The 43085-nt window shown below is 72.3% G+C and carries 39 protein-coding genes and 1 rRNA gene (1 of these 40 running past the window's edge); 5 read left to right on the forward strand and 35 right to left on the reverse strand.

The features are described from left to right. The 4 genes in view from ACGFY5_RS36595 to ACGFY5_RS36610 are tightly spaced (at most 28 nt apart) and all read right to left on the reverse strand, a layout consistent with a single transcriptional unit that may run on beyond the window. Positions 1 to 405 carry the 5' portion of a carbohydrate ABC transporter permease gene (locus ACGFY5_RS36595; RefSeq protein WP_392727710.1) on the reverse strand. 477 nt of this gene lie to the left of the window's left edge, so 405 of the gene's 882 nt are visible here — the first part of the coding sequence; its start codon is at positions 403 to 405; its stop codon lies off the left edge, out of view. A 3-nt stretch (positions 406 to 408) separates the two neighbouring features. Further along, on the reverse strand, positions 409 to 1317 hold the full coding sequence (locus ACGFY5_RS36600; protein WP_392727717.1) for a carbohydrate ABC transporter permease: 909 nt from the start codon (positions 1315 to 1317) through the stop codon (positions 409 to 411). A gap of 28 nt (positions 1318 to 1345) precedes the next feature. Beyond that, a complete protein-coding gene (locus ACGFY5_RS36605) occupies positions 1346 to 2662 on the reverse strand; it encodes an extracellular solute-binding protein (RefSeq protein ID WP_392727720.1) in 1317 nt (438 codons plus the stop codon). A gap of 13 nt (positions 2663 to 2675) precedes the next feature. Further along, positions 2676 to 3671, reverse strand: coding sequence for a LacI family DNA-binding transcriptional regulator (locus tag ACGFY5_RS36610; protein ID WP_392727723.1), 996 nt, complete (start codon positions 3669 to 3671; stop codon positions 2676 to 2678). Positions 3672 to 3789: 118 nt separating this feature from the next. Here ACGFY5_RS36610 and ACGFY5_RS36615 point away from each other — a divergent pair, with 118 nt between their 5' ends. The 3 genes from ACGFY5_RS36615 to ACGFY5_RS36625 all read left to right on the forward strand — a co-directional run bounded on the left by ACGFY5_RS36615 (position 3790) and on the right by ACGFY5_RS36625 (position 6578). Continuing rightward, positions 3790 to 4890, forward strand: coding sequence for an erythromycin esterase family protein (locus ACGFY5_RS36615; protein WP_392727726.1), 1101 nt, complete (start codon positions 3790 to 3792; stop codon positions 4888 to 4890). Between the two features lie 75 nt (positions 4891 to 4965). Further along, positions 4966 to 5430 carry an NUDIX domain-containing protein gene (locus ACGFY5_RS36620; protein WP_392727729.1) on the forward strand — a complete coding sequence of 155 codons (465 nt, stop codon included), beginning with the start codon at positions 4966 to 4968 and terminating at the stop codon, positions 5428 to 5430. Then, complete coding sequence (locus ACGFY5_RS36625) at positions 5427 to 6578, forward strand: alpha/beta fold hydrolase (protein ID WP_392727732.1); 1152 nt, start codon at positions 5427 to 5429, stop codon at positions 6576 to 6578. The genes ACGFY5_RS36620 and ACGFY5_RS36625 overlap by 4 nt, the downstream gene beginning before the upstream one ends. 1 nt (position 6579) lies before the next feature. On the opposite strand, the gene ACGFY5_RS36630 is transcribed toward ACGFY5_RS36625, so the two are convergent. From ACGFY5_RS36630 to ald, 12 genes are all read right to left on the reverse strand, one after another. Next, positions 6580 to 7278 carry a class I SAM-dependent methyltransferase gene (locus ACGFY5_RS36630; RefSeq protein ID WP_392727735.1) on the reverse strand — a complete coding sequence of 233 codons (699 nt, stop codon included), beginning with the start codon at positions 7276 to 7278 and terminating at the stop codon, positions 6580 to 6582. 154 nt (positions 7279 to 7432) lie between these two features. Then, on the reverse strand, positions 7433 to 8137 hold the full coding sequence (locus ACGFY5_RS36635) for a TVP38/TMEM64 family protein (RefSeq protein WP_392727738.1): 705 nt from the start codon (positions 8135 to 8137) through the stop codon (positions 7433 to 7435). Continuing rightward, the gene (gene aroH / locus ACGFY5_RS36640) at positions 8134 to 8496 is read right to left on the reverse strand and encodes a chorismate mutase (protein ID WP_392727740.1); all 363 of its coding nucleotides are present in this window, start codon (positions 8494 to 8496) and stop codon (positions 8134 to 8136) included. Before aroH ends, ACGFY5_RS36635 begins: the two co-directional genes overlap by 4 nt. 80 nt (positions 8497 to 8576) lie before the next feature. Beyond that, on the reverse strand, positions 8577 to 10070 hold the full coding sequence (locus ACGFY5_RS36645; protein WP_392727743.1) for a pseudouridine synthase: 1494 nt from the start codon (positions 10068 to 10070) through the stop codon (positions 8577 to 8579). Further along, positions 10048 to 10635 carry an SMC-Scp complex subunit ScpB gene (gene scpB / locus ACGFY5_RS36650; protein WP_392727746.1) on the reverse strand — a complete coding sequence of 196 codons (588 nt, stop codon included), beginning with the start codon at positions 10633 to 10635 and terminating at the stop codon, positions 10048 to 10050. Before scpB ends, ACGFY5_RS36645 begins: the two co-directional genes overlap by 23 nt. After that, entirely contained in the window at positions 10632 to 11543 is a 912-nt protein-coding gene (locus ACGFY5_RS36655; RefSeq protein WP_392727748.1) for a segregation and condensation protein A, read from the reverse strand. The genes scpB and ACGFY5_RS36655 overlap by 4 nt, the downstream gene beginning before the upstream one ends. 25 nt (positions 11544 to 11568) lie before the next feature. After that, the gene (locus ACGFY5_RS36660) at positions 11569 to 12255 is read right to left on the reverse strand and encodes a hypothetical protein (protein ID WP_392727751.1); all 687 of its coding nucleotides are present in this window, start codon (positions 12253 to 12255) and stop codon (positions 11569 to 11571) included. A 1-nt stretch (position 12256) separates the two neighbouring features. Further along, the gene (locus tag ACGFY5_RS36665; RefSeq protein ID WP_392727753.1) at positions 12257 to 12628 is read right to left on the reverse strand and encodes a hypothetical protein; all 372 of its coding nucleotides are present in this window, start codon (positions 12626 to 12628) and stop codon (positions 12257 to 12259) included. A 41-nt stretch (positions 12629 to 12669) separates the two neighbouring features. Then, complete coding sequence (locus ACGFY5_RS36670; protein ID WP_392727755.1) at positions 12670 to 13557, reverse strand: ParA family protein; 888 nt, start codon at positions 13555 to 13557, stop codon at positions 12670 to 12672. A 165-nt stretch (positions 13558 to 13722) separates the two neighbouring features. Continuing rightward, the gene (locus tag ACGFY5_RS36675; RefSeq protein WP_392727758.1) at positions 13723 to 14415 is read right to left on the reverse strand and encodes a DUF4097 family beta strand repeat-containing protein; all 693 of its coding nucleotides are present in this window, start codon (positions 14413 to 14415) and stop codon (positions 13723 to 13725) included. A gap of 370 nt (positions 14416 to 14785) precedes the next feature. Further along, a complete protein-coding gene (locus ACGFY5_RS36680) occupies positions 14786 to 15760 on the reverse strand; it encodes a site-specific tyrosine recombinase XerD (protein ID WP_392727761.1) in 975 nt (324 codons plus the stop codon). Next, positions 15720 to 16835 carry an alanine dehydrogenase gene (gene ald / locus ACGFY5_RS36685; protein WP_392727764.1) on the reverse strand — a complete coding sequence of 372 codons (1116 nt, stop codon included), beginning with the start codon at positions 16833 to 16835 and terminating at the stop codon, positions 15720 to 15722. Before ald ends, ACGFY5_RS36680 begins: the two co-directional genes overlap by 41 nt. Before the next feature lie 186 nt (positions 16836 to 17021). On the opposite strand from ald, the gene ACGFY5_RS36690 reads away from it, so the two are divergent. Then, a complete protein-coding gene (locus ACGFY5_RS36690) occupies positions 17022 to 17372 on the forward strand; it encodes an NINE protein (RefSeq protein WP_392727767.1) in 351 nt (116 codons plus the stop codon). Between the two features lie 188 nt (positions 17373 to 17560). Here ACGFY5_RS36690 and ACGFY5_RS36695 read toward each other — a convergent pair whose 3' ends face one another. The 15 genes from ACGFY5_RS36695 to ACGFY5_RS36765 all read right to left on the reverse strand — a co-directional run bounded on the left by ACGFY5_RS36695 (position 17561) and on the right by ACGFY5_RS36765 (position 37351). Continuing rightward, positions 17561 to 18169, reverse strand: a complete 609-nt coding sequence (locus ACGFY5_RS36695; protein ID WP_392727770.1) for an NUDIX domain-containing protein — start codon at positions 18167 to 18169, stop codon at positions 17561 to 17563. After that, positions 18166 to 19875, reverse strand: a complete 1710-nt coding sequence (locus tag ACGFY5_RS36700) for a CTP synthase (protein ID WP_392727772.1) — start codon at positions 19873 to 19875, stop codon at positions 18166 to 18168. Before ACGFY5_RS36700 ends, ACGFY5_RS36695 begins: the two co-directional genes overlap by 4 nt. Before the next feature lie 52 nt (positions 19876 to 19927). Next, complete coding sequence (locus ACGFY5_RS36705; protein WP_392727774.1) at positions 19928 to 22204, reverse strand: hypothetical protein; 2277 nt, start codon at positions 22202 to 22204, stop codon at positions 19928 to 19930. Continuing rightward, positions 22201 to 24888, reverse strand: a complete 2688-nt coding sequence (locus tag ACGFY5_RS36710; protein WP_392727777.1) for a hypothetical protein — start codon at positions 24886 to 24888, stop codon at positions 22201 to 22203. Before ACGFY5_RS36710 ends, ACGFY5_RS36705 begins: the two co-directional genes overlap by 4 nt. Beyond that, positions 24885 to 25991 carry a glycosyltransferase family 4 protein gene (locus ACGFY5_RS36715; RefSeq protein WP_392727780.1) on the reverse strand — a complete coding sequence of 369 codons (1107 nt, stop codon included), beginning with the start codon at positions 25989 to 25991 and terminating at the stop codon, positions 24885 to 24887. The genes ACGFY5_RS36710 and ACGFY5_RS36715 overlap by 4 nt, the downstream gene beginning before the upstream one ends. Continuing rightward, positions 25988 to 27733: a murein biosynthesis integral membrane protein MurJ gene (murJ, locus tag ACGFY5_RS36720; protein WP_392727783.1), complete on the reverse strand. Its 1746-nt coding sequence runs from the start codon at positions 27731 to 27733 to the stop codon at positions 25988 to 25990. Before murJ ends, ACGFY5_RS36715 begins: the two co-directional genes overlap by 4 nt. Beyond that, on the reverse strand, positions 27730 to 28692 hold the full coding sequence (locus ACGFY5_RS36725; protein ID WP_392727785.1) for a hypothetical protein: 963 nt from the start codon (positions 28690 to 28692) through the stop codon (positions 27730 to 27732). The genes murJ and ACGFY5_RS36725 overlap by 4 nt, the downstream gene beginning before the upstream one ends. Before the next feature lie 17 nt (positions 28693 to 28709). Next, the gene (locus ACGFY5_RS36730; RefSeq protein ID WP_392727788.1) at positions 28710 to 29642 is read right to left on the reverse strand and encodes a copper transporter; all 933 of its coding nucleotides are present in this window, start codon (positions 29640 to 29642) and stop codon (positions 28710 to 28712) included. Continuing rightward, positions 29639 to 30823, reverse strand: coding sequence for a putative cytokinetic ring protein SteA (gene steA / locus ACGFY5_RS36735; protein WP_392727790.1), 1185 nt, complete (start codon positions 30821 to 30823; stop codon positions 29639 to 29641). Before steA ends, ACGFY5_RS36730 begins: the two co-directional genes overlap by 4 nt. Positions 30824 to 30911: 88 nt before the next feature. Further along, the gene (gene eis, locus ACGFY5_RS36740; protein ID WP_392727792.1) at positions 30912 to 32114 is read right to left on the reverse strand and encodes an enhanced intracellular survival protein Eis; all 1203 of its coding nucleotides are present in this window, start codon (positions 32112 to 32114) and stop codon (positions 30912 to 30914) included. A 22-nt stretch (positions 32115 to 32136) separates the two neighbouring features. After that, positions 32137 to 33906 (reverse strand): DNA repair protein RecN, encoded by a 1770-nt coding sequence (gene recN, locus ACGFY5_RS36745; RefSeq protein ID WP_392727795.1) that lies wholly within the window; start codon positions 33904 to 33906, stop codon positions 32137 to 32139. Between the two features lie 10 nt (positions 33907 to 33916). Continuing rightward, a complete protein-coding gene (locus tag ACGFY5_RS36750) occupies positions 33917 to 34837 on the reverse strand; it encodes an NAD kinase (RefSeq protein ID WP_392727797.1) in 921 nt (306 codons plus the stop codon). A gap of 1 nt (position 34838) precedes the next feature. After that, positions 34839 to 35648 (reverse strand): TlyA family RNA methyltransferase, encoded by an 810-nt coding sequence (locus ACGFY5_RS36755; protein WP_392727800.1) that lies wholly within the window; start codon positions 35646 to 35648, stop codon positions 34839 to 34841. Continuing rightward, entirely contained in the window at positions 35649 to 35915 is a 267-nt protein-coding gene (locus ACGFY5_RS36760) for a hypothetical protein (protein ID WP_392727803.1), read from the reverse strand. Next, a complete protein-coding gene (locus ACGFY5_RS36765; RefSeq protein ID WP_392727806.1) occupies positions 35912 to 37351 on the reverse strand; it encodes a phasin family protein in 1440 nt (479 codons plus the stop codon). The genes ACGFY5_RS36760 and ACGFY5_RS36765 overlap by 4 nt, the downstream gene beginning before the upstream one ends. A 279-nt stretch (positions 37352 to 37630) precedes the next feature. Between ACGFY5_RS36765 and ACGFY5_RS36770 the strand changes: the two genes are divergently transcribed. Beyond that, positions 37631 to 37969 (forward strand): SCP2 sterol-binding domain-containing protein, encoded by a 339-nt coding sequence (locus tag ACGFY5_RS36770; protein ID WP_392727808.1) that lies wholly within the window; start codon positions 37631 to 37633, stop codon positions 37967 to 37969. A 46-nt stretch (positions 37970 to 38015) separates the two neighbouring features. Here the strand turns inward: ACGFY5_RS36770 and ACGFY5_RS36775 are convergent, their stop codons facing one another. From ACGFY5_RS36775 to rrf, 4 genes are all read right to left on the reverse strand, one after another. After that, entirely contained in the window at positions 38016 to 39041 is a 1026-nt protein-coding gene (locus ACGFY5_RS36775; RefSeq protein WP_392727810.1) for an HAD-IIA family hydrolase, read from the reverse strand. Beyond that, a complete protein-coding gene (locus ACGFY5_RS36780; protein WP_392727812.1) occupies positions 39038 to 39619 on the reverse strand; it encodes a tetratricopeptide repeat protein in 582 nt (193 codons plus the stop codon). The genes ACGFY5_RS36775 and ACGFY5_RS36780 overlap by 4 nt, the downstream gene beginning before the upstream one ends. A gap of 58 nt (positions 39620 to 39677) precedes the next feature. After that, entirely contained in the window at positions 39678 to 40988 is a 1311-nt protein-coding gene (locus ACGFY5_RS36785) for a hypothetical protein (RefSeq protein WP_392727815.1), read from the reverse strand. Between the two features lie 2006 nt (positions 40989 to 42994). Then, a 5S ribosomal RNA gene (gene rrf / locus ACGFY5_RS36790) occupies positions 42995 to 43085 on the reverse strand; the annotation flags it as partial.

A 43085-nucleotide genomic window follows, 5' to 3' on the forward strand; every position in this document is an offset into this window, starting at 1 on the left:
CACCATGATCCCGGCGAGGATGAACCAGAACAGCAGCGTCCGGTACTTGAACTTCATCCGCGACAGCGCGAACGCCGCGAGGCTCGCCGTCACCACGGTGAGCACCGCCGCCAACGCCGACGCGATGAACGTCGAGACCCACCACTGCAGCATGTCGGTGTCGGTGAAGACCCGCCCGAACGCCGCCAGCGTCGGACTTTCGATCCACCAGGTCGTGTTGACGGTCTCGGCGTTCGGCTTCAGCGCGGTGTCCAGCGCCCACAGGATCGGAACGAGCCACAGAATCGCGAACGCGATCAGCACACCGACGCAGATCCGGTTGAAAATCGCGACCCGGCGGTCGACAGTGGCCACGGTGACCGCGGGCTTGGCCCGCAGCGTAGGAACAAGCGTCTCAGTGACCATCGGTCAGACCTCCTTCTGCTGCGAACGGACCAGGCGGAACCACACCACCGACACGGCGAGGACAACGACGAAGAACAGCATCGAAACGGCCGCCGCGTAGCCGATCCGGTAGTTCGTGAAGCTCTCGTCGTAGACGTACTGGAGGAGCGACCGCGTCGAGAAGTTCGGCCCGCCCTGGGTCATGATGTACATCTGGTCGAACACCTTGAGCGACGCGATGACCTGCAGCACCGCCACCAGCGTCGTGGTACGCCCGAGCAGCGGGATCGTGATGTGCCGGATCTGCTGCCACGGCGTCGCGCCGTCCAGCGCGGCCGCCTCGTACAGATCGCGCGGAATCTCCTGCAGACCGGCCAGGTAGAGCACGAAGTTGAAGCCGAGCGTCCACCACACCGTGGTGAGCGCCAGCGCCGGCATCGCCCAGTTCTCAGCCCCGAGCCAGTTCGGCGGCGTGTCGATGCCGATCTTCGCCAGCGACGTGTCGAGCAGCCCGATGCCGGGCGCCAGGATCCACATGAAGATCAACGCGACCACCGCGGACGGCAGCACGTACGGCATGAAGAACGTCAGCCGGTAGAACCACCGGCCGCGTCCGACGCGGTTGGCCAGCAGCGCGAACACCAGCGCGAGAACCACCAGCGGCGGTGTGGTCAGGATCGTGAACCACAGCGTGTGCCACAGCGACGACCAGAAGTCCGAGCTGCTCAGAGCGTCCGCATAATTCTGTAGACCGGCGAACGTCGACAGGCCAGACTTGACCATGCTGGTGTTGAAGAAACTCATCACCAGGCCGTAGAGGGCCGGCCCGACGATGAACAAGACGTACAAGACCAGGAACGGCGCGAGGAAGGCAGCGGCGGAGCGCCCCTGCCCGGCGGCAGGACGGCCCTGCCGCACTGCGGGCGTGGTCATCATCGACCTCCGGAGTCGAGAGCAGGGCTCAGATCGGTGAGGCGGTAGCGGCGAGGTTTTCCAGCTTCGTGCGCATCTCGTCGAGCGCCTGCTGCGGCTCGGAGATGCCGGCCATCATGGCGCCGATCGCGGAACCGGTGACGTTCTCGAAGTTCGATCCCGAACCCGAGTACCAGCCGGCCGGGTCGTACGCCGCGCCGTCGGCGGCGGCCGCGTACTGCGCCTGCGGTTGCAGGGCCTTGTACTCGGCGCTGTCCAGGTACGGCAGGTAGGCCGGGATGTGCCCGCCCTCCGCCCAGGCTTTGCTCTGGTCGAGCAGGCTCTTGACGAACCCCAGCGCGCGATCCAGGCGGTCCGGTGTCAGCTTCGGACTCTTCGGAACGATGAGCGTGTGCGAGTCGGCTTGCACCGCGTACGGGCCCTCGTCGAAGACGTGCGGGAACACCGCCATCGAGAACGGGGTCTTCGCGGTCTGGAACGTCGTGATCTCCCACTCGCCCTGGAACAGGAACGCGGTCTTCCCGGACGAGAAGTCGGCGATCGAACCCTGGTAGTCGGTGGCCTCGGGGAACAGGCCGTCCTTCGTGAGCCCGCGGAGGAACGTCATCGCGCGAAGCGCCTTGGCCTCGTCGATCACGACCTTGGTGCCGTTGTCGGCGAGCACCTGCCCGCCGAGCTGGGAGTAGAGCGACTGGAACGCCCGCCACGGCGTGACGATCTCGGTGCCCAGCGCGATCGCACCCGCGTAGGCGCCGGTGACCGCCTTGGCCTTCTTCATCGCGTCCAGGAACGCGTCTTCGCCCTTCAGCGGCTTGATCACGCCGCTGGCGTCGAGCAGACCGGCCTTTTTGCAGATCTCGGTGTTGTAGAACATCACGAACGGGTGCGTGTCCAGCGGAATCACGTAGGCCTTGCCGTCGACCAGACCGGCGTCCCAGACCTTCTTGTTGAACTTGTCCGCCGACAGGCCGGCGCGCTCCAGGACGTCGGGCTCGAGCTCCTGCAGCAGTCCACCCTCCACCATCGACTTGGCCCGGGTCAGGTGAGCGACCGCCACGTCCGGCGGCTTGTTCCCCACCGTCGCCAGCGACAGTTTCGTGTAGTAGGGGTTGCCCCAGTTGAAGGTGGTTCCCTTGAGGGTGATGTTCGAATTGGCTTTGCGGTAGGTGTCCAGCATCGACTGCATGCGGACGCCGTCACCGCCTCCGAACAGGTCCCAGAATTGCAGCGTGCTGGCCGGTTCGCCGGCCGTCGTGAGGCCGGACGCCGCCGAGCAGCCGCTCGTCGCGGCGAGGGCGCCGACTCCGAGGGCGCCGGCGAGTAAGGATCGTCGGGAAAAGGTCATCGCTGTCCTTCCCTCATGGGGGTGGGGCGGTGGAAGAGCGCACGATCAGTTGGACGGGTAGCAGGTCACGGGGTGGGGTGTCCTCGCCGCGGATCCGGGCGAGCAGCAGTTCGGCGGCGCGCGCGCCGGTCTCGTCGAACGGGACCCGCACGGTGGTCAGCGGCGGCGCGGCGAAATCGGCCAGCGGCAGGTCGTCGCAGCCCACGACCGAGCACGTCTGCGGCACCGCGATCCCGCGGGCGCGCAGCGCGGCCAGCACACCGAACGCCATGTTGTCGTTGTGGGCGAAGATCGCGGTGACGAACGGGTCGGCGTCCAGCAGCTCGTGGGTGGCCACGGCCGCGCTGCGCGCATCCCATTCGGTCGCGCGCACCCGCCGGCCCGGCAGCTCCACGTCCGCCGCGTGCAACGTCTCCCGAAAACCACGAAGGCGGCTGACGACGACCCGGCGCGCGGTCGGGCCGGTGATCGTGCCGATCGCCCGGTGACCGAGCGCGAGCAGATGTTCGGCCGCGAGAATGCCGGTGCGGCGGTGATCGGACCCGACAGCGGGAACCCCCCCGCCCGGGATGTGGTTGAGCGTCACCGCCGGGATCGGACCGCGCAGGTGCTCGCCGATGCTCTCGTCTTCCTCGACGCTCGGCGCGATGACCAGGACCCCGTTGACGCGGTACTCCTGCAGGCGCCGGATCGGGCTGTCGCTCCCCCGCGTCGTCGTGGCGACGAGGGCCGCGTGCCCCTGGCTCTCGATCGTGCGCTGGGCCGCGACGACGAACCGCGACAGCGACGCGTCGGAGAAGTCGTCGGCGAGGATGCCGACGGTGAGCGAATCGCGGCGCACCAGCCCACGGGCCAGCGCGTTCGGGACGTAACCGAGGTCGCGGGCGGCCTCCAGGATGCGTTCCCGCGTCTTCGCGGAGACGACACCGGAGTTGCCGTTGAGCACCTTGCTGGCGGTCTGGAAGCTGACCCCGGCGCGCTCGGCGACGTCCTTCAGGGACACGTACATCGGGGATCACCTCCTCGGTGTGACCGCTCACATCGCAGTTAGGCGAACGTTCGCCTTCGGCAGGATGCTCTCGTCGAACTGGCAGTGTCAAGGATCACTTGTTCGCTAGGGTGGCCCGGTGTTCGCCGCTTATGTGACCGATAACTTCCACCCGTTACGGACCGTTGACCCGGGTGCACCGTTCGACGACCTCGCCCCGCTGCGTACGGACGCGCGGGTCGTGGCCATCGGGGAAAGCGCCCACTGGGTGCGCGAATACACGCTGCTCCGGCACCGTCTGCTGCGCTTCCTGGCGTCGCAGGGCCCGGTCGTGTTCGCGCTGGAGTCCGGGTTCTCGGAGGGACAGTCGCAGGAGCTCACCAACCGGATGGGTGAGAGCAGCGGAATGCGCGACCAGCTGGCGTGGATGCGCTCGGCGGGCGTCGGATATGCCGGGCTCGACCTGCCGGGCTCGTCGGCGTCCGCGCTGCCGACGCTTCGCCGGCTGCCGACCGACACGCCGTACGTCGAGGAGCTGATCGTCCGCTCGGAGAAGTTCACCAGCGAGCACGCCCTGCACACGTACGCGGCCTACGCGGCACTCGACCAGCCCGACCGGGACGCGCTGACCGCACTGTGGGCGTCCCTGGCGACCTGGGCCGACACGCAGGTGCCCGGCGACCCGGTGCTGCGGCACGAGGTGCGGCTCGGTGTGCTGTTCGACCAGATGCTGCGTGGCCACGCCGCACGCTCCGCGCTCGCGGCCACGGCGCGCGACCGGGCGATGGCCGAGACCGTATTCTGGCTGCTGGACCGCCATCCGGACGCCAGGATCGTGATCGGTGCGGCGAACGGCCACATCCAGCGGACGCCGGTCAGCTTCCCGGGCATGCAGGTGTCCCCGGCCGGGCACCACCTCTCGTCGGAACTGGGCTCGCAGTACCTGGCGGTGGGCGTGACCGCGCTGGCCGGACGCACGCCCGCGCGGGGCCCGGATCCCTCGGCGCCGGGAGGCGTCACCGTGACCGCGGTGGACCTCGAGCCGCCGCGAGCCGACAGCATCGAGGCGTTCCTGCCCGCGGAACTCGGCGTGGTGGACGTCCGGGCGGCCCGTGAGCTGCCCGACGCCCCGACGGCGATCCGCGTTCAGAACAGCTACCTGGAAGGCCCCGTCGCCGAGGCCTATGACCTCGTCGTCGGTGTCCCGTCAATCTCGGTCTCTGACCAGCTGGCCGGTTGACGACGCGGGTCTGGGCTTGTTATTGCGGTCGGGGTGCGGACCGGAAGTGTCGGTGGGGAGGGGCAGACTGGCCTCATGGCAGGGAAGCGCAGTGCGGGGTTGCTCGTGTACCGGATGGCCGACGGTCGGCCGGAGGTGCTGCTCGGGCACATGGGCGGGCCGTTCTGGGCCCGCAAGGACGAGGCGGCCTGGTCGGTGCCGAAGGGCGAGTACGAGGGCGACGAGACGCCCGAGGCCGCGGCCCGGCGCGAGTTCGCCGAGGAGCTCGGTTTGCCCGCTCCGGAGGGTGCCTTGGTGCCGCTCGGCGAGGTGAAGCAGTCCGGCGGCAAGACCGTCACCGTGTGGGCGATCGAGGGTGACCTCTCCCCCGACGACGTCGTCCCGGGCACGTTCCCGCTCGAGTGGCCGCCGAAGTCGGGTCGCGTCCAGGAGTTTCCCGAGGTCGACCGGGTCGCGTGGTTCGATCTGGACACCGCCCGCGAGAAGCTCGTCACGGGCCAGCGCACGTTCCTCGACCGTCTCGCGGAGTTCCTCGGGTGACCGCGGTGGCGCACCAGCGGATCGGTTTCCGGGCGGTGCCCGGGGGCCGGGTGGCGTACGCGGAGGTCGGCGAGGGGCCACCGCTGGTGTTGCCGACACCGTGGGTGAGCCATCTGGAGCTCGACTGGGAGGTCGCGGAGTACCGCGACTTCGTGGCGGCGCTGGCCCGCACGCACCGGGTGATCCGGTACGACCGGCTCGGCTGTGGGCTCTCCGATCGTCCGCCTCGGCCCGGCACGGGTGTGGAGCACGACACCGCGGTGCTCACGGCGTTGATCGACGGGCTCGAACTGGACGTGGTGGCGCTGTTCGGGTTCTCGATCGGCGCGTGCGCCGCGATCTGTTACGCCGCTGCGCGCCCTGAGCGGGTGACCCGGCTGGCGATCTTCGGCGGGTACGCGGAGGGTGCCCGCACCGCGCCGGACACGCTCCGCACCGCGATCCTCGACACGATCCGGGCGCACTGGGGTGCGGGATCCCGGTTGTTGGCCGATGTCTGGATGCCCACCGTCGACGCCCGGGTGCGCGAGGCGTTCGCCCGGCTGCAGCGCGAGGCCACTGGCGCGGAGACCGCGGCCACCGTGTTGGCCTCGGTCTACGACGCGGACATCCGGGACGAGCTCGCCGCCGTGCGCGCACCAACGCTCGTCCTGCACCGCCGCAACGACCGAGCGATCCCGTTCACGCTGGGCCGCGAGGTAGCCGCCGCCGTCCCGGGCGCCCACTTCGTCCCCCTGGACGGCGACAATCACCCACCCTGGCTAGGCGACTCCGGGGCCGTGCTGGCTTCGCTCCTCCCCTTCTTCGCCGCCGACACGCCCCTCCCCACCGCAGACCCGCCGGGCGGCATGGGCGGCCCGGGCGGTGTGGGCGGCGTGGGCAGCCCGGTTGCCGCGAGCCCAGCCGGCGCGAGCCGGGTCGTTGGCGGCGCGGAGCCGGGGGGCGGCGATGGCGGGGGTGTGCTCACCGAGCGGGAGAGAGAGGTGCTGCGGTTGGTGGCGGCGGGGCGCAGTGATGCGGAGATCGCGGCAGCGCTGGTGCTCAGCGGGCACACCGTGCACCGGCACGTGGCCAACATCCGGCGCAAGCTCGACCAGCCCTCGCGCGCGGCCGCCGCCGCGACCGCGATCCGCCTCGGCTTGATCTAGATCAGCACGCGCCCCGGTCGAGCGCGGTGAGCGATCCGATCACGAGCGGCGCGACGAACGAGGGCATGCCCGACCAGCTGTCCTCGCGGAGCGAACGCACCTCGAACCCGGCGTCGCCGAGAACGTCGGCCGTCGCGCGGTCGCACCGGCAGCCCGCGGCGAACTTCTCCCACGGCCCGGCGAGCCGGTGCTGCCACCGCTCCAGCCGGCTACCGCTCGGGCCGCGGACGTGCTCGAGCACGAGGAACCGCCCGCCGGGCCGCAGCACCCGCTTCACCTCGTCGACGGCGGCCACCGGATCGGCCACCGTGCACAGCACCAACGTGCTCACGACGACGTCGAACGTGTCGTCGTCGAACGGGAGCGACTCCGCCGCGGCGGCAGAAATCCGCAGGGGCGCCCGGGAGCCCGGCCCGCCCTCGGCGGCATCCACTCGGCGCTGGAGAACAGCACGCATCGCGCCGTTCGGCTCGGACACCGTGAGCCCGGTGACCGCCGCGGGGTAGTAGGGCAGGTTGAGTCCGGTCCCGGCACCGATCTCCAGCACGGACCCCGACGCACCCGCCAACAGGAGGCGCCGGCGCTGAGCCATCCCCCGACGCTCACCGAGCGCCAGGAACGGCTCGTAGATCGAGGCGAAGAGCCGGTCCGAAAGGCCCGGTCGGTCATCGGTGTCGGTGGGCGGGGAGTGCGGCGTCATGGGGGTCCCTCAACGAACTCGGCGGACTCGGGTCACCCCGAGTCTCCGGCGCCCCACCGCCCCACCGCGTCCCGAAGATCGGCCATCTCGAGACCTGGCCGGTCCAGGCCATCCCGGGAGCGCTCGGTGCCCCGGGGCTCAGACTGTGCAGCGCTCAGGAGTGGGTGCCGGAGAGCACGGGAGCCGGCTCTTCGGGTGGTGCGATGCGGCGACCGCGGCGGCGGCTCCACCAAGCATGGGCCAGACCGAGCGCCCCGATCAGCGCCACCGACCCCACCGACAAGAAGAACGCCGGCGACCCGGGATGATCCGCAGAAGCCCCGACCAGCACGTACGCGGTGGTGCTCGGCACGATCGCGGCCGCGGTGCCCAGCACGAACGGCAGCATCTTGACTGTCGTCGCCCCGAAAAGGTAGTTCAGCAGGCCGAACGGAAAGACCGGCAGGATACGTGCGTAGACGACGGCGCGGGTGCCGTCCCGGTCGAGCCAGGACTGCAACCGCGTGAGGCGCGCGTCGGGACCCGCCGCCTCCGTGCGCCCCGACAGGAACGGGCGGCCGAGCCAGCGGCCGAGCAGGAACGACACCGAGGCGCCGAGCGCGATCCCGCACAGCGCGGCCGCGACCGCGACCGGCGCCGGGAGCAACAGCCCGGCCAGCAACGCCGGCACACCCCGCGGCACCATCAGGACCGACGTCACGACCGCGATCCCGGCTACACCGAACGGCATCCACGGGCCGGCCTGCGCCACGTACTCGCGCAGTTCGGCCGGCTCAGGAATCCCATACGTGAGCAGGAACCCCACGCACATCAACAGGAGAACGCCGAGCGCGAGCGCCCGGACCGCCGGGGAATTCACTGAGGCAGGTCCCTCCGGAGCGCCGCGGCGCCGCGCAGGTACACGTGGTGCAGGCCGGAGCGCGGCGTCTCGGTCTCGATGTGGGCCATCAGCCGGAGCACCCGCGGCATCGACCCCGGCACGCCGATCTCCGTCGTGCACAGCAACGGAACGTCGGTGAAGCCGAGCAACCGCGCCGCGTACGCCGGGAACTCGGCGTCCAGGTCCGGCGTCGCGGTGAAGATGACGCTGATCAGGTCGTCCGGCGTGATCGCATTGCGGTGCATGACCGCTTTGATCAGCTCGGTCGTTCCCTCGAGGATCGCTTCCCGCGAGTTCTCGTCGACCTGAATGGCTCCGCGCAGTGCCCTGACCGCCACTCGCCAAATCCCTTCCTCGGCTAGAGCGAAGACTAGCCGAGGCGTTCCAGGTAACTGTCAGCGAGCAAGCGGTCCGTGCGTCACAGCCCCACTTGCGAGTGCAGCTGGCCGATTTCGGCCTGGCTGAGGTGGCGCGCCTTGCCCGGCTTGATGTTCGCGAGCTGCACGGGGCCGATCGCGGTGCGGACGAGGCGGCTCACCGGGTGCCCGACCTCCTCGAGGAGGCGCCGCACGACGTGCTTGCGTCCCTCGTGGATGACGACCTCGACGAGCAGCTTGCCCGGCAGGTTGTCGACGACGCGGAAGTTGTCGACCTTGACCGGTCCGTCCTCGAGTTCGATGCCCTCCATCAGGCGCTTGCGCACGTCGCTGCTCATCGGGCCGGGCACCTCGGCGAGGTAGGTCTTGAGCACGCCGTAGGACGGGTGGGTCAGCCGGTGGGCGAGTGCGCCGTCGTTCGTCAGCAGGAGCAGGCCTTCGGACTCGGTGTCCAGGCGGCCGACGTGGAACACGCGGATCTCGCGGTCCTGGACGTAGTCGCCGATGTTCAGGCGGCCCTTGTCGTCGCTCATCGCGGTGATGACGCCGGTGGGCTTGTTGAATGCCATGTAGACCATGCGGTCGTCGACGATGACGCGCTGGCCGTCGACGTGGATCACCGCGGTGAGCGGGTCGACCCGCTTGCCCTGGACGGTGACGACCTTGCCGTCGACGCTCACGCGTCCCTGTTCGATGAGTTCTTCGCAGGCGCGGCGCGACCCGATACCGGCGGAGGCCAGTACCTTTTGCAGGCGCTCGCCTTCCCTGGGTTCGTCGAGCTTGGCGGCCCAGTTCGGGTCGCCCTCCTCTTCTTCCCAGACGTCCTGGTACTGACGCTTGTCCGTGGGGGCCTGGCCGTAACCGACGGTGCGCGAAGCCCGCTTCGGAGCGGGTTCGCCATCGCGCCCGAGCGGCTCGATCCGCGGCGAGTCCGCTTCCCGCGGAGCCCGAGCCCCCGCACCACCGCGCGACGCACCACCGCGCGACGCACCGCCGCGCTCGCCACCCGCACGCGGCGCACCGCCCCGGCCGCCGCCGTCGGCGCCGCGCCGAGGCGCATCGCCACCGTCCCGCCGAGGCGCTCCCCCGCGTCCTCCGGTGCGCGGAGCACCGTCACTTCCCCGGCGCGGCCCATCGCCACCCCGGCTGTTCCCGTCACCACCCCGACGCGGCCCGTCGCCACCGCGCGGCGCTGCCGCACCTCGACTACCGCCGTCGCTGCCCCCGCGCGGCCCGCCGCCGCCCCGGGGTGCTGCTGCGCCCCGGCTGTTTCCGTCGCCGCCGCGCGAGGCGGCGGAGCCGCGGCCCGCGCCGTCGCCGCGGCGGTACTCGCCGCCGTCGCCCGCGCCTCGGCGGTACTCGCCCGCGCCGCGGCGGTCGCCGTCGGCGGGCGTGCGCCGGGCGTCACCCGCGCCGCGGCCGGATGCGCCGCGGCCGCTGCGGTCGGCGGAAGCGCCGCGGGGGGCGGCGCCGCCGGTGCGCGGCGGACCCTCACCCCGACGCGGGCTGGGGTTACGTCGCGGCGATGACATCATCCAGGGCATCCATTCCGGGCAAGAGCGGCGCAAGCGCCGGCAATTCTTCCAATGAGTTCAAACCGAGCTTCTCGAGGAACAGCGTCGTCGTCCGATACTGGTACCCACCGGTCTCCGGATCGGTACCGCATTCCTCGATCAGCCCACGGGTGAGCAACGTACGGATCACCCCGTCGACCGAAACCCCGCGGATCGCCGACACCGACGACCGGGTCACCGGTTGTTTGTAGGCGATCACCGCAAGGGTTTCCAACGCGGCCTGGGTGAGCCGTGCCTGCTGACCCTCCAGAACGAACCGCTCGACGTACGGCGCGTATTCCGACCGCGTGTAGAAACGCCAACCCCCGGCCACCTGACGCAACTCGAACCCGCGCCCGGCCTCGTCGTAGTCGTCGGCGAGCCCACGCAGCGCCCGCGTGACCTCCCCGACCGCGCACCCGAGCGTCTGCGCGAGCAGCCCCTCGGTCACCGGTTCGTCGACGACGAGCAGGATCGCTTCGAGCGCCGGTTCGATCCGGTCCCGCTGCTCCCCCTCGGGCACCGGGAACAAAGCCTCGTCGCTCAACCGCGTTCCTTCGTCTCGATCTCGGGCGCCGTGCGACTGGACGGCACGCTCGGCGGGGGCCCGGAATCCTCCGGGGAAGCGGCCACGGTATCCGCGTCGCTGCCGTACTCGTCGATCTCGACCGCCACGCGGTCGCCACCTCCCACCCAGCGTACGTGGAGTTCGCCCAACGGCTCGACCTGGTCGAAATGCAGGACGCCTTCCCGGAACAGCTCCAGCAGTGCCAGGAAGCGCGCGATGACCTCCAACGTGGTGGTGCAATCCGCGCACAGCCGCCGGAACGACGCCTGCCCGAGCCGCGCCAGCATCTCCCGCAGGATCGCCGCGTGTTCGCGCACCGACACCTTCGGCGCATGGATGTGCTCGATCGAGACCGTCGGAACGGGCTTCGGCGCCATCGCCTTCGCCGCGAGCGCGGCGAACTGATCCGGCGTGAGCCCCAGCAACACCTCGGGCATCGCCGCGGAGAACCGCTCCTCGAGCTGCACGTCCCGGGGCCAGCGGGTCGACCCTTCCCGCTCCCGCTCGGACAGGAACGACGCCACCTGCTTGAACGCGCGGTACTGCAGCAACCGGGCGAACAGCAGGTCCCGCGCCTCGAGCAGCGCCAGGTCCTCCTCGTCCTCGACCTCCGCCGCGGGCAGCAGCCGGGCGGCCTTGAGGTCGAGCAGCGTCGCGGCGATCAGGAGGAACTCGCTGACCTGGCCGAGGTCCCAGTCGTCGCCCATGCCCCGGATGTGCGCGATGAAGTCGTCCGTGACCTGGCTGAGCGCCACCTCGGTGACGTCCAACTTGTGTTTGCTGATCAGTTGGAGGAGCAGGTCGAACGGGCCCTCGAAGTTCTCCAACCGGATGTGGAACTTCTCGCCGTACCCGGACCCCTGCGCAGGAGCATCGGTCTCGGTCACCGCATGACCGTACCGCGCCGACCCATCAACCCCAGAGAAGCAAGAACGGCCAGCTCAGCAAGTCGAGCACGAACAGGAACAGCGGCAGGCCGCGGAAGAGCGGCAGCAGCATCCCGGCGAGCAGGATCGCGATGCCGACGTTCTGGTCCTCGAGCCAGTAGCGGGCCTTCTGGAAGCCCGTGCCGGGACGCTTCACCGCGTGCCGCAGCAGCCCCCAGCCGTCCAGCGGCGGCAGCGGCACCAGGCTGAGCAGACCGAAACACAGCAGGCCGACGGCCAGCGACAGCAGGAAAAGCCCCAGGTTGGTTCCGCCGACGATCCCGATCTCACCGCGCAGCGCGCTCGACGCGCTCATCGAGCCGAGGCCCACCCGTCCCACAACCAGCACGAACGCGAGGAACGCGACCTGAGCGGCGGCGATCACCGCGATCGGACCGGCCAGCAGCACCCGCAGCGGCGCCGGAGCCATGCCGGCGTCCTCGACCTTCTTGCCCCAGCCGGTTCCGCCGACGACGGCCGCGACCACGCCGAAGATGTCGACGTCACGCCGGACGTCGATCAGCTTGCCGCCGGCCCGCCGGGGAGTACCCCACCCGGCGGGAACCCGGCGACGCTGCACGGCACGGATGGCCAGAACCCGGATGACCAGCCCCAGCACGAACGCCAGGGCGAGACCCGCCAGCGCGATCGGCTGACCGAGCGCGAAGAGCACGTCAGTGGCCGCTCGCGAGCCGACGGACGAGCACCGAGTGCTCCCCGTTCGCGTCGTATTCCGCTAGCGCTATGGCGATCGCCTCCCGGACGATGCGGCCCCGGTCGATGCCGATGCCGTGACGGGCCCGTAGGTCCAGCCGCGTCCGCTCGAGTTCGAGCAGCTCACCGGAGGACAGGTACACGGTGATCTTCTCATCGTGACGCTGCCGACCGCTCGGAGACCGCGGCGACGCGCGGATCGGTGTTACGTCAGCCGGCGGGCCGGACCGGGTGGACGGCTCGCGAGCGGGCCGCGGGGACGGCCGGGACGCCGCAGTGGGCGTTCCGCCGATCACCTCGACCGTGCTCGCCCCGGAAGGGGTCGTCGTCATCCGGAACAGCTCGGAGGCACCAGGGAGCTGAACCCGCCGCCTCACCTGGCGAGCACCTCGCGGGCCAGGGCCCGGTAGGCCTTGGCACCGCCCGAACCGGGAGCCCAGGTCGTGATGGGCTCGCCCGCGACCGTCGTCTCCGGGAACCGGACGGTCCGCGAGATCACCGTCTCGTACACCTTGTCGCCGAATGCCTCCACAACGCGGGACAGTACCTGGCGAGAGTGGACGGTGCGCGAGTCGTACATCGTCGCGAGGATGCCGTCCAGCTCCAGATCCGGATTGAGCCGGTCCTTCACCTTCTCGATGGTGTCGATGAGCATGGCGAGACCACGGAGGGAGAAGAACTCGCACTCGAGCGGCACGATGACGCCGTGCGCCGCGGTGAGCGCGTTGACCGTCAGCAGACCGAGCGACGGCTGGCAGTCGATCAGGATGTAGTCGTACTCGTCCCGGACCTGCCGGAGCGCACGGTCGAGCGTCTGCTCGCGGGCCACCTCGCTGACCAGCTGCACCTCGGCAGCGGACAGGTCGATGTTGGACGGCAGTAAGTCCAGACCGGCCACGTTGGTCTTGACCAGCACGTCCTCGGTGCGAATGCCGGACTGCATGAGCAGGTTGTAGACCGTCAGCTCGAGGTCGTAGGCGTTGACGCCCAGCCCGACCGAGAGCGCACCCTGCGGGTCGAAGTCGACGAGCAGCACACGCTGGTCGACCTCGGCCAGGGCCGCGCCCAGGTTGATCGTGCTGGTGGTCTTGCCGACGCCGCCCTTCTGGTTGCAGAGGGCGATGACGCGCGCGGGGCCGTGACCGCTCTTCTCGGCCTGCGGGCTCTCTTCGGGTCGGCGGGATCTCCTCGACTCGGTTGCGATGCCCAGAGTTGCCAGATCGAGGGTGGCCTGCTCCAGAGCGCCCGAGTCGTCGCTCATCACCGGGTTCGTTGACATCTCACCAGCTCCCGCCGCTGCGTCGGCAGAGTCCGCCGAACTTGCCGTGAACCCTAAGGAGCGGGTGAGGCCAAAGCAAAGAATGTCGACAAACCCGCAAGTCGGTCGGCGTGTCGCTGTCGTGTCGCACCTTTCCGGTGCTCGGTCCTATGCGGACGCCACCGTGATCGCTCCGACGTCGACCGTCACGTCGACCGCGTGCCGGGACGTCGCTGACCTCGGGACCGTGATGTCGGTGTCGCCGACGTCGGTGTGGGTGTTCACCGCGTACGGGCCCGCGCCCGGCAGCACCAGTGAGACCGCGCCGGTGTTCGTGGTGACCGCGACCTTGTCGGGAGCACCCGCGTATCGCATGTCGACGTCACCGACGCCGACCCGGACGTCGGTGGACCGGCTCAGCGACCGGTGCGTGGTCACCTGACCGACGTCGATCCGGACGATCATGGCGCCCGAGAGGCCGGTCGCGTCCAGGTTCCCCGCGTCGACGTCCATCGACAGCGCCGTGCCGGCCGGTGCCGTCACGCGGTAGCGCACCTCGCAGGCCTTCTTGCCGGTGCAGCCCGGGGAATCGAGCGTCAGGACGCCGTCGTCCACGCGGTGACCGGTCGTGGGCTTGGACCCGTTGTAGCGGACGGTCTCGTCCACCGACACCGGCCCGTCACCGGCGACCACCTCGAGCTGAACCGCGTCGCCGCCCACCGACAGCTTCTGCACGGCGTCGGTGATTTCGTAGTGCTCTTCGCTCTTCTCCCGGAGCAGCTGGTCGCAGCCGCTCAGCAGCGCCGCGGCCGTGACCAGCCCCACGACCGCCGCGATCCGCCCACCCGTGTGCGCCTTCATCGGTCCGCCCTTCTTCGCGTCGGCACTCAGCCTGGCGAAAAAGAGCCCACCGCCCATCCGGCGTAGCCCCTGACTTCCCCCCCATTCCCACCTACGGGTCACCCCCGAGACGACTGCATCTGCTCTGACCTGGAGCCCGCTGAGGGCGACGCTGGCAGTCGAGCGCGAGACCGCCTCGGGCGCATCTGCTCTGACCCGGAGCCCGCCGAGGGCGACGCTGCCAGTCGAACGCGAGACCACCTCGGGCGCATCTGCTCTGACCTGGAGCCCGCTGAGGGCGGCGCTGGCAGTCGAGCGCGAGACCGCCTCGTATAACTGATACTCAAGGGCTCGCGCTCGCCTGTCAGCGTCGTTCTCAGCGGGCCGCGCACTACAGGGCGCGGGGGTGGGCTAGGGCATAGGCCTCGCGGAGTTTCTCCGCCGTGACCAGGGTGTAGATCTGGGTCGTGGCCACTGACGAGTGGCCCAGGAGCTCCTGGACGACGCGGACGTCGGCGCCGCCGTCCAGCAGGTGGGTGGCGAACGAGTGCCGCAGCGTGTGCGGCGACACCTTCCCGGCCAGACCGGAGCGCTCGGCAGCGCCGTTGAGGATCCCCCACGCCCCCTGCCGGGACAGCCGCCCACCCCGGGCGTTGAGGAACAGCGCGGGGGTGCCGCGCCCTTTCGTCGCCAGCGCCGGCCGCGACCGCACGAGGTACGCGTCGATCGCGGACCGGGCGAACGAGCCGACCGGCACCAGCCGGGTGCGGTCGCCCTTGCCGGTCAGCGCGACCGTGTCACGGTCCGCTGTGGGGACGTCGTCGACGTCCAGCCCCACCGCCTCGGAGATCCGCGCACCGGTGCCGTACAGCAGCTCGAGCAGCGCCCGGTCCCGCACGGCGCGCGGCTCGTCGTCGCCGGCGCTCGTGGCGTCCAAAAGCCGTTCGATGTCGACGAGAGGCAACGCCTTGGGCAACCGGCGCGCCGGCGTGGGGGGCCGGACCTCCCGGGCCGGGTCGGCACTCGCACGGCCGTCACGGACCGCGAAGCGGTGCAGGCCGCGGACCGCCACCACGGCCCGTGCGGCGGACGACGCGGCCAGCGGCGGGTGCTCGTCGTCACCGGCGCGCAGGGCGGCGAGGAACTCCCCCACGTCCCGCTCCCCCACCCCGGCCAGCCCGTCGACGCCCCGGGACCCGAGGAACCCCACGTACCGCTCGAGGTCGCGCCGATAGGCCACCAGCGTGTTCCGCGCCAGGCCACGCTCGACCGCCAGATGGTCGAGATACCCCCGCACCGCCCGCTCCAGCGCCTCCACGCCTACGTCAGGCCAGGACGTCGGCGAGCGGCGTCGCCGCCAAGCCATGCGCCGACGCCACCGGCGCCGACACCACGTGCCCGTCGTACGTGTTGAGCCCGAGTGCGAGCGCCGGATCGGCGCGCAGGGCGTCCTTCCAGCCCCGGTCGGCCAACTGCAGCGCGTACGGCAACGTGACGTTGGTCAGCGCATACGTCGAGGTGTGCGGCACCGCACCCGGCATGTTCGCGACGCAGTAGAACACCGAATCGTGCACCCGGTAGGTCGGGTCGGCGTGCGTGGTGGGACGCGAATCCTCGAAGCACCCGCCCTGGTCGATAGCGATGTCGACGAGCACCGACCCCGGCTTCATCTCCGCGACCAGCGCGTTCGACACCAGCTTCGGGGCCCGCGCACCGGCTACCAGCACCGCGCCCACGACCAGGTCGGCGTCGAGCACCGCCCTCTCGATCTCGTAGCTGTTGGACGCCACGGTCTGCAGGTGCCCCTGGTAGATGCGGTCGGCGGCGCGCAACTTGTCGATGTTGGTGTCCAGCAGCAGTACTTCGGCCTGCATCCCCAGCGCGATGGCTGCCGCGTTCATCCCGGAGACCCCGGCACCGATCACCACGGTCTTGGCGGCATAGACCCCGGACACCCCACCCATCAGAGTCCCGCGGCCCCCGCCCGACCGCATCAGGTGGTACGCCCCGACCTGCGGCGCCAGCCGCCCCGCCACCTCGCTCATCGGCGCGAGCAGGGGCAGCGACCGGTCGGCCAGCTCGACGGTCTCGTAGGCGATCCCGGTGACCCGGCGCTCGACGAGCGCGTCCGTGCACTCCTTGGACGCGGCCAGGTGCAGGTACGTGAAGAGGGTCTGACCGGGGCGCATCCGGTCGTATTCCTCAGGCGTGGGCTCCTTGACCTTGAGGACGAGCTCGGCGTCGCCCCAGACCGCGTCGGGGGTCCCGACGATGTCGGCCCCGGCGGCGGCGAAGTCCGCGTCGGTCAGCGAGGAGCCCAGGCCCGCGCCCGCCTGGACCGCGACCGAGTGACCGTGGCGCACCAGCTCCTGGACACCCGCCGGGGTCAGCGCGACGCGGTACTCGGAGTTCTTGACCTCTGCCGGGACACCGATCCTCACGCAGGGGAGTCTAGACACCGAGAGCGACGAAGTACGGTAACCGCTGGTTGCAGCTGTAAACGAGGTCAAAACCGGGAAGACAAAACCGGAATCTCGGTCGGCATTTGTAAACAAATAAGACACGAATTGACGGGTGTCGCCTACCCGATCGTGCGATGTAACCCGAGCCCACTACGCTGCGGCGCCATGACCTACTCTCCACCTCCTGGCCAGTACCCCGGCGGTCAGCCGGGCGGCTACCCCGGCGGTCAGCCGGGCGGATACCCGGGCGGCCAGCCCGGTTACGGCGCCGTCGACCCGGCGACCGGCCTCCCCTACTCCGACAAGTCGAAGCTGATCGCAGGCCTGCTGGGCATCCTGCTCGGTAGCTTCGGCGCCGGTCGGTTCTACACCGGTCACACCGGCATCGCGATCGGTCAGATCGCGGCCACGTGGCTCACCTGTGGCCTCGGCGCCCTGTGGCCGCTGATCGACGGGATCATGATCCTCGTCAACGGCGGCACGGACGCCCAGGGCCGCCCGCTGCGCCCGAACTGACCCCCGCACGTCCCGAAGCGCCGCGCCCCGATGGGGCGCGGCGCTCTACTTTCTGCACGGCCCGTCGAGGACGACGCTGACAGGCGCGGCCGAGGACTTGAGTATCACCTATACGCCGCGCCCTCGGCCGCGACTGTCAGCCCCGCCCTCGACGGGCTCCACGTCAGAGCCTGACGCCTTCGGCGTCGTCAGACCCGAGACGGTCGCGCCGCCCAGGGGGCGTCCGGGCCCCGGAGCCCGGTATAGCCCCGGGCGTGCGCGGCGAACGCCGCCAGCACCCCCGCCGCAGCGGCCGCGTTCTCGATCGAGCCGCCGAGCACCATGTCGACGGCCTCGTCCAACGCGAACCACGCCGTAGTCATCCCGGCTTCCTCGTCGAACCGCGTGTAGCGCTCCGCCTCCGGCACTCCGCTGATCTCCCGCGCCAGATAGATCCGGATCGCCTCGTTCGACGCCCCGGGCGTCGTGAGCAGATCCACGAGCGTGTCGAACCGCCCGGCCCGCAGGTCCGCCTCTTCCGCGAGCTCCCGGGCAGCCGACACCACGGCCGGCTCCCCCTCCACGTCGAGCAACCCGGCCGGGAGCTCCCACAGCTCCCGGCCCACCGGGTGCCGGTACTGCCGCACCAGCAGGACACGGTCGGACGAATCCACCGCCACGACCCCGACCGCACCCGGGTGGATGATCCAGTCGCGCAGCCGCGTGTTCCCGCCGGGCATCGTGACCTCGTCGGTCACGACGTCGATCACCCGCCCGGACGTGAACTGCGGCGTGCGCGACACGAGCTCGTACGTCACGACAGAGCACCCGCGGGGGTGTCCTGCACCGGCACCTCGACCGGCAGCCGACCGGCGTCGTTGTACTCCAGCGCCGCCGCCACGAACGACCGGAACAGCGGGTGCGCCCGCGTCGGCCGCGACTTGAACTCCGGGTGCGCCTGGGTGGCGACGAAGTACGGGTGCTGCTCGCGGTCGAGCTCGATGAACTCCACCAGCGTGCCGTCCGGCGAGGTGCCCGAGAACTCCAGGCCCACCGACGTCAGCTGCTTGCGGTAGGAGTTGTTGACCTCGTACCGGTGCCGGTGGCGCTCCGAGACGGAAACCGACCCGTACGCGTCAGCAACCACGGATCCCGGGGTCAGAGCAGCCGGATACGCACCGAGCCGCATGGTGCCGCCCATGTCCCGGTCACCGGCCACGACGTCCTTCTGGTCCGCCATCGTCGAGATCACCGGGTGCGGCGCGTCGGGCGTGAACTCGGTCGAGTCCGCCCCGTCCAGCTTCGCCAGCGACCGCGCCACCTCGATCACCATGCACTGCAGCCCAAGGCACAGCCCCAGCGTCGGGATGCGGTTCTGGCGGGCGTAGGTGATCGCGCCGAGCTTGCCGTCGATGCCACGCACCCCGAACCCACCGGGGATCAGCACCCCGTCGACGTCGGCGAGCGCGGCCGCGGCACCCGCCGGCGTCGCGCACTTGTCGGCCGGCACCCAGCGGATGTCGACCTTCGCGTAGTTGGCGATACCCCCCGCGCGCAGCGCCTCGGTCACCGACAGGTACGCGTCGGGGAGGTCGATGTACTTGCCGACCAGCGCGACCGTCACCGTGTGGTGCGGGCGGTGCACGCGGTCGAGCAGGTCGTCCCAACGGCTCCAGTCCACGTCCCGGAACGGCAGGTTCAGCCGGCGCACAACGAACGCGTCCAGCCCTTCGCGGTGCAGCACCTTCGGGATGTCGTAGATCGAGGCGGCGTCGGAGCAGGAGACCACCGCGTCGGCGTCGACGTCGCACATCAGGCTGATCTTGCGCTTGAGCGCCTCGGGAATCTCCCGGTCCGACCGGCACACGATCGCGTCCGGCTGGATACCGATGTTGCGCAGGGCCGCCACCGAGTGCTGGGTCGGCTTGGTCTTCAGCTCACCGCTCGGCGACAGGTACGGCACCAGCGACACGTGCAGGAACAGCACCTTGTCGCGGCCCACGTCGTGGCGGACCTGCCGGATCGCCTCCAGGAACGGCAGCGACTCGATGTCACCGACCGTGCCGCCGACCTCGGTGATCACGACGTCGGGCACCACGCCGTCGGGACCGGCCGCGGCCATCCCGCGGATCCGCTCCTTGATTTCGTTCGTGATGTGCGGAATGACCTGGACGGTGTCGCCCAGATACTCACCGCGACGTTCCTTGGCGATCACCCGGCTGTACACCTGACCGGTGGTGACGTTGGCGTTCGCCCGCAACTGGGTGTCGAGGAAGCGCTCGTAGTGACCGACGTCGAGGTCGGTCTCGGCCCCGTCCTCGGTGACGAACACCTCTCCGTGCTGGAACGGGTTCATCGTTCCGGGATCGACGTTGAGGTACGGATCCAGCTTCTGCATGACAACCCGCAAGCCGCGTGCGCTGAGCAAATTGCCCAGGCTGCTCGCGGTCAGGCCTTTACCGAGCGAGGATGCGACTCCCCCGGTGACGAAGACATGCGTGGTCGCCTGCGACGACAGCGACAAGGGGACTCCCGCGGTAATGGCGCGGCCTGGTGGCCCGCGCGCCCACGGAATTTCACGGTAACACGTCTGCGGTGGCCTCTGCGGAGCGTGCTGGCGTGTCGGACGGTTTCCCTCCGTCGGTTGTACCCTCCGTAGTCGCCTGGTCGCCCTTATCCGTTTCCTGTTCGTTCTCTTTCTCTACGCCATTCGGCGTACCGTCCGTCCGGAATCTGTCGGTCTCCGGACCACCGTCGCCCCCACTGGGTACATGATTCGTACCGACGCTCCCTGCTGGATACGGGCGCAGCCAAGCCGCCACCGCGGCGGGCAGAGCGATCAGCGCCGCGTTCACCGGGATGGCGATCCCGGAGTCGTTGACCGCGAACCCGAGCAGGCCGAGGACCACGACCACGCGCAGGCCCGTCCGCAGCCCCGGGTGGGCCTCGTAGGCGATCCGGAGCCCCGTCGGTGGCCGGAACACCGCGACCGCGGCCACGACCAGCAGGAGCGCCGCAGCGATCGTGTGCGGCCCGGCGAACAGCAGGTCGAGGTTCGCGCGAATCTTCCGGTCGACGGTGGCCAGCCCGTTGCCGTCGAGCACGGTGGCCACGAACCGGCCGAAGTGCGTGCGGTCCTCCTCGGGCCGAAGGTAGTCCGCGATCGCGAGCGCAGCGACCAGCGCGGCGCCGGTCCCGAGCACGGCCACGGCCTTGCCGGTGGTGACCTTCCGCCCGGCGACCAGCAGCGTGAGGACGCCGAACGCGGGCACGAGCGTGAGGATGCCGCCGAAGTCGGTACCGAGGCCGGGCGAGCCCTCGACGACGATCACCGGCACCGCGACGGCCAGCGCCACGGCCACTGCGGTGCGAGCGGGCCGCCCGGTGGCCAGCGCCGCCGCCAGGAGCACCGCGGCAGTGCCCAGTACGGCGAAGGCGACGTTGCCGAACCCGACGTACCGTCCGCCCTCCAGTGCCGTGTAGCCGAGCAGGCTGTTCAACTGCAGACGCGCTCCGGTCGCCACGTCCGCGAGCAGGACGAGGACGGTGACCGCGCTGATCGCGGCCAGCCGCCCGGTGGCGGTGCGGCCCCAGGGCGGTGCGATCGCCGCGGCGGTGACCAGCACCATCGCGCCGAGCACCGCACCGGCCAGCGCCGGGATCGTCGGATCGGCGGCCCACCAGGGCACCAGGTTCGCGAGGAACGTGGCCACGGGGAACGCGCTCAGCCCGGTCACCGCGATCGAGCCGTACCGCCGGAGGGTGGCCGTGGGCTCGCGGCGGCGGATCAGCCACGCGGCGACGCCGTAGACGATCGCGCACAGCACCGCGAACCCGGCCAGGAACGTGCCGACGAGGTGCTTGCGCGAGACCGCTGCGGTGTCGGCGTCGACCAGCTCCTCGCGGGTCGCGTCGAAGCCGGGGCGCTCGGTGTCGGACGTGATGACCGGGCGGCCGGCGATGTCGTCGGGGACCGACTCGCCGAGCACCGCGAGGACGGTGGGCGCCATGTCCACGAGTTGCAGGTATGGTTCGCGCCCCGTGCTGGGCGAGCGCAGCCAGCCGCCCTCGAAGCCGGGGCCGACCCCGATCGCCACGTGCAGGCGGCCGTCGGTGGCGTCGGTGTCGGAGACGCCGACGACCAGGAGCGTCGAGTTCACCGGGCGGGTGGCCTCGATCTGCGCGAGCGCCGTGTCGACGCGGCGCAGTGCCTCGGCCCGCTGGGTGCCGTAGTGGGCGGGGTCGGGCAGGATGCCGAGGTCGATCGCGGTGAACGGGCAGGCGCGCAGCAGTGGGCCAGGATCGTCGGGCAACGTGGGACGGTAGACGTCGATGGTCCCGGACGAGTCGGCGGCGGCGAGCGCCCCGCCGGTGCCGACCGCGCCCGTGCAGTTGAGCCGGGTGCCGATCAGGCCGGGCTTCGCGCCGAAGCGCAGGCCCCGGTTGAGTGCGGCGAGGTCCTCCCAGCCGTCGACCGAGGCGCCGGAGCCCTTCTTCCGGGTGCTGACCGGCGGCGCGGTGCGGGGACCGCAGCCCTCGGCGGTGTCGATCTCCGACGGTTCGACGATCGCTGACGACCGGCCCGCGCCGAGCGTCAGCCAGCCCTCACCGGCGCAGGTGACCGCCGGGGCGGACCGTACCGACAGCGTGCCGACCGAGCCCTTGGTGGCGAGCTTGGCCAGCGTCGGCGTGCGATCGGTGACGTCGGCCCACTGCAGGCCGGCCACACCGACCACGATGACTGCGTCCGACCGGATCGTCTCGGTCGCCGGCCGCGCGGCCGCCGCCGTCGGGGCGAACAGCGCGCCGAGCACCGCCGCGAGCCCCGCGACACCCAGAATCCGACCTCTCACCGCGCCACCCGACCACTGGGCCCCACAGCCTCGTCCGCCTGCTCCGGCGTGACCTCGGCCTCCCCGGCCTCCGCCCGGGCCCGAGGCACGCGCACCGCGGAGTCAGCCGCCACCGCGGAGTCGGCCGGCATGGCCACATCGGCCGGCATGGCCGCGCCGTCGGCCGCGTCGGCCGCGTCGGCCGAGGAGGCCGCGCCGTCGGCCGACGCGGCCGAGGGGGCCGCGCCGTCGGCCGGGGGCTTCTGCGCCGCGCCGGGGGCGGAGCGTGGCGCGCCGGGGGCGGAGCGTGACGCGTCGGGGGGTGGGGCCTCGTTCAGTGGGGTGGTCGCAGGCACAACGGGGTCTCCGCCTGTCGAAGGGGGTTCGTCCGACGAGCCGGGTAGCGGCTCGGGTCCGGACGGCCGGGGGTCCGTCGGGTGCGACGGATCATCCGGTGCCTCGCCGGAGCCCGGTCCGGACGACGGCGGAGGCGGGGCAGAAGTCGCCGGTGCGTTCCACACCGGCAGATCGCGACGTGCGGGCCGGCGACCAGCCAACGCGACGCGGATCGTGAGCGCGATGGCCAGTGGCACCGCCACCATCGACGCGAACGCGGGCACCGCCACGCCGGAGTCGTTCAGCGCGAACCCGAGTACCGCGGCGACGCCGAGCCCGGTGAGCCCGGCCCGCACGGCCGGGTACAACCCCAGCACGCGGCGCAGCCGCGCGGTGGGCACCAGCAGGACGAACGTCACGAAGATCGCGACCGCCACCACCAGGATCGTGAGCTGGCTGGTGAGCAGCAGGTTGACGTTGGCCTCGGCCTTGCGCTGAATCACGGTGCCGGCCTGACCGTCGAGCAGCTGGGCGACGAACCGCCCGAGGTGCGACCGGTCGGACTCCGGGCGCGCGTAGTCGGCCGCCGCGAACGCCGACACCGCACCGAGCGCAGCCACCGCCGCACCGGCGACGACCGCGCTCGACACCCGCCGCCCCGACAACCGCACCGCGGCGAGCAGCACGGCCGGCGTCAGCGCGAGGATGCCGCCGATGTCGGCCCCCCACCCGGGAGCGCCGACGACGAGCACCGCGGCGGCACCGGCCACCGTGAACAGCGTCGGGCGACGCCAGCCCGGCACCGCCTGGGCCAGACACCCGACGCCGATCAGCACCCCGGCCGCGTAGACGCCGAACGCGAGGTTGCCGAACCCGGTGAACCGGCCCGCGACCAGCGGCGAGTACCCGGGCACCGCGTTGAGCTGCAGGTTGCTGCCGGTGAGCACGTCGGCGCCGAGCACCAGCGCGGTCGCGATCGCCACACAGCCGATCGGACCGGTGGGACGCCCGCGCCAGGGCCCGCCGTACGCGATGCCGGTGAGCGCCGCGACCCCGGCCAGGATCAGCGCGACGAGGATGAACAGCGGGTGGTCCGAGCGCCACCACGGGACGACGTTCGCGGCGAACGCGGCCACCGGAACCGTCGCCAGCGTCACCGCCAGGACCTCGACGACCTCGAGCGCCCGCGGCCATCGCAATTTCGTCGCCGGCGCGGGGACGGCCGCGACGTCGACCTCGGCCACGACCGTGTGCCAGCCGCGGAACGCCAGTTGCCAGGACGCCAGCATCAGCGCGATCACCGCGACGACCATGATCGTGAAGAACGGCTGCACGAGCGGCCGCTGCGCACCGGCGGCGCGGTCGTGGTCGTTCAGCCGCGCGACCTGACCGGCCGGGGTGGCCGCCTGGGCACCGGCGGGGACCATCGCGACACCGTTCATCGACGGCACCGGGGCGAGGCCCAGCGCGGAGATCGCGGTGGGGGCCAGGTCCATCAGCTGGACGAACGGCGCCTTTCCGGTCGTGGGCGACATGAGCTCGGCACCGGGGGTGAAGCCGGGGCCGACCGCGACCGCCACGTGCAGCCGCGGCACGTCGCCGGTGTCGGAAACCCCGACGACGAGCAGCACCGAACCGGTCGGGCGGGCGGCGTCGACCCGGGCGACGATCGCGTCGGCCGCGGTGGCCACCCGCTGGCGCGTCGGCGCGCCGCTGCGGTCGGAGATCGCCGGCCCCTCGACGATCGTGACGGGGCAGCGGGTGAACAGCTCGGTGGAGTTCGCGGGCAGCGTCGCGACGTACCGGTCGATGCGACCGCTCGGGTGCGCGGCCGCGACCGCGGCACCGCGCCCCACCGCGCTGACGCACCGGACGCCGTCGGCGAGCGCCCCGGGGCGAGTGCCCTGCGAAAGGTCGCTGTTGCGGGCGATGATCTCGCGCTGCTGCGGGAGCCGCACCCCGGTGCCGCCGGCGGCACTGGTTCCGCCGGCCGGAGTGGGCGCGGCGAGCGGGAACTGGTCGGGACAGGTGGACCCGTGCCTCGGGCCGCGGCCCCGGTTCCCGGCGCCGAGCGTCACCCAGCCGTCGGCCGGGCAGGTCAGCGGGCCCGCGGCGCGCACCGACAGCGCACCGGCGCTGCCCTCGCGCATCAGGCGCCAGAGCGTGGGGGTGTGCTGCGCGTCGACGTCGTCCCAGCGCAGCCCCGGAACGCCCACCACGACGACGTGCGCGGTCGCGGGGGTGACCGGTGCGGGCGAGGCCACCGGCAGGCCCGGCACCGCGGTCATGCCGGTGATCGCGGCGATCACGACCACGGCACACACCACCGCGACGCGGAGCAGCAGCGTGATCGTCCGCTCCCCCGTCACGAGGGCGCCTCCGCCGGCGCGTGTTCCGCATCGGCCGAACCGGCGAGCTCCGCGTAGACGGCAGCGGCGTGCGCCGCGACAGTGGCCTCGTCGGGCCAGCCGGCGGCGATCTCCGCGCCGCGTGCGGCCAGCGCACGGGCGGCGTCGGGGTCGGCGAGCAGCGCGCTCACCGCGTCGGCGACCGCGCCGGGGTCACCGGCGGGCACCAGCCGGGCACCATCGGAGACCAGGCCCGGCACCCCGCCGACCGCGGTGGCCACCAGCGGACGCCCGGCCCGCAGTGCCTCCTGCGCGAACAGCTGGCGCGCCTCCCAGTCACTGGTGACCACCGCGACGTCACACGCGGCCAGCAGCTCGGCGACATCGGACCGGTGGCCGAGGAACCGCACGGGCGCAGCGCGCTCGGCGACGCGCTGCCGGAGCGCGGCCTCCTCCGGGCCACTCCCCGCGACGACGACCGTAGCACCGGCCCACCGCACGGAAGCGTCGATCAGCACGTCGAGACGCTTCTGCTGGTGCAACCGGCTCACGGTGAGCACCAGCGGGCCGTCGACGCCGAGCGCCGCCCGGGTCTCGGCGCGGGTCTTCGCCGGCGCCTCGAGCGCCGGCGCAGCGACCGGCCCCGGCCGGACGTCGCGCCCGCCGAGCCGCAGCACCCGCCCGATCAGGTCGTCGGACGCGGTCAGCGTGACGTCGGCGGACCGGGCGACGACCCGCTCGAGCCCCCGCAACACCGGATTCCGGGCCATCAGCAGGTTGTGCCACGTGACGACCAGCGGCCGGCGCCCGGCCGCCGCAGCGACCAGCCCGGCACGCAGCCCGTGGGCGTGCACGACGTCGGGGCGGTCGGCGCGCAGCCGGCGGCGCAGCGTCGCCAGCGCGGTGGCGTCCTTCAGCGGGTGCGGGCGGGCGGGGATCTCCACCGGCGCGAATCCGGCTCCGACCGAGCGGAAGGCGAACAGGTCCTCGGTGGCGGCCGGGCCGTGCACGTCGACCCGGTGCCCGGACGCGACCAGGTGCTGGGCCAGCGACCGCACGTGGCGACCGACGCCGCCCGTGCTCGACGCCAGCACCAGCGCAACCCGCGGCCGTCCGCTGTTCACGCCTTCTCTCCTTCGTGGTCGGTCACTTGTCGCTCGGGGTCCAGCATGCCTGGTCGGTCCGACAGCTTTGTCACTGACTTCGTTCGCCGGGTCTCCCCGGGTCGCCTGAGGGGGACGCCCGTCTCCGCGCCGACCAGCCGTCCGACCACGCGCAACACCACCACGAAAAGCACCACGACCGACACAGCGGTCACGGCACCGACGCCGAGCACGGCCAACACGCTGTCCCCGGGAATCGCCGACGCGACCCACGCCCCACCCGCCGCGGCGACCACCCCGGCGGGTACCAGCGCGGCGAACAGACGTCCCAGGCCGCGCAGCGACCCCGCCCCGGTGATCCGAGCGGTCAGCACCAGCAGCGCGACGCCCAGCACCGTCATCCCGATCGTGTTGCCCGCCGCGAGCGCCGCGACCCGGTCGCCGGCCGGCAGCACCAGCGCGAGCACCACGTCGGCGACAGCGGTGACCGCCCACCCGCCGAGCACCGCGACAGCGACCGGCCCCGGCCGCCCGGCCGCGTACAACGCCCGCGACAGCAGCGCGAACAGCCCGTACCCGAGCAGTCCCGGCGCGAAGAGCGCGACGCCCGCCGCCACCGCCGACCGGCTCGCGTCACCGTCTCCGGCGGCCGTGACGACCGCCGCGATCGGCTCCGCACCGGCGATCAGCGCCGCGGTGGCCAGCGCGCAGAGCACCAGCGTGCCGTTGAGCGTCGTCCGCAGTGTGTCGCGGTACCCGGAATGGTCCGCACGCTCCCACGCGGCCGCCAACCGCGGGTACGCCGACGTCGCCAGCGGCACCGCGAACACGGCCCAGGGCAGCAGGAACACCGTCTGCGCCATCGTGAACACCACGACCGAGCCGTCCGGCGCCGACCAGCGTTTGGCCAGCAGGAGCGCGACGAGCAGCGCCAGCTGCTGCCCGACGACGGTGGCCACACCGCTTCCCACCAACCGCCCCACCTGCTCGACGACGCCCGGCGGGAACCGCAGCGTAGGCCGGATCCGGACACCGGTACCGCGCAGCGGCACCAGCAGGCTCAACGAGAGCACGACGACGCCCAGCGTGGTGCCGACCGCCAGCACGAGCTGGCCCGCGAGCCCGACGTCGACGGCGTTCTCGGCACCGCTCTCCATCCGGCCGTAGACCAGGTACGCGGCGATCACCGTGACGCTGGAGAGCAGCGGCGCGAGCGCCGGCCCGGCGAACCGGCGGTGCGCCTGCAGCACGCCGGTCAGCACGACACCGACGCCGTACAGCACCAGCTGGGGCGCGAAGATCCGCAGCAGCAGACGTCCGAACGCGCCGTCTGCGGAACTCGCCTCCGGCCCGAGCAGCCCGGCGACGATCGGCCCGGCCCCGACCGCGATGACGACCGCCAGCGGCGCGAGCAGCAGGATCGCCCAGGTGAGCAGCGCGGACGTCACCTGATCGACGGTCGCGCGCTCGCGCCGGTCGGCGGCGCCGGCCAGCAGCGGCACGACGACGGCGGCGAGCGCCCCACCGGCGACGATCTCGAACACGATGTTCGGGATCGTGTTGACGACCTGGTAAATGTCGCCGACGCCGTGGTAGCCCACCGCGCCGGTGAACACGAAGATCCGGCCGAACCCGACCACCCGGGCGAGGACGGTGAGGCCCGCGATCAGACCGGCCGCGCCGAGCAGCGTCCGGGTGCGGCGAGCCCGGAGCGGCGGCGTCCCGGTGTCGTCCGGGGCCGCCGCGGTGTCCGGCACGGTCACCGCCCTCCGGCGCCCGGCCCCGGCTCCCCCACCCGCTGTGACGTTGGCGCCGCCGTGACCTCGGCCGCTGGTTCCCCAGCGGTTGGCACTCCGGCGGCAGGCTCGGTGCTGGGGGCCCGGCGCCCCCACCGGTCGATCGCGTTCAACGCGGGCGTGCGCGCGATCACCGCGGTGAAACTGACCTTCTCGCTGGCGGCCATCAGCCCGACCAGCCCGGCGGCGGTCAGCGCCCGCCCGGTGCGGCCGAGCCGGGTCGCCGCGGCGACGCCCAGCAGCGCCCCGAGTGCGTTCGCCCCGGCGTCGCCCAGCATGGACCGCTCGCCCAGATCGTCGGGAAGAGCGGTGACGGCGGCACCGGTGACCGCGGACGCGACGGCGGCGGAGCCGGAACGGTCGGACACCAGCAGCGGACCCGCGGCCAGCAGACCGACCTTCAGCGCCCGCCCCGGGCGCAGGTCGAACAGGTTGACGACGTTCGCGGCACCGGCGATCACGGTGGCGGCCAGCGCGGTGTCCACCGCCGCGCCGAGCGGTGAGCGCGCCCGGGGCAGCAGCGCACCCGCGACGAGCGCACTCGCGCCGACCCCGGCCACCTTCACCGCGCCCGCGCTGACCCGGCCCTCGCGGAGCGCGTTCAGGTGCCCGCGGAAGCCCTTGTCGGTGCGCTGGTCCGGCCGGGCGCCCACGACGTCGTCGTACGCGCCGACGGCGGCGGCTCCCAGGCCCGCTACGCCGACGGCGGTCGCTACCCGCGGTGAGACCCCCGACGTGCCGATCACGGCCGCGAGCGTGGCACCCAGGGCCGTCGTGGGCCCTTCGGCGAGCGTCACCGGCTCACCCCGGTGGTTCGTCCGACCCAATGCCTGGGTGATCGACGCCGGGAGGCGCGTCGCCGCACGCTGCAGCGCGTACGTGGCGGCAGCCGCCAGAGCGGCGGAACCGAACCGTGCGGCGGGCACGCGTCCTCCTCGGTGAATCAGCTGCGGAGCGTCGGGATCCGCGCGGTCGCGCCGCTGCCGGTGCCGTAGTGCCCGACCTGACCGTTGAACTGCTCGACCAGCGCCATGGCGGTGGCCACCTGCCCCTCCGCGAGCGAGACCCCGTCCACGGTCGAGATCGCCTTGGCCAGGGTACCGTCGTCGCGAACCGCGGCCACCGGGTTGCCCGCCCCCGCCGCCGTCGACCCGGCTAGTACCATCTGCGCCGCCACGGTGTCGAACTGCTTCACGATCTCGACGAACGCCTTGTTGCGGACGTCCGCGCCGCTGCCGGTCTCCGGGGAGCCGGTCACGAACACCACGGCGGTCGGCGGCGTCGTCGCGACCTGACCGTCCAGGTCGAGCACCTGCAGGTTCTCGTAGGCCTCGATGATCGACGTGCGGTTGAGTGCGGTGATCTGCGCCGGGTTGGCGAGCAGCGCGGTGGCCAGGAGCGCCGACGAGGTCTCCACCCCCACGCCGTTGTTCGGCAGGTTCGTGACGCCGGCCGGAGTGATGCGCGCGGCCAGGTCCTGCAGGGCGTCGTCCTTGTTCGGGTCGGTGAAGTCCTTGCGCAGGCGCACCTGACCGGTGATCGTCGCGCCGGCCGTCGTCAGCATCTTCGCGACCTGGTCGCGGTCGGCGTTGTCGGCCGTCGGGCCGCTGACCAGCAGCACCGACCTGGTGTTGAGCTTGCCGGCCAGCAGGCCGGGCGCGATCTGGCGCACGAACTCGTTCTGCGACGCCGCCCGGGTCTGCAGTTCCTCGACCTGGTCGCGCAGCTGGTCGTTGCTGTTCCGGAGCCCGCCGACCTGCTCGTTGATCTGGTTCGCCACGGTGCCGTTCAGCGCCGCGGTGCCGAGCACCAACCCCACGGCCAGCGCGAGGAAGACCGCGGTCAGCGAGACCACGTGGTACCGGAAGTTGATCACGAGAACAGCCTCTGTAGCTGGAAGACCAGGTTGTCCCACTGCTCGGCGAGCAGCTGCAGGGAGGTGCGGCCGACGGTGGAGATCGCCAGCGCGGCCGCCATCGCGCACAGCCCGGACGCGATCAGGACGAACAAGGACATCGACGACATGCGCTGCCGGTAGAGGCGGCTCACACCCTTGGCGTCCACCAGCTTGCCGCCCACCCGCAAGCGGGTGAGGAACGTCGACGCCATGCCCGCGCGTCCCTTGTCGAGGAACTCGACCAGCGTGGCATGGGTGCCGACCGCGACGATCAGCGTCGCGCCGCGCTCGTCGGCCAGCAGCATCGCGATGTCCTCGCTGGTGGCCGCCGCCGGGAACACCACGGCACGGACGCCGAGCCGGTCGACGCGGGCCAGGCCCGGCGCGCGTCCGTCGGGATAGGCGTGCACGACCACCTCGGCGCCGCAGCGCAGCACGTCGTCGGAGACCGAGTCCATGTCGCCGACGATCAGGTCGGGCGTGTAGCCGGCCTCGACCAGCGCGTCCGCACCGCCGTCGACGCCGATCAGCACCGGGCGGAACTCGCGGATGTAGGAGCCGAGCACGTCGAGGTCTTCGCGGTAGTCGTAGCCGCGCACGACGATCAGGCAGTGCCTGCCGTCGATCTGGGTGCGGATCTCCGGCACACCCACACCGTCGAGCAGGAGCTCGCGCTCCCGCTTCATGTACTCCATCGTGTTCGCCGCGAACGCCTCGAGCTGCACCGACAGCCCAGCCTTCGCCTCGGTCATCGCGGCGGAAACGGTCTCGGAGTCCTGACGCTGACCGGTCGCGACGATCTCGTCGTCGAGGTAGACGTTCGCGCCGTCGACGCGGACGCGCTGCCCCTCCCGGACGCGGTCGAAGATCTCCTGGCCGACCGCGTCGACGAGCGTGATGCCCGCGGCGACGATGACCTCGGGCCCGAGGTTGGGGTAGCGCCCCGAGATGCTCGGCGACGCGTTGACGACCGCGGAGACACCGGACGCCACCAGTGCGTCGCCGGCGACCCGGTCGATGTCGACGTGGTCGATGATCGCGACGTCACCCGGCTTGAGCCGCTGAGTGAGCCGCTTGGTGCGGCGATCGAGTCGCGCCGGCCCTGCCGTGGCGGTGTCACCATCGGCAGCGCGGGGGCGTCGGAGAGTCGGGAGGCGCATCCCCTGCATCCTCTCACCGCGTGCCTACATGATTGGCAGCGACGCGCCCTCCTGGCAGGAACCACCACAAAGGGCATTTATCGTCGCGTCAGAAGTCGTCGAGCATCCAGGGCGCCGGGCCGGCGAACGCCGCTGCCAGGCGCGCCAGCGCATCGTCGTCGCCCTCGGCCAGGCTCGCCGAACGCAACGCCTGCGCCCCCGCGTACCCCGTGAACACCGCGGCGAGCCCGCGCGGGCCGAGCTTCACCGCGCCGGTGCCACCCCGGGTCAGGGTGCCGCGTCCGCCGGCCACGGACAGCGTCCACCGCCCGTCGTTCCACGGCGCCTGCGGATCGACGATCTCCAGATCGACGTCGGCGCCCAGCGGGCCGTAGCCACGCCCGGCCACCGCGGCCGGGGCGTCGATCACCCGCAGCATCCACGGTTCGTGCCACGTGTACCCGCCGCGCGGCAGCCCGAGGCCACCGATCACCGGGTCGGCCAGCCGCACCCGCGTGTTGCGGATCGACGTCTGCCAGGAGCCCGCGACCCGCAGCAGGGCATCGCGCACGTCCTGCCGGTCGGCGATGAGGTCGTGGACCTCGAGCCGCGCTGCCGCGTCGGGGATCTCCTCGCGGCTCCAGCTCACGTATCCGGCGTCGACCCCGTCGACAGTGGCGATCACGAGGCCGTCCAACCGGGCCAGCTTCGCCGGATCGAACACCGGGCCGGTACGGGTCAGCGGCCCCACCGCCGGGCGCGCGGCCGCGGTGTACAGCGCGTGCACGGCCTTCAGGTCGGCGTCGGCCGGCTCGGCGCGGTCGAGCGCACGGAGGCTGACGTCGGTGGTGGGTTTCACCCCGGCGGGCCCGGCCGCCCCCGCCGTCGCCAACAGCGCCGCCGGAAGTTCGATGACCGCGAGCTGACCGGCGACCTCCCACCCGAACGACCGGTACGCCGGCGGGATCGACGGGTAGAGCGTGCTCACCGGCTGCTCGTCGTCGCGCATCCGCTCGATCGCGCGCGTCAGCAGTTTCCGCGCGATGCCCCGGCGCCGCGCGTGCGCCGCGACCGCCACCGACGAGATGCCGCCCATCGGCAACTCGCGCCCGGCGAACCACTGCCCGTACGGCCGGATCGACGTCACGCCCAGCAGATCGCGCCCCTCGACGGCCGCGAACACGACGTCACGCGCGGTGCTCTCCCGGTACTTGTCGGCCCGGTCGGGCCCACCGAACGCGTTGCGCAGCAGGTGCGCGCCAGCGGTCGTCAGCGTGGTGTCGTCAGGCGTCAGCTGAACGATGTCGATCATGTCGGCCGGACCTCCCGCGCGCTCATGCAGCGGCGTCCTTCTCGGCCTGCGCGACGGCGAGCAGCTCCTCGGCGTGCGCCAGGCCCAGGTCGCTGTCGTCCAGACCGGCGAGCATCCGGGCGAGCTCCCGCGCCCGCTCGGACGCCGACAGCGACCGCAGACCACTCGTGGTCACCGACCCGTCGGAGTCCTTCACGACGACGACGTGGTGGTCGGCGAACGCGGCGACCTGCGGCAGGTGGGTGACGACCAGTACCTGGTGGGTACGCGCCAGCCGGGCCAGCCGCTTGCCGATCTCGACCGCGGCCCGGCCACCGACACCGGCGTCCACTTCGTCGAAGACCATCGTCGGCGGGCCACCGGCCCCGGCGAAGACGACCTCGATCGCGAGCATCACGCGGGACAGCTCACCACCGGAGGCCCCCCGGTGCAAAGCCAATTCCGGGGCGCCCGGGTGCGACGCCAGGCGCAGCTCGACCTCGTCGACACCGTCGGGCCCGACCGCCAGCCGCCTGCCGTCGATCTCCACCGACGTCGAGCCCTCGCCGACCTCCTTCTGCGAGACCGCCGCGACGACCCGCGCGTGCGGCATCGCGAGCCCGGTGAGCTCGGCGGTGACCTGCTCGCCGAAGCGGACCGCCGCGGCTTCCCGGGCGCTGCTCAGGGATTTCGCCGAGGTCGCGAGTTCCGTCGCCAGCTCGTCACGACGAGCCCGCAGCGCGTCGAGCGCCTCCTCGGACGTGTCGAGGTCGGCGAGCTTCCCGGCCGCCTGCTCGGCCCACGCCAGGACACCGTCGATCGAGTCGGCGTACTTGCGCGTGAGGCCCGCCAGCTGGGCGCGCCGCTCGTGCACCGCCGCCAGCCGCGCCGGGTCGGCGTCCAGATTCTCGGTGTAGGACGCGAGTTCGGTGCCCAGCTCGCCGCAGAGTGCGGCCAGTTCGTCGGCGCGGCGCGCGGCGTCAGCCAGCGTCGCGTCGTGAGCGGCCACACCGGACAGCGACCGACGCACGACGCCGAGCAGCGCGGCGACGTCCGCGGTGTCCATGTCCGCCGTGGGGTCGCCGGCCAGCGCCTGGTGCGCGGTGTAGGCGGCGATCCGCAGCTCCTCGGCGTGTTCGAGGCGCTGGGACTCGGCCTTCAGCTCGTCGTCCTCACCCGGCAGCGGGTTGACCGCCTCGATCTCGGTGAGGCCGAAGCGCAGCGCGTCGGCCTCCTGCGCACGCTCGTGGGCGCGGTTCGTGCGGTCGGCGAGCTCGGCGACCGCCGCGCGCCACGCCTGGTACTGCTCTTTGCAGGCCTCCCGGAGGTGGGCGGCCTCCTCCCCCGCGTACCGGTCGAGCGCGCCACGCTGCTCGGCCGCCGAGAGCAGCCGCAGCTGATCGGACTGCCCGTGCACCGCGAGCATCTGCTCGGCCAACTCGCCGAGCAGGCTCACCGGAACCGTGCGGCCACCGACGTGGGCCCGCGACCGGCCTTCCGCGGCGACGCTGCGCGCCAGCAGCAGCGTGCCGTCCTCGTCGGGCGAGGCACCCGCCTCGGCCACCCGGTCGAGCACGACCTTCTGCGCGGGGTCGTCGGGCTCGAACCGCAGCCGGCCCTCGACCATCGCCCGGCCGGTGCCACGACGCACCCGGCCGGCGTCGGCCCGGCCCCCGAACAGCAGGCCGAGACCGGCTACCACCATCGTCTTGCCGGCACCGGTCTCGCCGGTGACGACCGTGAATCCGTCAACGAGCTCCAGCGTCGCGTCTTCGATGACGCCCAGTCCGGTGATTCGGATTTCCTCCAGCACGTGGCAGAGGCTACCCAGCCCCACCGACAGCCCGCTCGTTGCGGGCCGCTTCCGCGTCGCCGCGCCACCCCTGAACGGGAAGGCCGAACTTCGCGACGAGGCGATCGGTGAACGGGCGCGGGCTCATCCGGACGACCCGGACCGGGTCGTTCCCCCGGCGGATCACCGCACGGCTCCCGGGCGGCATCGCGACCACCCGCTGTCCGTCGCAGGACACCACGGCGGGAACGCCCTCGGCCAGCACCTCGATCATGATCGTCGAGGTGGGAGCGGTGACCAGCGGCCGGGCGAAGAGCGCGTGGGCACTGATCGGCACCACCAGCATCGCCTCGACGTCGGGCCACACGACCGGGCCGCCGGCCGAGAACGCGTACGCCGTGGAGCCGGTCGGGGTCGCACACACGACGCCGTCACAGCCCCAGCGCGAGAGCGGCCGACCGTCGATCGACACCATGATTTCGAGCATCCGCTCGCGCATGGCTTTTTCCACCGACGCCTCGTTGAGGGCCCAGCCGTGTGCGGTGGTGCCGTCCGGGCGACCGACGGTCAGCTCCAGCGTCATCCGCTCGTCGACGACGTAGTCGCCGTCGACGACCCGCTTCACGGTCTCGTCGAGATGCTCGGCCTCGGTCTCCGCGAGGAACCCGACCCGCCCGAGGTTGACGCCCAGCAGCGCGGCGCCGGCCGGACGGGCGAGCGCGGCGCCCCGCAGCACGGTGCCGTCGCCACCGAGGGCGAACACGATCTCCGCGCCCACCGCGGCCTTCTCGTCGGGCCGGACGACAGCCGCGTCGATGTTCAGGTCCGGCGCCTCGTCGGTGAGCACCCGCAGGCCGAAACCGGCGGCGGAGAGCTGCGCCGCCACTCTGCGGGCGTGGACGACGTTGAGCGCTCGGCCGGCGTGGGTGACGATCAGTGCCTGCCGACTCATCTCAGCTAGCTCTCCCTGGCTCTGGTGCTTGTTCGACCGCTGTCCTGACCGCGTCGGGGTCGACCGCCGGAGCGTCCCGCCGCAGCCAGAGGAAAAACTCCACGTTGCCGGAGGGCCCCGGAAGCGGGCTGGCCACCACTCCGGCCACGCCGAGGCCCATCGTCGCAGCCTGGTTCGCGACGCCGAGAACCGCCTCGGCGCGCAGGTTCTTGTCCCGGACGACACCGCCGGCGCCCAGCCGTTCCTTGCCCACCTCGAACTGGGGCTTCACCATCGGGACCAGGTCGCCGTCCGGCGCGGTGCACTTCGCGAGCGCCGGGAGCACCAGGCCCAGCGAGATGAAACTCAGGTCGGCCACCGTCACTTCGCACGGCCCGCCGATGGTCTCGGGTTCGAGCGTGCGCACGTTCGTGCGGTCGATCACCGTGACGCGGTCGTCGGTCTGCAAAGACCAGGCCAACTGCCCGTACCCGACGTCCACCGCGACGACGTGCGCGGCTCCTGCGCGCAGCAGCACATCGGTGAAGCCGCCGGTGGAGGCGCCGGCGTCGAGGCAGCGGCGGCCTTTGACGTCCACGTGGAAGGCCTCGAGCGCACCCGCCAGCTTGTGCCCGCCGCGGGAGACGTACTTCGGGCCGGTGTCCTCGGTGACCGTCACCGCGCTGGCCGGGTCGACGGCGGTCGCCGCCTTGGCGGCGACCTGCCCGTCGACCTTGACCGCGCCGGCCGCGATGAGGTTCGCGGCGTCCTCCCGGGACCGCGCGAGACCCCGGCGGACGAGTTCGGCGTCCAGACGTGTACGGCGCGCCACTCAGCTCCCGTCGACCGCGGCGAGCGTGTCCTGCAGCGTCCGGTGCACGGCCTCGAACGCGGCGACGTGCTCGGAAACCGGACGCACATCGAGGTCGTCGAGCTCGGCCAGCACACCCGCCACCTGAGCCTCCGCCCCCTCGGCATCCACCACCGAAGCAGCGCCCGCCGAATCAGCGCCCGCCGAAGCGACGGCGGGCCCGGGCGACGGCGGGCCGGGCTTCGGCGCGAACGCGCCGAAGCCCCGGTTGTCCTGTTCGGACGTCACGAGTCCGCGGAGTCGCCGGCCGGTGCGGTGGTGCCGCTCGTGCCGGTGCTCGTGGTCGGGGTCGTCTTCGCGGGCGTGGTCTTGGCGGGCGTCGTCTTCGCGGGCGTGGTCTTCGCCGCGGTGGCCTTGGCCGCGGTCGACTTGGCCGCGGTCGACTTCGCGGCGGTGGGCTTGGCCGCGGTGCCGTTCGGCGTCGCCGTCGACGGGGTCGCCTTGGCGGCCGTCGTCTTCGCCGCGGTGGCCTTCGCCGCCTTGGTCGCCGGAGCTGTCTTGGCCGGAGTCGTGGTCGCCGGCAGCGTCGTCGCCGGGGTGACCTTCGTGGCGTCAGCCGGTGCCGACGCGAACGCGGGCTTGGCGGGCGCGGTCTTCGCCGGCGTGGTCTTCGCGGCCGTCGACTTCGCGGGCGTGGTCTTCGCCGCGGTGGCCTTGGCGGCCTTCGTCGCCGGAGCCGTCTTGGCCGGGGTGGTGGTGGCCGGCGGCGTCGTCGCCGGCGTCACCGCGGGAGTCGCCGCAGAGGTCGCCGTGGCGGCGGGGCCGGCAGCCGCGCTGCTCGTGGCCGTGGTGCTCGGAGCCGGAGCCGCCTTCGCGGGGGTCTCCTTGGCCGGGGCGGCCTTGGTAGCCGTGGACTTCGCCGCCGTCGTCTTGGCAGCCGTAGCCTTAGCCGGGCTCTCCTTGGCCGGAGCCTTGGCCGGCGCCTTGGCCGGCGCCGCCTTCTCGGCCGCCTTGACCGGCGCGACCTTCTCCGGCGCGCTCTTCTCCGCAGCCTTGGCCGGAGCAGTCTTCGCCGCCGCCGTCTTCGCCGGCGCGGCAGTCTTGGCCGGCGCGGCCTTCGCGGCCGTCGACTTCGCCGCACTCTTCGCCGGCGTCGCCTTAACCACGCTGGCCAGCGCATCGCCCTGCGTACCCGACGTCGACCCAGTCGACTTCACGGGCGCGGCCTTCGCCGCAGCCTTCGCCACCGTCGGCGTGGCCGCCTTCGCCGGAGCCGGAACCGCCACCGGAGCAACCTTCGCCGGCACCTTCTTCGCCGCGACCTTCTTCTGCGCGACCTTCGCAGCACCCTTCTTCGGCGCCTTCTTGCCCGCAGCGGCATCCGCCAGCGGATCACCCTGCGGCCCACCCGCCGAGTCGGCGCCCTGCGCCGCCGTCAACGCGGCCTCGAGCTCCTTGATCCGAGCGGTCAGCTGGCCGACCTCATCGGCCGTGGCCAAGCCGACACGGTTGAGCGACTTCTCGATCTCCGACCGAACCAGGTTGGTCAGCGCCTCGCGGTTCTCGAGGCTGGTCTTGAGGAGGTCCTCGGTGAGAGCCTGGACCTGCTCGACAGTGGCGCCACCGCTTTTCGCGAGCTTCTTCGCGGCTGCCTTGGCCTGCTTCTTCGGCACATCGGCCAGCCCGGTCGCGAGGGCGAGATACGTCTTGAGAGCTTCCTGCATGGGGTAGACACCTTCCGCTGCGCCGCGTTGGCCCACGCGGCCGAGTCACCTCACGCTACCCGTTGGTCCCAGTTCCAAGCACACCGCCGGTGACGACGGCCCCTTGACCGCACACAGATTCGCACGTCCGAGCCGTGCTGATCGCCCACATCGGCCGGACACGCCGACGGTCCCCTTCCGCCGTCCGGACACGCAGCGCGACCACCGACACCGCGTTGGATCCCCCGAGGTACCGTCCGATCCGGGTGGACAGCCCGAACCAACGAGCGGAAGGAACCCATGGCGACGCTGGAGGAGTGCCGCAAAGCGCTGCAGGACGTGGCCGATCGGATCGCCTCGGGCAACACCGGTGACCGTCAGCCGCCGAAACTCGACCGCTCGCTGGCGTGCCGGATCACCGACCTCGGCACCGGCTTCCACGGTCGCCTCGCCGACGGCACGATCCAGAACCTCGCCGACGGCGACGACCCCAAAGCCCAGATCGCCCTGACGCTGTCCAGCGACGACCTCGTGGCACTGAGCCGCGGCGAACTCGACTTCGCCAAGGCCTGGGTGAGCGGCCGCATCAAAGTCCAGGCCGGCATCAAAGACATGCTCCAAGTCCGCAAGTTGCTCTGACGAACGATGTCGAGTTGGGCTCGTCATGGCGAGCCCAACTCGACATTCACAGCCCGAGCGAGCGCAGCGTGTCTTCGGCAGGCACACCATCGGCACGCACTGCTGGAGCGGCGCCGGAAGCATCCATGACCGCCCATGCCGCCACTGCCAAAGCCCGCAATGCGTCGATCGAAGAGCCGGAGCCGCTCAGCACGAGCCCCGCCCCGTCGGCTTGTACAGAAAACCCGCCGCACGAACCGTCGGAAGCGACCGCGGGATGCGGCTCGGCCAATCCCCGCAGGTCGGCACTCACGTACGTGGGCCGCTCACCGGGAGCCGCCGCGAGCAGATCGGCGGCCTCTGTCACGCCGGTCATGACCAGCAACGAATCCGCGCCACCGTTCACCGCCCCGGCGATGTCGGTGTCGAGCCGATCCCCCACGACCAGCGGCGAAGACGCACCGATCCGCCGCACCGACTCCTGGTGCAACCGCGGATGCGGCTTCCCCACGATCACGTCCGGTTCCCGCCGCACGGCAGCGACGAGCGCCGCCACCAGCGACCCGTTCCCCGGCAACGGACCCCGCCCCGACGGAATCGTCAGATCCCGATTCGTCGCCACCCAGCGAGCCCCGGCTCGGAGCGCCAACGCGGCCTCGGCCAGTTGCTCCCAGCCGACCTCCCGTGCGAACCCCTGCACCACCGCCACCGGCTTGTCGTCCGCCGACCGCACCGGCCGCAACCCGACGTCAGCGACCTCGTCCGCGAGACCTTCCGCCCCGACGATCAGCACCGCGGCACCGGCGGGCAACTCCTCGGCCAGCAGCGCCGCCGACGCCTGCGCCGCGGTCACCACCTCGTCCTCGGACGCCTCGACGCCGACCTTCCCCAGCAACGCCACCACAGCCGGCGCACGCCGCGACGCGTTGTTCGTCACGAACCCGATCCGCATCCCTGCCGCACGGGCCGCCGCGACCCCCTCCGGCGCCTGCGCGATCGGCTCTTCCTGCAGGTAGAGCACGCCATCCAGGTCGAAGAGCGCGGCGTCGTACCGCTCGTTCAGCGGCTTCTCGCTCCCGGCGAGCCCGCTCATCGGACCTCACCGTTCGGAGCATCCCGCGCACTGCCGTTGGGCGCATCGTCGTCCGGCGCCCCGTCGCTGCGCTCGATCCCCCGCAGCAACTCCTCGATCTCCGGCGGCACGTTCACCGTCGACCCCCGCGTCGGCCGCCGCTCCTCGATCGGCGCCCCCGCGGTGGCAGGACCTCCGACCGGATCCACCAGGTTCTGCGCCCGCGCGTTCCGCAGCGCCGTGGCGTAGTGGTGGTCGTGCGGCTTCATCGCCACGGCGAGCGACAGGTGCTCCACCGCCACCTTCGGGTCGCCGGTGCGCAGCGCGGCCAGCCCCAGCCCGAACTGGGCATAGTCGTCGGACGGATGATCGGCCACGATCTGCGCGAACAGCTCCCGGGCCTCTTCGTACTGCTCGGAGTCGAACAGCGCCCTGGCCAATGACTCCCGCGCCGACCGCGACCCCGGATCAGCCGCGAGCGCCCGCTGCAACAACTGCGCGGCCGCCGCGGCGTTGCCCTGACGCAGCAACTCCTCCCCGCGGCGGAACCAGTCATACGCTTCCCCGGTCGGCGAGCCGTGCTCCGGCGTCTCAGTCATAGTTCAACCTCCGAAGTGCGCGTGTTCTGTGCAACGCCGGCGTGCCGCCGGCGGCGGGTCAACCCGCGGTACGTCCCCCGCCGTCGTGGTTCTCGTCGTCCGATTCCGACGCCACGGGGCGAACCGCCGCAGGTTGCGTCAGTGCCCCTCGCGCCGTCCCGGCGGAACCGGTCTCACCATCGTCGCCCTCGTCCCCCGGCACCGGCGCCGGACCGCCGACAGCGAGCTCCTCATCAGTGGGCCGCTCGACAACGTCCTCGTCGTCATCCCAGCCGTCATCGCCGAGCCCGTCGCCGTCGTCGTCGACAGCACTCCCGTTGGCCCCCGGCCGCCCACCGCCGTCCGCGTCGACGTCGCGGTCGTCTGCAGTCGCCGCGGTCTCGTCAACCGAGTCGTCGTCTGCGTCCTCGAGCAAGCTACCGCCGCCACGCTGCTCGTCCGCGCCGCCGAAAGAGTCGCCCTCGCCGTGCGCGGCACCATCTCCGTCGGCCCCGCCGTCGTCGCCGCGCGAGTCGTCGAAGTCGTCCTCGACCGGGTCGTCGAGCGTGTCGTCCTCGAGCGTGTCGTCCTCGAGCGTGTCGTCGTCGAGCGTGTCGGCCTGGTTCGCCGGGGCGTCGTCGAGCTCGTCGGTCGGGGCGGTCTGGACTTCATCGAGGGAGGTGTCGTCGTCTTCGTCGGTGCCCTCGTCGGTGAAGAGGAAGCCGTCCAGGTCGAGAACGCGTTCGTCGGCGTCGGTGAGGCCCTCGGGATCGACGTCAGCGGCCTGGACGAACCGCTCGCGCGCCTCGTCGGTGCGGCCCACCGCGAGCAGCAGCTCGGCGTACGCGTACCGCAGCCGTGGGAGCCACTCGGTGGCTCGGTGAGTGCGCAGCTCCGGTACGTCGAGCGCCGCCAGTGCACCGTCGAGGTCGCCCTGGTCCTGGCGGGCCCCGGCCGCCACGATCATCAGCTCGACGCGCGTCTCGGTGTCGAGCCGCGCCGCCTCCGGGCTCGCGGCGAGCTCGATGGCCTTCTCCGGCCGGCCGAGCGCCCGCTCGGAGTCCGCGATGACCGCGAGGTGCGCATCCGAGCCGGTGAAGCGCCGCCACGCTCGAAGCTCCGAGATCGCCAGCTTCCACTCGCCGGAGTGGTATGCCGCGATACCGACTGCCTCGCGCACGGACGCGATCCGCGCCGCCTGCTGGCGAGCCGCCTGGGCGTGCTCGAGCGCCAGCTGCGGGTCGGTGTCGAGGAAGCGCCCCGCGGCAACGAGGTGGCGCGCGACCGTGTCAGCGGCACCCTTCGGCAGGGCGCGGAGTTCCGCACGGACCTCGCGGTCGAGGTCGCGTACCTCGATGTCTGCAGGGATGTCCGGGCCTGGCGGGCGCACGCGCCCCGTCGAGCCCACCACGATCGGCCCGCTGGAACCCGGCCGCGTGGACCGGGGCGCACCGCCCCGCCCGTCCGGACGCCCGCCACGTACCGGCCGACCCGACCGCTCGCGATCCCCGTACGACCCCCGGTCGTCCCGCGGACCCCGGTCGTCCCGCGGACCCCGGTCGTCCCGCGAGTTCCGGTCGTTGTAGCCGCCGCGCCCGCCGGACGAGGGCCGCCCACCGGAACCACGGTCTCCGTACCCGGCGCGCTCACCGCGCGCAGCGCGGTCGCCGTACGAACGGTCCCCGCTCGAGCTGGACCGGTCGCCGCGCTCCGGCCTGTCGCCGTACGAACGGTCACCGCTCGAGCTGGACCGGTCGCCGCGCTCCGGCCTGTCGCCGTAGGAGCGGTTCCCGCTCGAGCTCGGCCGATCGCCGCGCCCAGCCCGGTCGCCGTACGGGCGATCTCCGCCCGAGCCTGACCTGTCGCCGTAAGAGCGGCCACCGGAGCTCCGATCGGCACCGGTCGCGCGGTCTCCGTAGGCTGGCCGGCCGCCACGAGGCGGCCGATCGCCGAACGAGCGGCCTCCGGAAGTGCTGTCGCCGCTGGGGCGGCTCGCACCGGGTCGGTCGCTGCCGTACTGCCGATCGCCGCCGGACGACTCGCGTCCGCGCCCGGACCTGTCGCCGTACGAGCCGTCACCGCCGGACCGGTTGCCGTAGGAGGGGCGGTCGCCACGGGAGGCACCATCGCGCGAGCCGTCACTGCGGCCCGGCCGATCACCGCCGGAATTGCGCGCGCCGTAGGCGGGACGGTCACCGCTGGACGGCCCATCTCCGTAAGAGCGGCCACCGCCGTAAGAGCGGCCACCGCCGGACGGGCGGTTACCGCCGGATGGGCGGTCGCCGTATGCGGGACGGTCGCTGCGGGGTGGGCGGTCGCTGGAGGGACGGTCGCCCCGGGTCGGGCGGTCGGGGGACGAGTTACTGGTGCGAGGGCCGCGGTCGTCGGAGGAGCGATCGCCGTACGGGCGGTCGCTACGAGGTGGACGATCGTTGGAGGAGCGGTCGGTGCGGGGGCCTCGGTCGCTCGACGAGCGGTCGCCGTAGGGGCGGCTGTCGCGGGGTGGGCGCGAGTCCGAGGACGAGCGGTCGGATCGCGCTGGACGATCACCGTACGGACGGTCGCTGCGGGGCGGGCGGTCCCCGAAGGACCTGTCGCCGCGGGGTCCGCGATCGCCTGAGGCCGATCGGCCACCTGAGGTGGATCGATCGCCACTGGGAGAACGGTCACCGAAGGGACGCCGGTCGCCGTCGCCGCGGGACGGGCGGTCGCCGTACGAGCGGCCGCCACCGTCGCCGCGGGACGGGCGGTCGCTGGAGGAGCCGCTGCCGCCGTCGCCCCGGAACGGGCGGTCACCGTAGGAGCGACTACCGCCGTCGCCGCGGGGCGGGCGGTCGCTGTACGAGCGGCCGCCGCCGTCGCCTCGGGACGGGCGGTCGCTGTAGGAGCGGCTACCACCGTTGCCGGAGGAGGGGCGGTCGCCGTAGGAGCGATTGCCGCCGTCGCTGCGGGGCGGACGGTCGTTGGTGCGGGGGCCGTCGTGGGAGCGGGCGCCGCGGGAGAAGCTCGCGCCCTGGGGGCGGGGGCTGCGCGCGCCGCCGCCGGCGCTGCTGTGCCCGCCGGGCCGACCGCTGCGGGCCGAGCGCCCTTCGCCACCGGAGTTGCCGTCACGCCGGGGGCCGCCGCTGCGGGCCTCGCCGGACCGGGGGCCGGAGCGTCGCTCGCCGCGCGGTGCGCCATCCCGTGCGCCCGCGCGGTCACCGCGCCGGTCGTCCCCGCGCGCGTCTCCGCGTCCGTTCCCACCTGCGTCGGCCACTCCGCACCTCCGGTTCACAACGTACTGGGCACCACCGACACTCCGACACGGGCCCACATAGCAGAAACGCCGTCACCGGCCCTGATCCCGAGAAATCGGATAATCATCAGGGCCGATAACGGCGTTACCGACAAGAAAAAGTCCGGCGGCGTCCTACTCTCCCACACCATCACCAGTGCAGTACCATCGGCGCTGAGGAGCTTAGCTTCCGGGTTCGGAATGGGACCGGGC

The sequence above is a fragment of the Cryptosporangium sp. NPDC048952 genome, assembly GCF_043197895.1.
Lineage (GTDB): Bacteria > Actinomycetota > Actinomycetes > Mycobacteriales > Cryptosporangiaceae > Cryptosporangium.

Coding starts and splice junctions, on each gene's coding strand:
- ACGFY5_RS36600 (WP_392727717.1), bottom strand. CDS start 1,317: ATGACCACGCCCGCAGTGCGGCAGGGCCGTCCTGCCGCCGGGCAGGGG.
- ACGFY5_RS36605 (WP_392727720.1), bottom strand. CDS start 2,662: ATGACCTTTTCCCGACGATCCTTACTCGCCGGCGCCCTCGGAGTCGGC.
- ACGFY5_RS36610 (WP_392727723.1), bottom strand. CDS start 3,671: ATGTACGTGTCCCTGAAGGACGTCGCCGAGCGCGCCGGGGTCAGCTTC.
- ACGFY5_RS36620 (WP_392727729.1), top strand. CDS start 4,966: ATGGCAGGGAAGCGCAGTGCGGGGTTGCTCGTGTACCGGATGGCCGAC.
- ACGFY5_RS36630 (WP_392727735.1), bottom strand. CDS start 7,278: ATGACGCCGCACTCCCCGCCCACCGACACCGATGACCGACCGGGCCTT.
- ACGFY5_RS36645 (WP_392727743.1), bottom strand. CDS start 10,070: ATGATGTCATCGCCGCGACGTAACCCCAGCCCGCGTCGGGGTGAGGGT.
- ACGFY5_RS36665 (WP_392727753.1), bottom strand. CDS start 12,628: ATGACGACGACCCCTTCCGGGGCGAGCACGGTCGAGGTGATCGGCGGA.
- ACGFY5_RS36670 (WP_392727755.1), bottom strand. CDS start 13,557: ATGAGCGACGACTCGGGCGCTCTGGAGCAGGCCACCCTCGATCTGGCA.
- ACGFY5_RS36675 (WP_392727758.1), bottom strand. CDS start 14,415: ATGAAGGCGCACACGGGTGGGCGGATCGCGGCGGTCGTGGGGCTGGTC.
- ACGFY5_RS36680 (WP_392727761.1), bottom strand. CDS start 15,760: ATGGCTTGGCGGCGACGCCGCTCGCCGACGTCCTGGCCTGACGTAGGC.
- ACGFY5_RS36690 (WP_392727767.1), top strand. CDS start 17,022: ATGACCTACTCTCCACCTCCTGGCCAGTACCCCGGCGGTCAGCCGGGC.
- steA (WP_392727790.1), bottom strand. CDS start 30,823: ATGCGCCTCCCGACTCTCCGACGCCCCCGCGCTGCCGATGGTGACACC.
- eis (WP_392727792.1), bottom strand. CDS start 32,114: ATGATCGACATCGTTCAGCTGACGCCTGACGACACCACGCTGACGACC.
- ACGFY5_RS36750 (WP_392727797.1), bottom strand. CDS start 34,837: ATGAGTCGGCAGGCACTGATCGTCACCCACGCCGGCCGAGCGCTCAAC.
- ACGFY5_RS36765 (WP_392727806.1), bottom strand. CDS start 37,351: ATGCAGGAAGCTCTCAAGACGTATCTCGCCCTCGCGACCGGGCTGGCC.
- ACGFY5_RS36770 (WP_392727808.1), top strand. CDS start 37,631: ATGGCGACGCTGGAGGAGTGCCGCAAAGCGCTGCAGGACGTGGCCGAT.
- ACGFY5_RS36775 (WP_392727810.1), bottom strand. CDS start 39,041: ATGAGCGGGCTCGCCGGGAGCGAGAAGCCGCTGAACGAGCGGTACGAC.
- ACGFY5_RS36780 (WP_392727812.1), bottom strand. CDS start 39,619: ATGACTGAGACGCCGGAGCACGGCTCGCCGACCGGGGAAGCGTATGAC.